Source organism: Mangrovibacter plantisponsor (assembly GCF_003182475.1).
Taxonomy (GTDB): domain Bacteria; phylum Pseudomonadota; class Gammaproteobacteria; order Enterobacterales; family Enterobacteriaceae; genus Mangrovibacter; species Mangrovibacter plantisponsor.
In genome coordinates this window covers 440762-483525 of sequence record NZ_QGTS01000002.1, presented here as the reverse complement: position 1 = coordinate 483525, position 42764 = coordinate 440762, and the positions used below count along the sequence as shown (strand labels likewise).

Annotated in this window: 36 protein-coding genes, 4 tRNA genes and 4 pseudogenes (1 of these 44 cut by a window edge); 29 read left to right on the top strand and 15 right to left on the bottom strand. The window is 50.9% G+C overall.

Annotated elements, in window-relative coordinates; all coding sequences use genetic code 11:
• Window positions 1–14: 14 nt before the first annotated feature.
• The 10 genes and pseudogenes from DES37_RS26025 (at window position 15) to DES37_RS04840 (ending at window position 3952) form a co-directional block, all read left to right on the top strand.
• Window positions 15–149 (top strand): TraR/DksA C4-type zinc finger protein, encoded by a 135-nt coding sequence (locus tag DES37_RS26025; protein WP_281271473.1) that lies wholly within the window; start codon window positions 15–17, stop codon window positions 147–149.
• A gap of 443 nt (window positions 150–592) precedes the next feature.
• Window positions 593–694, top strand: a pseudogene (locus DES37_RS26155) (hypothetical protein); the annotation flags it as partial.
• Complete coding sequence (locus tag DES37_RS04875; protein ID WP_110025041.1) at window positions 691–1206, top strand: hypothetical protein; 516 nt, start codon at window positions 691–693, stop codon at window positions 1204–1206. The pseudogene DES37_RS26155 and the gene DES37_RS04875, both read left to right, overlap by 4 nt.
• A 99-nt stretch (window positions 1207–1305) precedes the next feature.
• A complete protein-coding gene (locus DES37_RS04870; RefSeq protein ID WP_110025040.1) occupies window positions 1306–1602 on the top strand; it encodes a hypothetical protein in 297 nt (98 codons plus the stop codon).
• Window positions 1599–1874, top strand: a pseudogene (locus DES37_RS04865) (3'-5' exonuclease); the annotation flags it as partial. The gene DES37_RS04870 and the pseudogene DES37_RS04865, both read left to right, overlap by 4 nt.
• A 99-nt stretch (window positions 1875–1973) precedes the next feature.
• Window positions 1974–2183 (top strand): hypothetical protein, encoded by a 210-nt coding sequence (locus DES37_RS04860; RefSeq protein ID WP_110025038.1) that lies wholly within the window; start codon window positions 1974–1976, stop codon window positions 2181–2183.
• Window positions 2184–2208: 25 nt separating this feature from the next.
• Window positions 2209–2379, top strand: a pseudogene (locus DES37_RS26150) (ISL3 family transposase); the annotation flags it as partial.
• Between the two features lie 30 nt (window positions 2380–2409).
• A pseudogene (locus DES37_RS04850) lies at window positions 2410–2691 on the top strand (3'-5' exonuclease); the annotation flags it as partial.
• A 45-nt stretch (window positions 2692–2736) separates the two neighbouring features.
• Complete coding sequence (locus tag DES37_RS04845) at window positions 2737–2961, top strand: DUF4224 domain-containing protein (protein ID WP_110025036.1); 225 nt, start codon at window positions 2737–2739, stop codon at window positions 2959–2961.
• A 1-nt stretch (window position 2962) separates the two neighbouring features.
• Window positions 2963–3952, top strand: a complete 990-nt coding sequence (locus DES37_RS04840) for a tyrosine-type recombinase/integrase (RefSeq protein ID WP_110025035.1) — start codon at window positions 2963–2965, stop codon at window positions 3950–3952.
• A 112-nt stretch (window positions 3953–4064) separates the two neighbouring features.
• On the opposite strand, the gene DES37_RS04835 is transcribed toward DES37_RS04840, so the two are convergent.
• Window positions 4065–4154, bottom strand: a tRNA-Ser gene (locus tag DES37_RS04835).
• A gap of 95 nt (window positions 4155–4249) precedes the next feature.
• Between DES37_RS04835 and mtfA the strand changes: the two genes are divergently transcribed.
• The 4 genes from mtfA to DES37_RS04810 all read left to right on the top strand — a co-directional run bounded on the left by mtfA (window position 4250) and on the right by DES37_RS04810 (window position 7610).
• Window positions 4250–5035, top strand: a complete 786-nt coding sequence (gene mtfA / locus DES37_RS04830) for a DgsA anti-repressor MtfA (protein WP_110025034.1) — start codon at window positions 4250–4252, stop codon at window positions 5033–5035.
• Window positions 5036–5135: 100 nt separating this feature from the next.
• Window positions 5136–5211, top strand: a tRNA-Asn gene (locus DES37_RS04825).
• 347 nt (window positions 5212–5558) lie between these two features.
• On the top strand, window positions 5559–6551 hold the full coding sequence (locus DES37_RS04815) for a DUF1852 domain-containing protein (RefSeq protein WP_110025078.1): 993 nt from the start codon (window positions 5559–5561) through the stop codon (window positions 6549–6551).
• 27 nt (window positions 6552–6578) lie between these two features.
• Window positions 6579–7610 (top strand): methionine synthase, encoded by a 1032-nt coding sequence (locus DES37_RS04810; RefSeq protein ID WP_110025032.1) that lies wholly within the window; start codon window positions 6579–6581, stop codon window positions 7608–7610.
• Window positions 7611–7701: 91 nt separating this feature from the next.
• On the opposite strand, the gene gss is transcribed toward DES37_RS04810, so the two are convergent.
• Complete coding sequence (gss, locus tag DES37_RS04805; RefSeq protein ID WP_110025031.1) at window positions 7702–9579, bottom strand: bifunctional glutathionylspermidine amidase/synthase; 1878 nt, start codon at window positions 9577–9579, stop codon at window positions 7702–7704.
• Window positions 9580–9956: 377 nt separating this feature from the next.
• Here gss and DES37_RS04800 point away from each other — a divergent pair, with 377 nt between their 5' ends.
• A complete protein-coding gene (locus DES37_RS04800) occupies window positions 9957–10742 on the top strand; it encodes an acetoin reductase (RefSeq protein ID WP_110025030.1) in 786 nt (261 codons plus the stop codon).
• Window positions 10743–10972: 230 nt separating this feature from the next.
• Here the strand turns inward: DES37_RS04800 and DES37_RS04795 are convergent, their stop codons facing one another.
• Window positions 10973–11950, bottom strand: a complete 978-nt coding sequence (locus DES37_RS04795) for a chemotaxis protein (protein WP_110025029.1) — start codon at window positions 11948–11950, stop codon at window positions 10973–10975.
• Window positions 11951–12297: 347 nt separating this feature from the next.
• On the bottom strand, window positions 12298–13215 hold the full coding sequence (gene nac, locus DES37_RS04790) for a nitrogen assimilation transcriptional regulator NAC (RefSeq protein WP_036112094.1): 918 nt from the start codon (window positions 13213–13215) through the stop codon (window positions 12298–12300).
• 332 nt (window positions 13216–13547) lie between these two features.
• Here nac and DES37_RS04785 point away from each other — a divergent pair.
• Window positions 13548–13623, top strand: a tRNA-Asn gene (locus DES37_RS04785).
• Between the two features lie 342 nt (window positions 13624–13965).
• On the opposite strand, the gene DES37_RS04780 is transcribed toward DES37_RS04785, so the two are convergent.
• From DES37_RS04780 to DES37_RS04770, 3 genes are all read right to left on the bottom strand, one after another.
• Window positions 13966–14268, bottom strand: a complete 303-nt coding sequence (locus tag DES37_RS04780) for a helix-turn-helix domain-containing protein (RefSeq protein ID WP_036112100.1) — start codon at window positions 14266–14268, stop codon at window positions 13966–13968.
• 4 nt (window positions 14269–14272) lie between these two features.
• Window positions 14273–14626 (bottom strand): type II toxin-antitoxin system RelE/ParE family toxin, encoded by a 354-nt coding sequence (locus tag DES37_RS04775; RefSeq protein WP_110025028.1) that lies wholly within the window; start codon window positions 14624–14626, stop codon window positions 14273–14275.
• A gap of 215 nt (window positions 14627–14841) precedes the next feature.
• Window positions 14842–16443: an MFS transporter gene (locus tag DES37_RS04770; protein WP_110025027.1), complete on the bottom strand. Its 1602-nt coding sequence runs from the start codon at window positions 16441–16443 to the stop codon at window positions 14842–14844.
• 394 nt (window positions 16444–16837) lie between these two features.
• On the opposite strand from DES37_RS04770, the gene DES37_RS04765 reads away from it, so the two are divergent.
• From DES37_RS04765 to DES37_RS04755, 3 genes are all read left to right on the top strand, one after another.
• Window positions 16838–17773, top strand: a complete 936-nt coding sequence (locus DES37_RS04765) for a nucleoside recognition domain-containing protein (RefSeq protein WP_110025026.1) — start codon at window positions 16838–16840, stop codon at window positions 17771–17773.
• 59 nt (window positions 17774–17832) lie between these two features.
• A complete protein-coding gene (locus tag DES37_RS04760) occupies window positions 17833–18561 on the top strand; it encodes a 4'-phosphopantetheinyl transferase family protein (protein ID WP_110025025.1) in 729 nt (242 codons plus the stop codon).
• 65 nt (window positions 18562–18626) lie between these two features.
• On the top strand, window positions 18627–19115 hold the full coding sequence (locus DES37_RS04755) for a methylated-DNA--[protein]-cysteine S-methyltransferase (protein WP_170123724.1): 489 nt from the start codon (window positions 18627–18629) through the stop codon (window positions 19113–19115).
• Here the strand turns inward: DES37_RS04755 and DES37_RS04750 are convergent.
• Entirely contained in the window at window positions 19086–19967 is an 882-nt protein-coding gene (locus DES37_RS04750) for a D-amino-acid transaminase (RefSeq protein WP_110025024.1), read from the bottom strand. The two genes, DES37_RS04755 and DES37_RS04750, sit on opposite strands and share 30 nt — an antisense overlap.
• Before the next feature lie 230 nt (window positions 19968–20197).
• On the opposite strand from DES37_RS04750, the gene DES37_RS04745 reads away from it, so the two are divergent.
• From DES37_RS04745 to DES37_RS04735, 3 genes are all read left to right on the top strand, one after another.
• Window positions 20198–21658, top strand: coding sequence for an AMP nucleosidase (locus DES37_RS04745; RefSeq protein WP_110025023.1), 1461 nt, complete (start codon window positions 20198–20200; stop codon window positions 21656–21658).
• Between the two features lie 34 nt (window positions 21659–21692).
• Entirely contained in the window at window positions 21693–23480 is a 1788-nt protein-coding gene (locus DES37_RS04740) for an aminopeptidase P family protein (protein ID WP_110025022.1), read from the top strand.
• A gap of 121 nt (window positions 23481–23601) precedes the next feature.
• A tRNA-Asn gene (locus DES37_RS04735) sits at window positions 23602–23677 on the top strand.
• Window positions 23678–23719: 42 nt separating this feature from the next.
• On the opposite strand, the gene DES37_RS04730 is transcribed toward DES37_RS04735, so the two are convergent.
• The gene (locus DES37_RS04730; protein WP_110025021.1) at window positions 23720–24628 is read right to left on the bottom strand and encodes a LysR substrate-binding domain-containing protein; all 909 of its coding nucleotides are present in this window, start codon (window positions 24626–24628) and stop codon (window positions 23720–23722) included.
• 170 nt (window positions 24629–24798) lie between these two features.
• On the opposite strand from DES37_RS04730, the gene DES37_RS04725 reads away from it, so the two are divergent.
• A complete protein-coding gene (locus DES37_RS04725) occupies window positions 24799–25407 on the top strand; it encodes a glutathione S-transferase family protein (protein ID WP_110025020.1) in 609 nt (202 codons plus the stop codon).
• A gap of 42 nt (window positions 25408–25449) precedes the next feature.
• Here the strand turns inward: DES37_RS04725 and DES37_RS04720 are convergent, their stop codons facing one another.
• Window positions 25450–25836, bottom strand: a complete 387-nt coding sequence (locus DES37_RS04720) for a flavin reductase family protein (protein WP_281271472.1) — start codon at window positions 25834–25836, stop codon at window positions 25450–25452.
• 175 nt (window positions 25837–26011) lie between these two features.
• Here DES37_RS04720 and DES37_RS04715 point away from each other — a divergent pair, with 175 nt between their 5' ends.
• Window positions 26012–27274 (top strand): ATP-grasp domain-containing protein, encoded by a 1263-nt coding sequence (locus tag DES37_RS04715; RefSeq protein ID WP_245929984.1) that lies wholly within the window; start codon window positions 26012–26014, stop codon window positions 27272–27274.
• 7 nt (window positions 27275–27281) lie between these two features.
• Window positions 27282–28382, top strand: coding sequence for a phosphoserine transaminase (locus tag DES37_RS04710; RefSeq protein WP_110025018.1), 1101 nt, complete (start codon window positions 27282–27284; stop codon window positions 28380–28382).
• A gap of 277 nt (window positions 28383–28659) precedes the next feature.
• Here the strand turns inward: DES37_RS04710 and DES37_RS04705 are convergent, their stop codons facing one another.
• The 4 genes from DES37_RS04705 to DES37_RS04690 form a co-directional block, all read right to left on the bottom strand.
• Complete coding sequence (locus DES37_RS04705) at window positions 28660–29925, bottom strand: alpha/beta hydrolase-fold protein (protein ID WP_110025017.1); 1266 nt, start codon at window positions 29923–29925, stop codon at window positions 28660–28662.
• A 69-nt stretch (window positions 29926–29994) separates the two neighbouring features.
• Complete coding sequence (iroC, locus tag DES37_RS04700) at window positions 29995–33672, bottom strand: salmochelin/enterobactin export ABC transporter IroC (RefSeq protein WP_110025016.1); 3678 nt, start codon at window positions 33670–33672, stop codon at window positions 29995–29997.
• 113 nt (window positions 33673–33785) lie between these two features.
• Complete coding sequence (locus DES37_RS04695; RefSeq protein WP_110025015.1) at window positions 33786–34901, bottom strand: glycosyltransferase; 1116 nt, start codon at window positions 34899–34901, stop codon at window positions 33786–33788.
• Window positions 34902–35481: 580 nt separating this feature from the next.
• Complete coding sequence (locus DES37_RS04690; protein ID WP_110025014.1) at window positions 35482–37770, bottom strand: TonB-dependent siderophore receptor; 2289 nt, start codon at window positions 37768–37770, stop codon at window positions 35482–35484.
• A 731-nt stretch (window positions 37771–38501) separates the two neighbouring features.
• Here DES37_RS04690 and DES37_RS04685 point away from each other — a divergent pair.
• From DES37_RS04685 to fabV, 3 genes are all read left to right on the top strand, one after another.
• Entirely contained in the window at window positions 38502–39017 is a 516-nt protein-coding gene (locus DES37_RS04685) for an Ail/Lom family outer membrane beta-barrel protein (RefSeq protein WP_036112129.1), read from the top strand.
• Between the two features lie 576 nt (window positions 39018–39593).
• Window positions 39594–39860, top strand: a complete 267-nt coding sequence (locus DES37_RS04680) for a hypothetical protein (protein ID WP_110025013.1) — start codon at window positions 39594–39596, stop codon at window positions 39858–39860.
• Between the two features lie 72 nt (window positions 39861–39932).
• Window positions 39933–41126, top strand: coding sequence for an enoyl-ACP reductase FabV (gene fabV, locus DES37_RS04675; protein WP_036112140.1), 1194 nt, complete (start codon window positions 39933–39935; stop codon window positions 41124–41126).
• Between the two features lie 84 nt (window positions 41127–41210).
• Here fabV and DES37_RS04670 read toward each other — a convergent pair whose 3' ends face one another.
• On the bottom strand, window positions 41211–42086 hold the full coding sequence (locus tag DES37_RS04670) for a hypothetical protein (protein ID WP_036112143.1): 876 nt from the start codon (window positions 42084–42086) through the stop codon (window positions 41211–41213).
• Window positions 42087–42525: 439 nt separating this feature from the next.
• On the opposite strand from DES37_RS04670, the gene DES37_RS04665 reads away from it, so the two are divergent.
• A protein-coding gene (locus DES37_RS04665) for an alpha-hydroxy acid oxidase (protein WP_110025012.1) crosses the window boundary here: on the top strand, window positions 42526–42764 show its start. It continues 898 nt past the right edge of the window; only the first 239 of its 1137 coding nucleotides appear in the window; it begins with the start codon at window positions 42526–42528; its stop codon lies beyond the right edge, outside the window.

Genomic DNA, 42764 nt, shown 5'->3' with positions numbered 1-42764 from the left:
TTAACCACAGTGCTATTTCCGCAACTCACTGCAAAGGCTGTGGCGAACCTATTCCAGAAAAGCGCCGTGTAGCCGTTCCTGGCTGCACCATGTGTGCTTATTGCAAGAGCGATGCTGAACTGAAACTTAAACAGGAGCGTGGTTTATGAAATTCCGCTTATCAGAGTTTAACACTACACGCTATAGCCGTGGTGCTGATGCCGCCCGCGTCGATATTACCGAAGATGACGGCGATCAGCATTGGTTGTGGATGTCACCGCGGGACATCGAAAAGAACGTGATGCTGTTCGGTCCTCATTTAGGTTTTCTGCAGGCAGCTGCTCGTTACAGCATGAAGCCACAAAGACTGGTAAAGCAGTGGCGTGAAAAAGGCGATAAGAGATTCCTCCAACCCGTAAAGCCTGCCCGTTCAGAACATGGCTACTGGCGTCACCCTGACTGGCCTGATGAAGAGTCAGACCGCGTGATGACAGACTGGTTGAACATCATCGGCTATGAAATTGCATGCGGCTGGATGGACGGCGACAAAGATGCAGAGAGTATTTTGGAGCGCTGCTACGGGAATGGCGATATCGACATTCTGGAGTGGCAACCAAAACAACCTGAGGGTGAAGGCTGGTTTATTGTCTCTATTCATGACCACGAAGACGGACCGGTATGCATCTGGCTCAGAGATAAAGGATCTGCAGCATGAAAAATAAAATGACTTTCGAAGAGGCAAAAAGCCAGTTACAGGCTGCCATATCAGGCCAGAATGCAAAATACTGGGGTTATACCGAGGCAGTTAAAACTATTCTGGATGCGCTCAATCAGAAACCGTTTGGTTTTGTCACAGAAAGATGCGCCAAGGAAATGCATGCCAACGATCACGATGAAAATCACTGGATGTGGTCTATTTCAGCAGTAGTCATTGGATGCGATCCAAAACTCAAGCATGTGGTTCCTGTTTACCTGTGGCCCATCAGCACAGCTACAGCCACTAACTCTCCGGTAATCCCGGATGGTTGGAAGCTTGTGCCGATTGAACCAACAGAGAGCATGATTGTTGATGGTTTTGAATCTTGGCCAGATGAGTCATTCAGCAAGCCAGAAGAGTGGGAAGCGTATGAAGCCATGAGCGGATGCCAGAAGGCAGCTCACCGGGCGCGTCTTTGTTATAAAGCTATGCTCGCCGCCGCCCCTCAACCACCAGCACCGGAGGCCTGATATGCGATATTCACCAGGCGCTCTCATGTTCATGGGATTTATGGCGGTGGCGTTCTTCACGGCTATCGGTTATCTCGCAGTGCTGGTTCTGGAGTGAGTATGAACAATGCGTGGCGTGGAAATAACAAAGGAAGACATCAGGCGGTACTCATTGAGTACCACTTCAACCCAAAAGAGAAAAATTCAAAGTCCGTGTACCAGTTACGGCACTCCGGACAAAAAACTGTACTTGAGCTGAATCTTACTGTTGAGCGTAATAATTATGGGGAATTCAAACCCAATATAGACTTTGATGATTTTCCAAAAGGGCTAAGTGACCGCGAAGCAATGTTAAAGCTCGCAGACTGGCTGCATCGGCTGAGTGTGGTAATTGAAGATAATTGGGTAACGCAATGAACCATTTAATGATTGATATTGAAAGCATGGGCACTAAATCCAACGCTCCAGTAGTTTCCATTGGTTCCGTATTTTTCGACCCTGATTCCGGTGAGTCAGGGCCTGAGTTTTACCAGGTCATTGACCTTACCAGCGCCATGGCCACCGGTGCCGTTCCTGATGGCGATACTATCTTGTGGTGGCTTAAGCAATCACCCGAAGCGAGGGCAGCAATTACCACCAGCGATAGCATCTCTATTAATGCGGCGTTACTCGGCCTGAGCGCGTTTATTAAAGAGGGTATCCGGATTATAGGGTTGATTGACACCGCATGTAGTCTTGTAATTAATTCGGATTTGAGTGTTGATGGTTAAATAATACAGGGTGGCGTGATGGCTGGTCACAAAATTGAAGAAGAGTATAAGGGATTTCGTTTGGTCGTTCATAGGATCGGTAGTAGCGGCGAATTTACTTCGTGGGCGATCCGCCCGCTTACTGGAACAAAACGACTGTCTACTGGGGAGTTTTCTGGCCAAGGTGCGAAAAAATCTGCATACGAGAAGATCAAGGAAATGGTAGACGCTGCAACATCTTCCACATAAGACGCTTATGACGAACATCCTCAACTTTACAGAGGGCTTCCAGAAGATCAAGAAGCCCCGCTACCAGCGTCAACGGATACCAGAAGGCGCTATGGGCAGGATGCCATTCTATGGCGTTGCAGAGTCTGGACCAGCAACTAATTACGGTGCGGACATATCAACACTGGTGCGGGAGATTGAAGCAGGGCGTCTATAGCCCTGTTTCAACCCTATAATCCGGATACCCATTAAAGACAATACCAATGCTGACAGAGTCCAGATATGGAGTAATGGTGCGAACTTTGATGGCGTTATTCTCCGGGCCAGCTATGAGCGTATTGATATTCCCTGCCCGTGGAAGTTCCGGAGCGAACTGGATGTGCGAACCATTGTCGCCATGGGGCGTGCGGTTGGTTTAGATCCGAAACGGGATATGCCTTTTGAGGGTGAACAACATAACGCCCTGGCTGATGCAAGACACCAAGCAAAGTACGTATCAGCTATTTGGCAGCGAATTGTAAAAGCATAAATAATTTAATGACCGGGTGCAGCCGGCCGTAGTGGAGAACGACTCATGAGCGATCGCTTCCTGACTGATGATGAGCTTGCAGAGGCTACAGGATCACCACAAAAGTCTCTGCAAAAAGAAGTCCTGAGTATGAATGGGATATTTTTTATTGAACGCCGGGATGGAGTAATTAAAACAACCTGGTACCACATCAACCACCCTATTCGTATCGATGCATCAGCAGGGAATCAGCCCACACAGGGCATGAATTTTGACGCTATAGAGAGATGATATGGGTCGCAAACGAGCACCAGGTAATGAATGGATGCCTAAGGGTGTATTTTTTCGCCCTTCTGGCTACTACTGGAAGCCAGGAGGAACAACCGAAAAATTAGCCCCTGCCTCAGCAACTAAAACGGAGGTATGGGTAGCTTACGATAAGGTTGTCGAGGGAAGGAAAAACCGGGTCACATTTAACCAGTTATGGAAAAAGTTCCTTGCCAGTTCTGATTATGCGGATCTTGCCCCACGCACACAGAAAGATTATCTGGCTCATGAAAAATACATTCTCGCTGTTTTCGGTGAGGCGGAGGCCAAAGCTATAAAGCCAGAGCATATCCGGCGCTATATGGATGGCAGAGGGAAGCGTAGCCGTGTGCAGGCTAACCACGAGCATAGTTCAATGTCGCGTGTTTTTCGTTGGTGTTATCAACGTGGTTATGTTCCCGGTAATCCGTGTATTGGTGTGGATAAATTTCCAAAACCACAACGCGATCGCTATATCACTGATAATGAATATAAGGCTATATACGACTGCGCATCACCAGCTGTGCGGGCGGCCATGGAAATCGCTTATTTATGTGCGGCGCGAGTTTCTGATGTATTAAAAATGGACTGGCGGCAAATTATGGAGAAAGGGATATTTATTCAACAGGGTAAAACAGGAGTTAAACAAATTAAGGCGTGGACCGAGCGACTACATTTGGCTGTTGAAATATGCCGGGCGTGGGGTACTGATGGGCCAGTAATTAGAACCATGTATGGTGAAAGGTATTCTTACAAGGGCTTTAATGATGCCTGGCGAAAAGCAAGAAGTGCTGCATCTGATAAATTAGGATATCCACTTGATTGCACTTTTCACGATCTGAAAGCTAAAGGGATTTCCGACTACGAAGGAACCGGAAGAGATAAACAGCAGTTCAGCGGGCACAAAACAGAGTCTCAGGTTTTGGTCTATGATCGAAAAGTGAAGGTGAGTCCCACCTTAAATAAAAAAATGTAAAAAGTACTCTACGCCGTGGCTTTTACGGCGTATTTTTTTCTCACCGAATTTTCTCATTTTTTCTCAACGGGATTTGGGTCACTGACATAGCGCGGCATAAGTGTTTGAATACTGGCGGAGAGAGAGGGATTTGAACCCTCGGAGGGGTTACCCCCTCAACGGTTTTCGAGACCGTCCCGTTCAGCCGCTCCGGCACCTCTCCGCGTCAACGGTTGCCATGATGCACCGGTTTTTGGCATTTTAACAGTCCCCGGTCTCCGCTTTACGTTTAACTGACGAGATTGCGAGCAAATAACGATGATTAAATGGCCATGGCAAGAAAGCGATACATCACAGGTACTTTCTCCCGTGTGGAAAAACGCACTGGCAATCCCGGTACTTGCACCATTGGATCCGCAAGAGCAGCAAAAACTGGTGCGCCTGGCCGGCCGTTTTTTACAGCATAAGCGCTTGGTGCCTTTGCAGGGGCTTGAATTAAGCGAAGAAAATAGTGCCCGCATCGCCCTGCTGTTTTGCCTGCCAGTACTTGAACTGGGCTTTGAGTGGCTGGATGGCTTCCATGAAGTACTTATCTACCCGGATCCTTTCGTTGTCGATGATGAATGGATAGATGACTTTGGCCTGGTTCACCACCAACATATTGTGCAGTCTGGCCAGAGCTGGCAACAGGGGCCGGTAGTTCTGAACTGGCTCGATGTGCAGGATTCTTTTGATGCCTCCGGCTTTAACCTTATTTTTCATGAAGTGGCACACAAACTGGATGGCCGGAATAATGGCGTAACCAACGGTGTGCCAATGATTGCGTTACGTGACGTCGCTGGCTGGGAGCATGACCTGAACGCCGCAATGGCAACAATCCAGGAAGAAATTGATTTGGTGGGCGAAAGTGCAGCCAGTATTGATGCCTGGGCGGCCGCAGACCCTGCTGAGTGTTTTGCTGTTCTAACTGAGTACTTTTTCAGCGCGCCAGACCTATTTGCTACCCGGTTTCCGTCACTTTGGCAGCGTTTTTGCCAGTTTTACCGCCAGGACCCGCAAATGCGGCTTAAAACGGGTGGCGAGCCCCTGTATCCCGTGCAATAAACACCCTAAATGGCCGTTAATTCACCAATTGAATCAGCATGTTAACCAGGGTGTTGACACATAACTACAGGCTCAGTATTATTCGCCCCGTTCACACGATTCCTCTGTAGTTCAGTCGGTAGAACGGCGGACTGTTAATCCGTATGTCACTGGTTCGAGTCCAGTCAGAGGAGCCAAATTTAAGAAGCCTGCTTAAGGAAACTTAAGCGGGCTTTTTGTTTTTATGCCCATTATCTTTCTGCAATGCAAAGTAACTAACCTGTCTGCGCCCCGGCCAGTAACCATTAACCTCGTGAGTAATGAAAGTGGCTGCGGTTGCGCATTTTCCTCAGTAATAAGCCCGCGAATGCACTTGCTGATTACCTCTGTGGCCCGGTTTTTACCCCGGCCACAAAGCCTCACGCGCTCTGCCACCACTCACCATGAAGATAGTTCATGTTGGAGTGAAATTAACTCTCTTTCTCTCATTCATCTGCTCTGGCATAACTATGCCTATTAACTTATTGATAACATGATGACCGCGATGAATAAAGATTTTACCTTTACGGTTACAAGCAGTGTGTTCGACGAAAATTACAACCCGTCAGAAAACACGCGTATTACCACCAACTTTGCCAACCTGGCCCGTGGGAGCAACCGCCAGCAGAACTTGCGCAACACACTGGTGATGATTAACAACCGTTTTAATAACCTGGCCCATTGGGATAACCCTAAAAGTGACCGCTACGCCGTTGAGCTGGAGATAATCTCCGTTGAGATGGCTATTCCGGGCACCACCACCACTTTCCCGGCAATTGAAATTTTACAAACAACGATTGTCGATAAAAAAACCGGGCAGCGCATTGATGGTATTGTGGGCAATAACTTCTCTTCATACGTGCGCGATTATGACTTCAGCGTGTTGCTGCCAGAGCATAATAACAACCAGGCGAATTTTACTATTCCGGAACACTTTGGTGAGTTGCACGGGAATATATTCAAACACTTTGTTAACTCCAGTACATACCAGAAAAACTTCAGGAAAACGCCGGTTATTTGCCTGAGTGTTTCAAGTAAAGACACCTATCAGCGCACCGGGAATCAGCACCCGGTACTGGGTATTGAATACCAGCCAGGCAGCACATCGTTAACTGAACAGTATTTTGCAAAGATGGGCCTGCAGGTGCGCTACTTTATGCCAAACAACAGTGTTGCGCCGCTGGCATTTTATTTTTCCGGTGACTTACTCCGTGATTACACTGACCTGGAGCTTATCAGCACCATCAGCACAATGGAGACATTCCAGAAAATTTACCGGCCAGAGATCTACAACGCCAACTCGGCCGCCGGGCAATGTTACCAGCCAGACCTCAGTCACCAGGATCATTCACTCACTACCATTGTTTATGACCGCGAAGAGCGCACGCAACTGGCGATTGAGCAGGGTAAGTTTACTGAAGCGCATTTCATTAAACCCTACGAAAATATTCTTGCGCAGTGGTCCGCTAACTATGCAATTGCTAACCACTCAAGTTGATTAACGACGTATAAAAGGTTCTTTATTATGAAAAAATTGCTACCCACTTCCACGGCTGGCAGTTTGCCCAAACCGTCCTGGCTTGCACAACCAGAAACCCTGTGGTCGCCATGGAAACTGAATAACGGTGAACTGGCTGAAGGGAAAAAAGATGCCCTGAGCCTGGCGTTGTATGATCAACTGCGCGCAGGGGTCGATATTGTCAGTGACGGCGAACAAACCCGCCAACACTTCGTCACCACGTTTATTGAGCACCTCAGTGGTGTGGATTTTGAAAAGCGTGAAACGGTGCGTATTCGTAATCGCTATGATGCCAGCGTACCCACTGTTGTGAGTGCCGTAGAGCGCCAAAAACCGGTGTTTGTTGAAGATGCCAAATTCTTACGCCAGCTCACCAAACAGCCAATCAAATGGGCCCTGCCCGGCCCAATGACCATGATCGATACGTTGTATGACAACCACTATAAAAGCCGTGAAAAACTGGCCTGGGAATTTGCCAAAATACTCAACCAGGAAGCCAAAGAGTTAGAAGCCGCGGGTGTCGATATTATCCAGTTTGATGAACCGGCATTTAATGTCTTCTTTGATGAAGTGAATGACTGGGGGATTGCCGCGCTGGAAAGAGCCATTGAAGGGCTTAAATGCGAAACGGCGGTACATATTTGCTACGGCTATGGCATTAAAGCCAATACCGACTGGAAAAAAACACTGGGTTCAGAATGGCGCCAGTACGAAGAGACTTTCCCAAAACTGCAGGCGTCAAATATCGATATTATCTCGCTGGAATGCCATAACTCCCATGTACCAATGGACCTGCTGGAACTGATCCGCGGTAAAAAAGTGATGGCAGGAGCCATAGACGTGGCAACCAACAAGATTGAGACACCAGAGGAAGTCGCCAGTACGTTACGCAACGCACTTCAGTTTGTTGATGCCGACAAGCTATACCCGTCAACTAACTGTGGCATGGCGCCACTTTCCCGACAGGTAGCCAACGGTAAGCTCAATGCGCTAAGTGCCGGAGCTGATATTGTCCGCCGGGAACTGGCCGCCAAATAATTACGCCCACAAAAAAGCCTGCGTAAAGCAGGCTTTTTAATTATTGAGGCTGATGTACTCGCGCCTTCGTAAACCGGGTGCCAGTTAAAGCTTAATGGCTCTCATCTTCACGATTGCGGGTAACAATCAGTGGCTCAATATCACTCTCTTTCTGGATAACCAAGGTTTCATCCCCGCGCAGGCAGGCACCACCATAACTGCCGCCAACCGTGAATGTGCACACCTGCAAATAGCGCCCGGAGACTTTCGGCAGGCACCACAATTGCTGGTAGATATTTTTCCGGTCAACAAATTTGCCCTGAGTTTTATCCAGCACTTCATCCTGCCCGCTGATAAGGTCAATGTTGCTGCCGCAACGGCCCGATATCGGCTTCACAGCATAACCGGTTTTCGCCAGTTCCTCGTTCACGTGGAAATCTGTATCCAGCAAATAGCGGTGGTGAGGAAACAGCGACCACAGCACCGGCAGAATCGCCTTGTTACCGGGGATTACTGTCCATAATGGCTCAAACACCATCACTTCCGGGCGCAGCAACACATCAATTAACCGGACTTCATTTTGTGGGTGGCCAGTACGAATAGGAACCGCGGCATATTCTGTTTCGCTGACTTCCCGTACCTGTTCAATCGCCGTTTCCCATGCCCAGGTTTTCCAGACACAGTTAACCAGCCTGCCTTCATCGTCAATCAGCTCCCCGGCACTGTTCCAGCTTAACGAAGAGAGGCCACAAACCACCTTGCACTCAAACCCGGCATTTTCCAGCGAGCGCTGCATAAACATTGCATGGTATTTTTCCTCCACGTCATCATCCAGCATGATGTGGACAAACGGGCGCGCATCACTGTGTTTCCAGGCACCGGAAAGTTCATCAAGCAACCCTTCCGCCGGGTTATACCCCATACCCGGGTAACCTTTTTTCGCCCATTCGCTGAGGATCAACCCACCTTCTGTATGGCAGGAAGCCGAGTCTGCGTTGTACTCATAAACTTTTATCCCCCGCTCGTCCATGCAAAAGTCCAGCCGCCCTGTAACCATGTGATGACGGCGTTGTTGCCATGACAGGCGCAAACGGGGCCAGAGAATTTTCGGGATATCAAACAGTTCCAGCAGGCTGTCGTCTTTAAGCACTTTATCCGTCGCATGCAAATACATTAAATGCAGCTCATTGGTTGCTTTGATCAGCTCCTGCTCAGCATCTTCGCTAATGGTGAAATAGCGGTAAGGGTCCTGATTAATGCTGTAGCCGTTAGCAACGATGTACGCTTCCTGCAGCGGGTCTTTATCATTAAGCCAGCGGCCATTAAACTGCCCCTGCTCAGAAAGCCTTGCACCTGTGATAGCCAGTTTTTTAGCGGGAATTTCCGGTTGTGGCAGCGTGCCCTGCGTGTCATCGCTCTGAACCATCCACCCCAGAATCGTGGTGTCATCAAAAGTGTCTTTGAGTGTGTAGTGGCCGTCTTTCACTTCCAGCACCAGCTCCCTGGTCCATTGCTGGCCTGCCGGTAGCGGGGAATGGATAACATTCTGCTCAGCAATACGCACTTTATTGCCCAGCAATTGCGTGATAACAGCTACATGGCCGGTATGTTTGAATTCCCCGCCCTTTTGCCAAATAAGCAGTGCGCCAGCAACAGGAGGCCGGGTGGCACCATTAGCCACAGCCTGCAATGGCAGCAAATTGTCGTTTACTACCTGGCGCAAAAAACGCAGAGAAAAAATCTCATACGCCATGCCCACATCCGTAAACACCACACCATAGTTCAGGAACATAAAACGCCGCGCGAACTCAACGCATTGCCATTTATGCCCCATATATTCGTTTCCGATATAACTGCGAAATGCAGCGTCATCAGGAAAGCTCTGCGGATCCAGACTGCTGTAATTAGAGGAATAGATAGCAACCCCGCCAGGTGCATACCCTAACAATGTGCCAAATGGCGCATCACACCCGGTTGTTCCTTTACTCATGTGCTGACCTTACATAATACGGCCTGAGTCACTCCCTTTACCCTTCCGTCATGCTCTTCGGCTCAGGCGCTGTCCAGACGGAGAAGTCATTATCATAGCACTGCGCATCGTTTTGCCAAGCCAGTGCCCGGGTTACAGCACTGTGTTTTTTTAGGGGCTGATTTGTATCAGTTTGTCTCAGTAAAGCCAGATTAACCGCCCCCAGGAGTATGCATAAAACTGTATATATTCAATTTATTACACAAGGTTTGTGGAGCAGAGTTGTTTCTGCCTTCACATGATAACTCGAAAAAACCGCACGATTAGGGCAACGCACTCTGAGCTATCACCTATGGTTATTGGCATTGCAGGTTCCATAACCAAAAAGGAGCAGACACATGTCAAAAGGTCTCAATGGTAAAGTGGCCCTGGTAACAGGCGCGGCCCAGGGTATTGGCCGTGGAATTGCACTGCGGCTGGCAGAAGAAGGCGTGAACCTTGCGCTGGTTGATCTCCAAAAAGAAAAACTGGCACATGTGCTGGAAGAAGTCACTGCGCAGGGTGTCCGGGCCACAACATTTGGTGCAGATATCAGTCAACGTGAAGACGTTTACGCCGCAGTTGACCATGCAGTTAAAGAGTTAGGTACTCTTGATGTCATGATTAACAATGCCGGTATCGCTCAGGTCAAACCCATAGCCGATATCATGCCTGGCGACCTGGAAAAAATTCTGAACATTAATATTGGCGGCGTGACATGGGGTATTCAGGCGGCTGCCGCAAAATTTAAGGCGTTAGGAAAGAAAGGTAAGATTATTAGTGCCTCTTCTATTGCCGGGCACGATGGTTTTGCAATGCTGGGCATGTACTCGGCAACCAAATTTGCCGTTCGCGCCCTTACCCAGGCCGCGGCCAAAGAATATGCCAGCGCGGGTATTACGGTGAATGCCTATTGCCCGGGAATTGTAGGCACTGATATGTGGGTAGAAATCGATAAACGCTTTTCTGAAATAACGGGCGCCCCAGTGGGTGAAACCTACAAAAAATATGTTGAAGGCATTGCCCTTGGCCGCGCGCAAACGCCAGCAGATGTGGCAGCACTGGTCGCGTTCCTCTCCAGTGATGATTCCGATTATATTACCGGCCAGGCCATCCTGACCGACGGCGGGATTGTTTACCGTTAATTAATCCGCTTCATCAGACAACACAGGCTGCATAACGCAGCCTGTGAGTCTGATGACAAACCTCATATCCGCACAGAACCAGAGGGTATCACTCAATAAAAAACCAGGAAAATCAATTCATTGATTTTCACCCGCTAACTAAAAAGAAGGAAAAACCACGCTTTTTCCTTCTTTTTCATCAATCTGACAGGCTGCATACGCAGCCTGTTCTGGTAACAATCCACAAAGAGTTAACGCAGGTTGGCAGACTTCGAGCCATTCAGTACATCTTCAATGGCAGAGCTCAGTTCGTTGATTTCAAACTTCGCCACATAGCCATCTGCACCCACTTTGCGCACATGATCTTCGTTTGCTGAGCCAGATAACGATGAGTGAATAATAACCGGAATACGCTTCAGAGACTCTTCACGTTTAATATTACGGGTCAACGTAAAGCCATCCATTTCAGGCATTTCAAGGTCAGTCAGCACCAGGCCAATTTTATCACTGACCGGCACGCCTTCACGCTGTGCGTCATCCATTATTTTCTTAATGCAGTTCCAGGCTTCAAGCCCGGTTACGTTAGAAATAAATGGAATACTCATCGCATTCAAAGCCTGTTCCAGCATAGAACGCGCAACTTTTGAATCCTCCGCAACAATCGCCACTGCGCCAGGTTTCAGGTTAAACCGCTTCGCTTCCATGGTTTCTTCATGTACTTCGCGCGCGGTTGGAATGATGTCGCACAGGATCTGTTCGACATCCAGCACCAGTGACAGGCGGTTACTTGCCGGGTCCGTGTCCAGGCGGGCAATACTGGTAATGTAACTGTTGCTCACACCGGCTTCTGCCGCATGAACCTGGCTCCAGTCAAGGCGCACAATGTCATCCACTGTTTCCACAGCAAAAGCCTGAGTACTGCGGGCATATTCCGTAATCAATAAAATATTCAGCCCCGTTTCTGGTTTACACCCAACCACGGCTGGTAAATCAATAACCGGTATCACCTGGCCACGAATATTGACCATTCCCATCATCGGAGCCTGCATACCAGCCGCTTTAGTAAGCACTGGCATAGGCACAATTTCTCGTAGTTTGAATACGTTTATGCCAAACAGTTCCGGTGGTTCTCCCGGGCCGGGCACACCCAGGCGAAACAGCAACAACTCGAACTTATTGGATAGTGTGAGGTTTGTTCTTTCCTCAATCTCTTTTTGAAAGTTATCCATGTTTTCCTCAGTGTGGTCGGTGTTGGGGTGAGATAACAAAACAACACGAGTGATTGAGACAAAGACCTAACATATTTCCTCGCCTTCACTTCACGTGCTAACGGCAATTTTTGACCAGTTATCATTCTTTATCGGCAGCGCCCGGCAAAATTACAGTTGTTAATCCACCTTTTTCAATTTTCGTTAAGCTGCACAACATTTTTATTGTTATGCCCGAATTATTCAGGAGAAAACATACCTCTGGCGAGGTAACTGGTGCGAGGTGACGCACAAAATTGAGGTGTTCAGAAATGCAAAACACCGCACAAGGCGGTGTTTCAACTTAAAGCGCTGCTTATCCCAAAAAATTAGCCTACCAGCATCAGTTCGCGATTTTCCAGAGACGGGCGGGAGACCAGGGATAACAAAATATCTTTCACTGCCTGAGCCTGAGGCGACAACTGGGCGCGTGCCGACAGGTTCAATGACAAAGGCAGGTTCATTGATGGTGTGGTGATTCGGGCCATCCAGCCATTAGATGCACTGACTAAAGAGCGGGCTGCAGACTCCGGCAGCACTGTAACGCCCATACCACTGGCAATAGCGGCAGTTAGTGTTGAAATAGACTCGATTTCACCAATAATTTTGGCAGTCAGGCGGCGCAGTGAAAATGCTTCATCAACACGCTTACGCACAGCACTGTAATCGCGTGGTAAAAACAGGTTCATTTCTGCAACAGCGGCGAGGTCAACGGTTTGCCCCGGGCATTCGCTGGTGCCAACCAGGTATAATTCTTCTTTCAACAGAGGCTGGCTGGTAATACCGGCTGTTGGTGCACGGTCATACAGTACGGCCATATCCAGTTGCCCACTGAGCAATTTATCATTCAGTACTGAGCCACTGTTTTCATGCAGATATACCAACACATCTGGCAGTTCGTTACGCACGGACTGCAGCAACGGCATAATAATGGAAGACGCTGCTGTACCTGGTGCCAGGCCAATGGATACTTGCCCACTTAAGGTTTGCCCAACGTTATTCACCGCGAGTTGAGCCTGTTCACACTGGCGCAAAATAGTACGAGCATGGGCGTAGAGAATTTTTCCGGCTTCTGTCGGTGTTACTCCACGTTTAGTGCGGATTAACAGTTGCTGATCCAACTCCCCTTCCAGGGTAGCCACCTGCTGGCTTAGCGCTGGTTGCGCTATGTGCAAGACTTCAGCGGCCTGAGTCAGGCTACCAATATCGACGATTTTCACGAAGTACTTCAGTCGTCTTAAATTCATTTTGCCTCCTGTACGGAATGCCCTTGCCATGTCGGCAGCTATCATGTCCCTGAATGTATAGCAATATGCTTGCCAGTTTTCTGAAACTCCGTTTTTGTGGGCTAACAGGCTGGATAATAAGAGAAACTAATCAACTCACCCCTTATCATTACTAAAACGCGGGAATGCACCTGCCCCATAAGAGACACTTATGCACCATAGCAGTGCACATCATGCCTGTTTTGGGTAAAAAAAAACCAACTGCTGAAATAGCCAGCAATCAGTTTTAAAATTGCTTTCCAGGCTTTGACAACCTGTTACACCCTCGTTATTATGCGCCCCGTTCACACGATTCCTCTGTAGTTCAGTCGGTAGAACGGCGGACTGTTAATCCGTATGTCACTGGTTCGAGTCCAGTCAGAGGAGCCAAATTTGAAGAGCCCGCTCAGGGAAACCTGAGCGGGCTTTTTGTTTTTCATGCAACTCTGCGAATCATTATGTGATTCTTATTCAATAAGCCAGCGTGAAAAGTCTTCCCGATGCGTTTTCAATTTTCCCTCCGCATCAGTTGAATTTAGTGGTCAGATTTGGGGTCAAGTTGGTTCGATGGCAGAATGCTCTCATATGTCTCTTAACGACGCAAAAATCCGCAAAACCCTTCAAAGTCTCCGATTCTCATGGTCTATAACTTTTAGTTAATCCAGGCGGTTCACGTCTTTGGTATCTCAAAAAGACCTGCTCCCCATACAACAGAACTCACAGGCCCGCGGTTTACACCACAAAATCGTAGTGCGTGCCGTCTGGCAATTCGATATCCAGGCGCAGTTTGCCACCAGCTGCTTCCACATAACGTTTCAGTGTGGAGAGTTTCAGGTCTCGCCCGGGTTTCTCCATACCGGCAACGGTAGGCTGGCGAATACCCAGGGCCTGAGCCATTTCTACCTGAGTTTTCTGCACTTTTTCACGCAGTTCTGCCAGGTGGATATTCAGCATAATATCGGCTGCTTGTGCCTGAGCCTCTGCTACCACGCCCTTTTTCTCTGCAGCAATAATTTGTTCCAGTGTTCTGCCCATCGCATTACTCCTGTGGCTCTGGTTTTCTCAACCAGTCGTTAAATTCACGGTCAGCAAGCGGGACCATCACATCATAAAACCGCTTACCAAATGTTACCTTATGCCCGGCGCACAACACGACAGCATTGCGACATGGGTCAAAGGCAAAAAAGGCGCGAATGGGTTGCCCACGGCTTTGAATGCGTAACTCCTTCATATTGGAGTAGCGAGAGCCTTTAACGGTATCTGACCAGGGGCGGGGAAGTACCGGCCCTCTCTCCCTCAGTACCATTAACCCGGCCAATACACTGGCACGGTCAGTATCATCCAGTGCCGTGAACCAGGCATCAAACCTGTCTGTTGTTTTAATCTTCCACACAACGCTGCCTCCGCAGAATATAGCCCCCAGTCAATATAGATACAAAGCTATATTTGTAAATAATGCTTTGCCACCCATCCACGAAAGTGTGCCGGAAATAACGGTGTCCGGAGTTCTGTAAAATAGAAAAGTACAGGCCCGCTTCCATAAAAGAACAGCGGGCCTGAAAACGTCATATTTTATTGCGGGGCAGCCCTCACGAGCTGGCGAAAAGATTACTTACGCACCACCTTTGCGCTGTCGATAGGTGAAAATACCGTGTGACCTGCCCCCTGTATTACCGGTGCGGGTGGTTTATCACGGTTCTGGTAACCCACATTATTATTACCCCATAAATTCTCATAGGGCATACCAGCCAGCGCTTCCACTGCCGCCCGCGTTGCCTGTGGCACATTTGCCACCAGCGCCGCACCATCCTTATGCATTTGTTCTGTTGCTTCGCGCAGCAGCGTATGGGTTTGCAGGTTGAGCTTAAAGCGCAGCGAGATAACAAAACCGCAGGCAAGCACAATGACGGTGCCAATACTCAGAATAAACAAAATGGTATTACTGACGGTGGTACTTTGGGTGGCCTGCCCGGAAACAAACCCGGAGAGCTGCAAAATTACCCCCACCAGCATTACCGCACCTGCCTGTGAAGCTTTGCGGGTCAGAGTCATGATGCCGGCAAAAATCCCTTCCCGGCGCTGCCCGGTAATAACCTCATCCACATCCGCAATATAGGTGTAGATATTCCATGGAACATAATTGATACCACCACGCCCTAACCCGGCAACAGCCGAAACCAGTAACAACAGCGCCATGACATCATTCAGGCCTGCATACCACAGCACTGCCCAGGCAAGGCAACTGGCACCAAACAGGGCTACAACCATGCGGTATGAAGGTGCTGGCCCAAAACGGATGCACAGAGGAATCATCCCCACAACTGCAATAAACTGCAAAACGGCCATGGTCCCGAGCAAACTGGAAGCAACTGTGGCGCTTTGCATAAGCACAAACACGACGTAATAGGTGAATACCGCATTAAACACATCCTGCGCGATGTAACCGCCCAGATACATCCCCAGATGCTGGCGGAAAATACGAATGCGCAATGTGGAACCCAGCTCAACAAACAACCGGTGCAGGCTTTGGCGCAGCGTTAACCCCTGGCGCATTTGTTCAGCTTTCAGGTGGCTTTCCGACCACGCCTCACGCGGGCGTTCCCAGGTAAAAAACCACACCAGAGTCAGCACAATGGCGCAAATAGCCGCGAACACCAGGCTTGCGTAAAAGAATGAAATAGCATTCTCTTTCCCGAAATGGCTAATCAGTATTCCGGGCAAAAACGCCGCCAGAATAGCCGATAACTGCGCCATCGAAATACGCGCGCCAGAGAAGCGAGTTTTTTGTTTAAAATCATCGGTCATTTCCGGCACCAGAGTTTCATAAGGCACCAGAATCATGGTGTACACCACATCAAACAGTAAGTAAGTGACCAGGTAATACCAGAATGGCATGCCACTAAGCCACATCAGGCAATAACTGAATACACAAGGAATACCTAATAAGATAAAAAACTTGCGTCGCCCAAAGCGTTTGCCAGCCCAGGTATTGCCGAAATTATCTGTCAGAAACCCCATTAACGGGCTGACCACTGCGTCCAGCACGCGTGCCAGGGCGAATATCAGCGTCGCTTCAATGGGTGATAAACCGCAAAAGGAGGTATAGAACCAGAGCAACCAGGCTGCAGTCAGTGCCGTGGTGCCTGCGCCGAGGAAATCCCCCGAGCCATAGGCAAGATAATGAATTAACCGGGGAGTACGTGTCTTCATAGTTTTACCCTGTCGTGGTTAGTCATACAGGCAATAAATCCCTTATTCACAACACGTCGGAAGAAGGTCAGATTCAACATAAGGCGTTCCCTGGTGTGAAACCTTTGCTTTTTTGCCACCCCGGCACCCAAAGTGGCAAAAAGGAGAAGATCCCACCTTGCTTGCTCACCATTCTGAAATACCGTTTTTTTAATTCAGAAAAAACGTTCTTTAAAATTGTATCTGAGTGCACCGAACCACAACCGGACTAATGCCGGGCGTTGTTATACAAATTTTCTTAATGAGTGAATAAATGTGAGGAAGATCACTTTACTGCAGCGTATGCTAGTGCGGCCTCAGACCGGGCATAAGACAACGGCTGGGCAACAGACACCAGACAGGTTAAGGCCGGGTAATGAATATTATTGAAATAATAATGAATGCGGGCAAATCCGCAGTGAATGTCTCTCTTTATACTTTGCTGCCAATTATGGTTGTTATGCTGGCAATCATGCGCTTTCTTGAAGCTAAAGGCGTGCTGGAAAAAATCGTTAAAGTATTTGGCCCGTTACTCAAACCGTTTGGGCTTGGTGGCATGAGCCTGTTTGCCATAATCCAGATGAACTTTGTCAGTTTTGCAGCGCCAATCGCCACACTCACCATGATGGATCGCCAGGGGGAATCAGACAGGCGTATGGCTGCCACACTTGCCATGTCTTTTGCTATGGGACAGGCCAATGTGTTTTATCCGTTTATTCCCCAGGGCCTGCACTGGTTACCGGCAATTGGTATTTCAATTTTGGGTGGCCTGGTTGCTGGTGCTGCCACCTGGCACATTTTTGGTCGCCGTCTCTCTTCCGAAAATTTTCGCACTGCCAGCACCAAAAACCGTGTAACACATAAAAAACAGGGTTTGCTTGCCATCATCAATCTTGCTGGCGCAGACGCCATTCGGTTGTCTGCCGGTGCCATTCCCATGCTGATTATTTCGCTGGCGGCAGTCAACATGCTGGAAGCGGTTGGCTTTGTACATTTACTGGAAAAATTGTTGTCGCCACTGCTTGGCCTTGCCGGGATCTCTCCGGTGTTTATTCTGGCCACGCTGGTAAAAACTATGGCTGGCGGGACGGCTTATTTTGGCGTGGCATCAGACTTAATCGCCCAGGGGAAATTCACGGTAACCGAATTAAATGCCTCTGCCGGGTTGCTGGTACAAACCCTGGACTTACCGGGCATTGGCATTTTCCTTGCTGTCAGTTCGCGCTTTGTACGCCTGTTCCGCTATGTGCTGCCCGGTGCACTGGTGGGGATAGCAGTGCGCACCTGCCTGCATATTCTTATCTTTAGCTGACACCAGACGCCTCAAGGGTTATGGTAAAATCCGCGCCGCCATAACCCACAAGGAAGACGATGTTTGATTTCATGCCCTCTCAGCCAGGCCCGGGTTTTATTCACCAGTTTCGTTGCGGCACACTCAGCCACTGCCCGGAAATAACTGTCTGCCAGGCGTTTTTTGACACCAGTTTGTGGCAGGATGATTTATATTCCGCCGCGGGTATTGTGTTCCCTGCCACGCTGGTTAACGCCGCCAGAAAACGCAAAGCGGAATACTTTGCCGGGCGTTTTTGCTGCCAGCAATTACTGGCAAACTACGGGGTACATACCGCCGTACTGTCTCACCAGGACCGCTCCCCGGCCTGGCCTGCCGGGTTTTGTGGCTCAATATCGCACACGCAAAACCAGGCTGTGGTTCTGCTGGCACCAATACATTCCGGTTTTTCTCCTGGAGTGGACGCAGAAACACTGGCCTCACGCATCATGCGGGAAACTGCAGATATGTTTACCTCCCCAGAAGAACAGACAAGGTTGAAACAATCCCCGCTGGACTGGGAACAGGCGTTGTTAGTGACATTTTCAGCCAAAGAAGCACTGTTTAAGTCGTTGTACCCACTGGTGAAACGCTACCTGGATTTTGACTGTGCGCAAATCAGTGAACTGGACGCGGGCCAGGGCAGGCTGGCATTAACCTTAACCCAGCCGTTATCTGCCGCATTCCCTGCCGGGTACCATTTCCATGGCGAATGGCAATTTGCGGGCGATGTCGTAACAACGTGCTTTTACCCGCAAGTCTCCCGGTAAAAATACTGACAATTTATACAGTATCATGCCACAATAATGACTTCTGCCACCTCCTGGAGCCCAACATGCCAGATTATTGCCTGATGCCAGACACCCCAGCCGGGCCACTGTTATTGCAGGCCAGTGCACAAGCGCTGGAATCCGTTCGGTTTTTACGTACGTTTCCTCTCAGTGAAGGGGAGAGTATTACCCAGGCCACTCACCACCCGGTATTACACCAGGCAAGTGAAGAGCTGGCAGCCTACTTTGCCGGGAAACTCACCCACTTCACTACGCCTCTGGAGCCTGGCGGCACAGCATTTCAGCGCCAGGTGTGGGAAGCCCTGCGGCAAATTCCCTGGGGTGAAACCCGCACTTATGGCGAAATTGCACACCAGATTGGTAACCCGGCCGCCAGCCGTGCGGTTGGCCTGGCAAATAACCGCAATCGCCTGCCCTTTTTTATTCCCTGCCACCGCGTCATTGGTGCCAGTGGGAAGCTGGTAGGTTATGCAGGCGGCCTGGATGTGAAGCAGGCATTGCTGTCACTCGAAGGTATTCGCATCGCACTGTAAACCGGCCCCAAAGCGGGCAAGGTAAGCGTTGCGCAAACTTATGGCTACCGGGCCGGGGCGGCCATCTCCAATGGGATTACCATCAAGCCTGGTCACCGGCATCACAAATGTGGTGGCCGAAGTAATAAACACTTCCCGGGCGCCACACGCTTCTTGTGGGCTGAAGGCACGCGTTTCAATTTCCAGCTGGTGCTGCTGGCAAATATCCAGTATTGCGGCCCGGGTGATGCCGGGCAAAATGGCCGGGCTTAACGCCCGGGTAACCAGTTTCCCGCCAGGTGTCACCATAAAGCAATTTGCCGAGCTGGCCTCGGTTATCAGGCCGTCTTTAACAAAGACAGCATCATCTGCACCCTGCGCCTGGGCAGCCATTTTTGCCATGCTGGCGGCCAGCAAACTCACTGTTTTGACGTCGCACCGTTGCCAACGGATATCCGGGCAGGTCACCACAGACAACCCGCTTTCTACGCGCGCGTCCTGCAAGATGTTGTGAGACTGGGTGAATACAACCAGTGTGGGTGGAACCGATGCATCCGGGTAGTGGAAATCACGTTTCCCCGGGTTACCGCGGGTCAGTTGCAGGTAAACGCTGCCTTCCTGCACCTTATTGCGGGCAACCAGTGTTTCATGTATTTGCTGGAGTGTTTCCACCGCCCAGGGTAGCGCCAGTTCGAGTGCCTGGCAGGAACGCTGCAACCGTTGCATATGTGCATGAAAATCCAGCAACTTCCCGTTAACCACTGCTGTCACTTCATACACTCCGTCGGCAAATAAAAAACCGCGGTCAAACACCGATACCCGGGCCTGGTCCGCCGGGCAATAATCCTCATTCAACCATACCCATGGTGACATGTTTCCTCCTTGTCTGGCATTCAGTGTCACTGCACAAGTACGCTAACATGCTTCACCCGCGTTTTTTCCGAAAAGTTCGCGTGGCCGGCCACAAACTGAATAGAAACAACCGCCGGGCCAACTTTACCTCCGGCTATTTAATCGCATTCTGCTTTCGTTTATTTGCTGCCGTGACATACTGAGCATCAGTGGAATACAGGTTCACGACAGGAAAAATAAGGAGAGAGAGGATGCAAACTCATCGCACAGATAAAAGCCTGACACCTGAACAGGCTATCGAACAACTGGATGCTATGTTTAATGCATCTGTCAAAGCATTACGCAAAGCAATTGCGCTGTATATCGACACCGGAACACTGCCCGATACAGCGGCAAGGCAACAAGGCTTGTTTGTTTACCCGGCACTTCAGGTCACCTGGGATGGCGTGGCGCGCAACCCGAAAAAAACCCGGGCTTATGGGCGTTTCACTCACCCCGGATGTTACCGTACCACCATTACACGTCCGGCACTGTTCAGCGCTTATTTAACAGAACAGCTTACCCTGTTGCAGGAAGATTACGGTGCGCACATCAGCGTTGTCCCTTCCGACCAGGAAATCCCTTACCCTTATGTCATTGACGGCTCTTCGCTGTCGCTCGACCGGAGTATGAGCGCCGGGCTGGCACGCCATTTCCCCACCACCGAGTTAGCACAAATTGGTGATGAAACAGCAGACGGCCTGCTGGACTCCATTGATTTTTCGCCGTTGTCGCATTTTGACGCGCGCCGTGCAGATTTTTCCCTCGCCCGCCTGCGCCATTACACCGGTACCCCGGTGGAGCATTTCCAGCCCTTCGTGCTGTTCACCAACTATACCCGTTACGTTGATGAGTTTGTGCGCTGGGGTTGCAGCCAAATTCTGGACCCTGCGTCACCTTATGTTGCGCTGTCCTGCGCGGGTGGTGCCTGGATAACCGCCGACACAGAAGCCCCGGAAGATGCCATTTCTGATCTGGCCTGGAAAAAGCACCAAATGCCCGCCTGGCACCTGATCACAGCAGACGGCCAGGGCATTACTCTTATCAATATTGGTGTCGGGCCATCCAACGCCAAAACCATTTGCGACCACCTGGCAGTACTGCGCCCGGATGTCTGGCTGATGATAGGCCACTGTGGCGGTCTGCGTGAAAGCCAGACCATTGGTGATTACGTGCTGGCCCATGCTTACCTGCGCGATGACCATGTGCTGGATGCAGTCTTGCCACCGGATATTCCGGTACCCAGTATCGCGGAAGTTCAGCGTGCCTTGTACGACGCTACCAAAGAAGTCAGTGGTATGCCGGGTGAAGAAGTCAAACAGCGTTTACGCACTGGTACTGTTGTGACAACCGATGACCGTAACTGGGAGCTGCGTTATTCTGCTTCGGCTTTGCGCTTTAACCAAAGCCGTGCTGTTGCGATTGATATGGAGAGTGCCACCATTGCAGCACAAGGTTACCGCTTCCGTGTCCCCTATGGCACATTGCTTTGTGTGTCAGACAAACCTTTACACGGCGAAATTAAACTTCCCGGCCAGGCAAACCGATTCTATGAAGGCGCAATCTCTGAACATTTACAGATAGGTATTCGCGCCATCGACTTATTACGTGCGGAAGGTGAGAAACTCCACTCACGCAAATTACGCACATTCAATGAACCGCCTTTCCGTTAACCGGAAAGCCTGACGAACTGATACAGGTACTACTATGGCCGCCTCTACCCCGTTATCTGATTTGCGACATGCGCTGTTGTCGCGCGGACTGGAAGGTATGCTGGTTCCGCGCGCTGATGCTCACCAGAGCGAGGACTGTGCCCCCCATGATAATAAACTGGCTTTTTTAACCGGTTTTACCGGCTCTGCCGGGCTGGCGCTGGTATTACAGGACCGCGCGTTGTTATTTGTGGACGGCCGCTACCAGGTTCAGGCGCGCCATGAAACTGATTCTGCGCTGTTTGAAATTCACCATTTGCATGACGAACCTGTCGCTGAATGGATTGCACAGAATTTACCAGCCGGGCAGCGTATTGGTTTTGAACCGATGTTAATGGTTAACAGCCAGTACCAGGCGTTGCAAAACAGTGGCTGTGAACTGGTGGCACTGTCTTATGATCCTTTCGATGCCATCTGGCATGACCGCCCGGCACCACCGCAAGGGCCAGTCAGCCTGATGCCGCCAGACATCAGTGGGGAACTGACCACCACCAAACGCGCCCGCCTGGGGGTGAAATTGCAGGAACTGGGTGTTGATTACCTGGTGGTAACTCAGCCAGATAATATTGCCTGGTTGCTGAATATGCGCGGTTCTGATGTTCCCATGAACCCGGTTCCCCACTCTTTCGCCCTGGTTAAAAATAATGGTGCGGTTGAATGGTTTGTCGACCCGGTGAAGCTGACTCTGGTGCCGCCAGTGTGGTTAATGGACATCAGCCTGAAAGCGCCTTCAGCATTGCTGGCCCGCTGCCAGGAAATTGCAGCAGGTAAACGTATTTTGCTGGATGCAGATAACGCACCTGTTGCAGTGAGCTTTGCCGTGGAAGCTGGCGGCGGAGAAGTATTCTGGCAGCCAGACCCGCTAACCTTCATGAAAGCGCAGAAAAACCTGACAGAGCTGGAAGGCTACCGCCACTGCCACCTGCAGGATGGTGTCGCCTGGGTGAATTTCCTGGCCTGGCTTGAGCGTGAAGCACCTGCCCGGGCACAGTCAGGAACGCCGTTAACAGAGCTGGACGTTCAGGCTCAGCAACTGGCTTACCGCCAGCAGCGTGAAGGTTTCCTGGAACAGAGCTTTGCCACGATTTCCGCAGCCGGCAGTAATGCTGCCATGTGCCACTACCATGCCACCCCGGCGACTAATGCCGCAATTATGCCGGGCAGCTTTTACCTTAATGACTCTGGCGGCCAGTATGTTAATGGCACCACGGACGCCACACGCACTCTGGCGTTTGGCGATGTTTCGCCAGAAATGCGCCGCCACTACACCGCAGTGCTGAAAGGTTTTCTCGGGCTAATCACTTTACAGTTTCCCAAAGGTACCCAAGGCCACCAGTTGGATGCTTTTGCCCGCCGGGGGCTGTGGGAATTAGGTCTGGATTATGACCATGGCACCGGTCACGGCGTCGGCCACCGTTTACAGATCCACGAGCAACCCTACCGGATGGCAAAAAAAGTCAACCCGTGGCCAATGCTGCCAGGCCAGATTATCACCATTGAACCCGGTTATTACCTGGCAGATAACTACGGCATTCGCATTGAAAACCAGGTTGAAATTATTTTCGGTATGCCCGGTTTTTGCCGCTTCAGTTCACTGACACTGATCCCCATCGACCTGCGTGCGGCAGAACTGCACTTACTTACTGAACAGGAAGTCGCCTGGCTCGACAGCTACCACCTTCATGTGCGTGACGTACTTTCTCCATTGGTGGAAGCCGAAGCGCGCCCCTGGCTGTTTGAAGCCACGGCTCCGGTACATACCCGCGCAGGCACCCCGGGCTGACAGGCATATTGCCGGGTTAACAACCTGAGAATGTGGAATTTATCAGCAAACGAACAATTTTGTGAAATCAGGCTTTGACACACTACCCCGGGGCCAGTAATATGCGCCCCGTTCACACGATTCCTCTGTAGTTCAGTCGGTAGAACGGCGGACTGTTAATCCGTATGTCACTGGTTCGAGTCCAGTCAGAGGAGCCAAATTTGAGAAGCCTGCTTTTGAAGCAGGCTTTTGCTTTTCTGTTAGCCGTTACTTTCAACAGCCCCTGTCAACTGACGCCAGGTCGCTACTTCCTCATCCAGCCACTCACTAAAGAGAGCCACTTCCGGTTTCGCTTCCGTTAACTGCGATGTCACAAGCCAGTAAGGCCAGGGATAAGGTGCAGTGAAAGGGGTAAGCTGGACCAGTTCGCCCCAGGTGATGGCATCCTGTACCAGAGAGCGGCGCTCCAGCGCGATACCTTTACCGAGTCTGACAGCCTCAAGGACTAAATTTGAGTCGTTAATGCATAACCCGCCGGGCACAATATCTTTTTCCAGTCCCGCATTGAAACACCAGGTTTTCCACGACTCCATGGAGAATATGATTTTACTCTTCGCCACCTCTGCTGGCGTTGCCGGGAGGACGCCGCCGTTATAACCGGGTGCTGCAACCACAATCAGTTCATCTGAAAAAAGATAATGGCAGTCGCTTCCTTCCCAGTTGCCTTTCCCCATTCGTATCGCCACATCTATCCCTTCCTGCTGCATGCTGGTGATCGTCAGGCTGGCCTGGATCCGCAGCGTGATGAGTGGATATTTTTCCCGAAACCGCTCCAGACGCGGCAACAACCAGTGACAACCAAAAGACGGTACCATCGCCAGCGTCAGTTCCAGTATTCTCGGTTTCACCTGCACTAACCGGGTGGCATCTGCGATATGATTCAGCGCTTCGCGCACCTGTAACGCGTAAAGACGCCCCTCTTCGTTGATCTGCACCCCTCGCCCATGACGGATAAACAGCTTCACCCCCACCATTTCCTCCAGCACTTTAATCTGCTGGCTGATGGCGGAATGGGTAACGTGAAGCTCTTTCGCCGCAAGCGTTACGCTGCCAAGGCGAGCCACAGCTTCAAAACTACGCAAACTTGCGATAGGTGGGAAATCCGACATGAAACCACTCCCTCATAGACTGAATATGATAAACGCTAACCGGCAAATCTGTCAGTAATACTAACTCCGGCCGTAAGATACTGATGATATTCGCCATAACGAATTTATTGTAATGTCTGTTCATCATCTTCAATGAAGCGTTTTTTCACACAGACAGGAAAACTGGAATCATGATAAAGCTGATTGGCATGATGGATTCTCCTTATGTACGCCGCGTGGCGGTCTCCCTGGAACTTTATGGCGTTGTGTTTGAAAGCCAGCCGTTGTCCGTATTCAGCACATTTGAGGAATTTTCCCGCATCAACCCTGCGGTTAAAGCGCCAACGCTGGTTCTGGAGAATGGAACACGTCTGATGGACTCGTCTCTCATACTGAATTATTTTGAGGCTCAGGCCGCGCCTGAACGGAGACTCCTGCCCGTGACGCCGGATGCACTGGCGAACGATCTCCAGACGCTGGGCTTTATCCTCGCCGCCGCGGAGAAAGCTGTGCAAAATGTGTATGAACACAACCTGCGCCCGGCGGAGAAACAACATAATCCGTGGATAGAGCGTATTACCGTCCAGTTGCTGGCTGCCTGTCGCGAATGGAACGCGCAGTTGGAAGCCCGTCCGGAAAACGCGGTGGCCGATCAGGTTGCTGTTACCAGTACGGTTATCTGGACATTTATTCAGTCAATGATCCCTCACGTCGTTAACGCCGGGGATTTTAAAAAGATTCAAGCGGTTGCCGACGTTTTCGAAAACCAGGCGGCATTTAAAAAATACCCTTTTAGTTAATGCTTCGCTCAGCGTGTTATGGGGCTTTTCAGCCCCTTTTTTTTAGGCAGGAATCGACAGTCCCGCGGTGGTGGCATAGCGACCGTTGAAAAATATGAGCGGTTCACCTTCAGTATGTAACGAATCCACTACCTCACCGATGAATATCCAGTGATCGCCACCGTCTACCTGACGCCACATTTTGCATTCAAGATGCGCGAGTGCACCGTCAATCAAAGGCAGTTTATAGCCGCTGACCCGGTGGTCTACGCGATGAAATTTATCGCTGCCCGCGCTGGCAAAAATATCGCTAACCTGATGCTGATGACCCGACAGGACATTTATTGCAAAGGCGTCCGCCTCCAGAAAATGCTGAGCGTACCAGGATTGCTTACGCAGGCTCCAGAGCACTAGCGGGGGTTCCAGGGAAACGGTGTTAAAGCTGCTGATGGTTAGCTGGCAGGTGCTTTTGACCGCTATACCGCCCCCAACATCCCCTTTCCCCTGGTAACCATGCGCCTAATCAAAATTGGTCGCACGCGAATGTAGCGATTTTCCAGCGATTGGTACCCTGAACTCACCGTTATCATAAACAGTGAAATCAATGCACTGAGAGGACAAGTCATTGCAAACACCTTCTGGCCTCCACCCCGGGCAGGCAATAGCACCAACACTCAACCCAACAGTGTTCCTGGGTATGGCGCCTTTTTTGCGCATGAGTATTGCGGGTGAGGAGTTTTTACAGTTCGCACAGGAACTCATTGTGCAGGTACAGCAAAATCCGGACAACGCGATACTGTGGATGAACCTCGCGACAGTCCTGCAGTGCCTTGATGACACAGAAACGGGCCTGGAAACTCAGCGCCAGGCGCTGGCGATGCAACAGGTGTACACATATCCTGCAAAACAACAACCTGCAAAACTGCGCCTGCTGATGCTGATGCTCCCTGGTGTGCTGTCTGTGAACGTACCTCTCGATTGCCTGCTGGAAAACAGTGATATCGAGTTGATTTATTACTTCATCACCCCAGAGGCTCCCTTCGAGGCTCCAATACCCGAGCATGACCTCCTGATGGTTGGTATCAGCGCCACCACAGAAAATCAGTTTCTGCTGCAAGAACTGGAAAACATCACCAGCCAGTGGCCTGTGCCGGTTATTAATACTCCGAAGCATGTGCAAAACTCCGAGCGCCTTGCGGCCAGTACCTTACTGCAAAACAAGCCAGGGCTGACGATTGCGCAGGCCCACCCGGTTTCCCGTGAAGCGCTGTCTGCCGTAGTCAGCGAACACACCGCCTTACCAGTGTGTGATTTCCCGGTTATCCTGCGCCCGGCGGGTTCCCATGGTGGACACGGGCTGGAGAAAATCACTAACCGGGAAGAGCTGGCCAGCTACATGGAACGCGTCCAGGCCGGGACCTATTTTCTGTCGCGGTTTATTGATTACAGCAACGAAGACGGGCAGTTCCGCAAATACCGCCTCTCCCTTATTGATGGCGTGGCTTATGGCTGCCATATGGCTATTTCAACCAACTGGATGATCCACTACGTCAATGCATCTATGTATCAGGATGCCTGGAAGCGTGCCGAAGAAGCCCGGTTTTTCAATGAATTTGAACAGTTTGCCGCCCGCCACCAACAGGCTCTGCAAGCTATCTACGAAACAACTCAGCTCGATTATTTGGGCATTGACTGCGGTGAAACCCGGGAAGGCGACCTGCTGGTATTTGAGATAGACCCGGCCATGGTGGTCCACGCTATGGATTCAGAAGAGATGTTCCCGCACAAACAAATCCACATGAACAAAGTTAAAACCGCCTGCCGTAATTTGTTGCTATCCCGTGCCTTTGCACACCAAAACCCGGCAGATAATGGGTTAAAAGGATAAGAAAAAGATGATTTCACGTAACGCATTAAATTTCTCAGGTGGCCCGGGCGCTTTACCGGAAACCGTTCTTGCTCAGGTTGAAGCCGCCATTAAAGAAGTCCCGGGTGTTGGCCTGTCTATTCTGGGTATCAGCCACCGGTCAGACTGGTTTGCCAGTATTGTTGAAGAAACAGAAAACAATATCCGCACCCTGCTTGGCTTATCGAAAGACTTCCATATTCTGTTCCTGCAAGGTGGTGCAACCCAGCAATTTTCAATGGTGCCTATGACTTTGTTGCGCGGGCAGAAAAATGCGGCTGAATACCTGGATACCGGCTACTGGAGCAGTAAAGTCGTGGCAGAAGCCCGCCGCGAAGGCCCGGTAAAAGTGTTGTGGAGTGGTGCTTCTTGCGGGTTTAACCGCCTGCCTGAAGAAGGCGAACTCGACTTCTCACCAGAAGCGCCGTATCTGCACTATGTTTCCAATGAAACAGTAGAAGGTTTGCAATTCCAGCGCGTTATCGGGCGCGATGACGTACCACGGGTATGTGATATGTCGTCTGATTTCCTGTCCAAACCTTGCGATGCCAATAAATTCTCCGTCATTTACGCACACGCGCAGAAAAACATTGGCCCGGCAGGTGTCACCATTGTGCTGGTACACGACAGCGTAGTTAAGGCTTCGTCAGACGAACTGCCTTCGTTCCTCAATTACCGCCGCCAGGTTGAATCACATTCAAACCTCAACACACCGCCAGTATTCGCTATTTATGTGGTGTTACTGGTTACCCGCTGGTTGCTTAATGATGTGGGTGGTCTGGAGAACATGGCGCAAATTAACCGCCATAAAGCAGAACTGCTTTATGCCATGCTGGATAACAGCGAAGGCTTTTACAATGGCTGGAGCCGGGTGGAAGACCGCTCACAAATGAACGTAGCGTTTAAACTGCCAAATGCAGAGCTGGATAAAAAATTCCTTGCTGAAAGCCACGAAGCCGGGTTTTCTGGCCTGAATGGTCACCGGGCTATTGGCGGGATTCGAGCCTCGATTTATAACGCGCTGTCTGTCCCTGCCGCAGAAAAACTGGTTAATTTTATGGATGACTTCCTGCGTAATAACCGCAAATAGTCATTTGTGCTTTTCACCTGCACACCCTGCCAGGTAGGGTATGCAGGTCGCCTCAGTGTATCAGCGTCAGAACATCAGCAATGTGTACTCTAAAAGTGTGGCAGCCATCAGTAATGCAGCCATCTCTGTGTTTGCCCGCGCCGGGGTTACACCACTCTGTTTAACCTGAACATTTGTACGTTGCATAGCCATTCTCCGATTTGGCCGGAGGCACCTCGCTTCTGGCGATGTGGAACACACCCGCCAGCCAGAAACAAGTGGCAGCGCCTCTGAAAGCCTACCCATGCTGCGGTAATAACGCTGCCAGCCCGTCAATTAAAGCTACTCGCCACCATGCAAAGTCATGCCCTCCGGTATACACCGCAAGCGTGCTGTCTGCGCCTGCGACAAGCAACCGGTGGTGAAGGTCTTCAACATGGGGAACTGTGGCACCTTCCAGGCTACCGACACATAAACGCAGTTTCACCCTGGCTGGCGGCGCTGCCATTACCTGTTCGCTGACCCAGGATGTATCGTTTTCACTGAACATAAATGGGCGGCGGCTGCCATCCGGCGTCCACCACATAGAAGGCGAGTGGCTGAATACTGCGCCGAATGTATCCGCTGCGACCAGTGCGGCCATTAGTGCCGTCACACCGCCAAGACTCTGCCCCGACAAAACCGTTCGCTCCCTTCCGGCCCACGCCCGGTCTGCATATTCACCCAACACACCGGGAATAATCCGTTGAGCAAGATTGTCTATCAGTGCAGTTTCCCCACCCAAAATAGCAGTGCGGTCATCCAGGCTTAGGTTATCCACGCCCAGCACAGCAAACGGTGCGATGCGGCCGCGGCTCAGCGCCACATCAAGCGCCTGTAACACACCTACGTTATCAAACCAGGATTCCGCATCGGGCAGCACCAGCAAACCAAGTGGAACTGAGCGCGGTACATCTGGCAAATAGAGGCGCAGGCGGCGCTCACGCCCGGCCACAACCGAATAACGGGTATGGGTTATTCCGGCAGGCGCGGCAGAACGGTCGCGCCACTCACTCTGTGCGTCAGCTTTATCCAAACTAAGCACAGATTCACCACCGCCATGCAACCGGATCCCCAACGCGGTGTTGAAGGCGTCCGGCTGGCTGGCAAAAGGCGTGTTTCTCCCACCAACCAGCACCAGTTGTTGTTCAGCCACACCCGGTGGGATCTCCGTAAAGGTATACGAACCACAGTAGGTGGCAGGCAACTGCAGTGTTAAAAACCAGATATCTGTCCCCGGGAGGTTTTGCAACATACCGCGAGCCACCTGGTCTTTATCCGTCACCCGGTTCAGGCGCAGGTAAACACCATAGAGTGGTTCACATGATCGCCACAAAAAGGTGACCGCCCGTGTCGCCCCATTCCCGCCAGGTGAAACCAGTGGAGTTACCAGGGCCGCGACATCTCGCCAGAATTGGTCAACATCGGCAACGTGCTTGCCTGCCAGTTGCGCCAGTACTCGCCGGGTGAGCCCCCTCGTTTCACCGTTTTGTTCCTCTTGCTCACCAGTCTGAACCGGGTTCATTCTTTCTCTCCTTGTCGTTTCGCCAGTACTGGCTGACTCATTACCTAACCTTGCTCTCTTACCCGGTATTCAGGCTTTTACTGCGCCCGGAACGGGTTCATTTACCGGTGTACGGGTTGCTGTGCTGTCTTGCCACAGGCTGGCATACAGCCCAGGCGCTGCGGCCAGTTCTTCATGGGTACCAAACTGCACAACCCGGCTCTGGTCCACGACTGCAATGGCATCACAGCGGCGGGCGGTTGTCAGGCGGTGCGCCACCACCAGCGCAATGCCACCCTGGTTGCGGGCCCGCTGAGCCAGTGAGTCCATCAGCCTGTCTTCTGCTATACGGTCAAGCCGGGAGGTCGCTTCATCAAGCAGAACCACTTTCGCGTTAGCCAGGTGAACCCGCGCCAGCGCGATTAACTGGCGTTGCCCGGCGGATAAATCAGCGCCACCGTTGTTTACTGGTGTGTGGAAACCTTGCGGCAGGCGGCTTATGGTATCCAGTAACCCAACCTCTTGTGCCACACGCTCAACGTCAGCATCAGTGCGCTGCGGGCTGGAATAGCGAATATTCTGTGCGATATCCCCACTGAACAAAGCGACATCCTGTTCCACCAGGCCAACCTGTGCACGGTAATCTGCCAGCGCCAGTGAATCAATATTGCGGCCATCAAGGCGAATCTGCCCGCCCGAAGGTTGGTACAGCCCTGCGATCAACTTGATAAGGGTGGATTTCCCCGCACCGCTTCTCCCGACAATCGCCACGACAGACCCGGCAGGAATGGCAAGGGAAAACTGGTCAAGAGCGGGTTGTGAACTGCCGGGATACTGGAACGATACATTGTCCAGGGCCAGTTCACCGTAGCGAGAAAAAGCAACATGTTCGGGGGCTGGCTGAATATCCTCAGCACCTGGTGTCGCCAACAAGGTATTAATATGCTGACTGCTGGCCGAAGCCTGCTGCCAGGCATCAACAATACCGGAGAGTTGCTGCACCGGCCCATAAAACTGCCCCAGGAGTAAAAAGAATGCAGCCAGTACACCTGCAGTCATCTCTCCTTCTGCCACCCGGGATGCACCAACCAGCAATACAGCGGCATAAGCAGCCTCGGTGCAGAAAGTTAACAAGGGGAAATAGACCGCAAGGTATTTTTGCGCGCGCACCCTTGTCGCCCGGAAACGGTCTGAAAGCGTACGTAATTTGGCAGCTTCGGCACGCTGTTGCCCGTGAGACTGCACTACACGTAACCCGGAGACTTTCTCCTGCAGCGTGCTGTTAACCTTACCAATTTCCAGGCGCGCCTGCGCGTAAGCCGGAGAGCTCAGGCGGCGGTATACCCAGGTTGCCAGTAGCACCACAGGTATTCCTGCGAATGCCACCAACGCCAGTACAGGATCCAGCCAGAACATGGCTACGGCAATCGCCGCCATGGTTATCAGACTGGTAGCGGTACTGGCCAGGCCGTTTTGTAAAAAACGCGCCAGGGAATCGACATCTACAGTCATCCGCGTCAGGCGCGAATCTGCATTGGCTTCGTGGTAAGGCAATTTCAGGCGCAATAACTGCCCAAAACTGCGCAACCGAACAGTATGCTGCACAGACTCTGCCGCACGCGTGGAAATAATGGTCTGCAGAGCGTAGCAACACCAGCTTATAGCAACCAACGCCACAGCCAGCGCCGCACATTCGCCAATAACCGCCATATTCCCCGCGACAACGCCCTGGTCTATCCCCCGCTGCAACAACACTAATACCCCCACCCCGGCTGCGGAATCGAGCGCAATTAATAACGCCGCGGTGATAAACATCCAGGCAACCGGCGGTAACAACGCCGACACCCGCTTGCCATGCCCGCCCATTGCCAGCTGGACAGCCTGTTCGGGGACACGGCACATGCGGCCACGGAAACCACCTGCTTTCACGCTACTTTCATGCTGCCGCTTTACCTCGTCATCACGCGACAGAACGTTTCCCTGTGGCCAAAGTTCACTGCCCGCCGGTGCCTGCAGAAACTCACTGTTTCCGGACATCAACTGACCAAACGCCGGGCAACGCGCTTCCAGCTCTGCCTGAGTCCCGACATCCACAACCTGCCCGCCATCCAGCACCACGATTTTACTGGCAAGTTGCAGAGTGGAGCGCCGCCGGGCAATAACCAACAGCATGTGGTCCTGGTCAGCATAGCGACCAAGCGCCGTGTTAATTTCTGCTTCAGTACCGGCATCGACTGCAGATGTTGAATCGTCCAGAATCAGTAACTCGGGTGCCGTTAGTAAAGCACGCGCCAGGGCAATACGCTGGCGCTGCCCGCCAGACAGATTACTCGCCCGCTCCGCCAGCCGGGTTGCAAAGCCCTGAGGCAGCGCGGTAATAAAGCCCAGCGCCCCGGCCGCACGGGCGGCCTGGTGAATATCCTCTTCGGTGGCATCCGGGTGACCATAAGCAATATTCTCTGCCACTGTTCCTGCAAACAGGAAAGTCTCTTCGAAAACCACCCCTACCCGGCGGCGCAATGCTTCAAGCCGAATGTCGGCAATGTTCTGCCTCCCTTGCCCGGTAGTTAACCATAACGCCCCGGCAGAAGGGTCGTAGAACCTGGCCAGTAACATCAGCAGCGTGGATTTCCCCGAACCCGATGCCCCAACTACGGCAACGGTCTCACCAGCCTGAATGGAAAAGGAGACACCCTGTAATACCGGCTTTCCTTGCTGGTAAGCAAACTCAACGTTGTCCAGTTCCATGCCCAGTAATTTACCTGCCACAGGCTGCGTGCCATCCTGCATTTGTGGGCGGGTATCAATCAGGGAAAACACGCGTTCAGCCGAAGCCTGGGTTCGCTGTGCTATCACTAAAAATGAAGCCAGTACCCGGGTTGGCCCGGTCAGCATGGCCAGGAAACTGGCAAAAGCCACAAAAGTCCCCAGGTCTGTCCTGCCGGTCGTTACCGCCCAGCCACCATAAGCCAGCAACACCAGTTGCCCCAGTACCGGTAATGCCAGCATGGTTGCTCCCGGCATAGCCTGGCTGATAGCGGCCCCAATACGGGCGCGGACAATCTGGCGAGACTGGCTGTCCAGCCAGCGCATTTCACGTAATTCAGCTACCGATGATTTAACCATGGCTATCTGCGCCAGCACTTCGCGAATATGCTCGGTAAGGCTTGCCAGCTGGTCTGATGCCAGCCCGGTCTGGGCAAAGACCCTGCGCCGCGCCCGCAATGCCGTCACCGCCAGGCAGGCAAGAACAGCGACAACAATCAGTGTCATCGCCGGAGACATCCACAGCATAACTACCATGCCGGCAACGTAGTAGGTCAGCACTGCCAGTGGCACCGGGCACATCTGCAACAACATATGCACCTGTTGTAAATCACTGTTGGTGCGTGAAATGACCTGGCCGGTACGTAACGCGTCAAGACCTGCTCCGTCCAGATTCTGGATGCTGTCGAATGCCCTGCCCCGCAACGTATGCTGAACCCATAGTGAGAGTTCTCCGGCATAACCGCGTCGCACATAGTTACCCATAAAATCAAACAGGGCGATCAGCAGCAGGCCACAGGCCAGCATGGGCAGATGAGTGGTGTTACCTGCCAGCGCGTCATTTACCGCCTGGCGCGTCAATAATGGTGTCAGTGCAGCAAAAATGATTGTTGTGACCGAAGCCAGCACAACAATCACGCTTAACGTCTTACGCTCCCAGCACACGCTGGCAAGACGAACCAGCCACGAACCAGCGGGTTTTGGGGTTTGAGCGGTGGGCATCAAGCCTCCTTCATCGGTCTGAATAATAGCTACGTTGCAGTTAACCGCCTGCACGTAGTTACTGTGAGTTTTGGCGCAAAACTGTGCGCCGTATTGCCTGTTACACGCTGCGGTCAGGCGTGCTGTAATTGGGCAACCAGGCGGTTTGCCACGTCTGTCGGTGTTGGTTGTGCAGCCATTTCACGGGCAACCTGCAATGAAGCATCCTGCAAGGCACTGTCGGCCAGGAAACTATTGATAAGGTCGCTGGAAAGCCCACGCTCATCAGGAATAATGCCGCAGCCACGCTCAACCACTGCTTTGGCGTTGACTGGGCGGTCTGCACCCTGGCCAAAGACAATTTGTGGTATACCGGCATGCAACGCCGTCAGAGTATTTCCGGCACCGCCATGGTGAATAAACCCATCAGCGCCATTGAGGAACAACCCCATCGGGATCCAGTCGACAAGGCGTACATTGGGGGGTAAGTGGCGTAATTCAGCCCGGGCATTGGCTGACAAATGCAGGATTATCTCCGCATCCACTTCATCGGCAGAATCCATAACCCAGGAAATCAAATCCAGCCCGTCGACCATGGGTTTCACTGTCCCAAGGCTTACCAACAATCTTTTGCGCCCTGTTGTGCGCTCCCACCATTTTTCCCATACGGCGCCGCCGTTATAGGGAACATATTGCATGGGAATAACGGGTTCACCGTCGTTTTCCAGAATACTCATGCTGGGTGGAGTGACATCAATCCAGGCTAAATCCCTTGGTGGTGCGCTTACACCATGGCGTGCATAGGCATCAGACAACGAGCGCGTCACCCCTTTGATATGCCAGGGTTTATGGGCGAATCCGACAGTTTGCATGACCACCGGGATACCAAATTTCGCCGCCAGCATCGGCCCGATAACGCCTAAAGGCGGGTAGACAATTAAATCAGGCTGCCAGTGGCGGGTAAATTCCACCAGGCTGTCGGCCATCTCTTCACTGAAGAAAGAGAAATTGCCCATTTTAGTGCCAACGTTATTTTTCTTACGCAGGTCTTCCCGCCGCCGGTAATCTGCTTCTGAATCAAAACCCGGCGCGGCATCGAATGCGACCAGCCCTGCTTCTGCCGCTTTTTGCGCGAATTTTCCGTTACTGGCAACCAGTACTTCATGGCCATTAACGCGGAATGCCTGAGCAAGTGAAAATACGGGGTACAACAAGCCATACAGTGGTGGCCCCACAAAAAGAATACGCATGAGAAAATCCCTCTCCGCTTGACGAACTGAAGCTGAAAATTGGGCGCAAAACAGCATCCGGGCGGTCTGTTTACCGCTTCCGGGCCAGTGTTAACGCCACGTCTTTTTCATTCCGGTGCAGGCAGTTATTCCCGGCATTAATTTGTGAACCAATAATGCCGTTGTGCTGCCTGCTGGGCTGTCCATTGCCCAACTTTGCCAACGCTCAGTAAGCGTTCTGTTCCTCGCTAAACGGCATAAGCATTTACCCTGCTTAATACCGAAAACTGCCATCCTGAAAGTAAGGTAAACGGGTTATGTTCTGTGGGGAGTCTCCAGGAGAAAACCCACAACGCGCACGGTTTTTCACGACTAAAATGCCGTGCTGCCGGTTAATTATTCCCGCTCATTATATTTTAAATATTAATGATAATTATTATCATTGTGATTATTATTTCTCAAGATAAATCTGACTGGCCTGCCAAATTAAGACTTTCCGCAGTCAAAAAGCGTTATTCCCCGTTATTTGCAGCAACCTGCCGCCCGGTGCCAGCGCACAACACCAGGGGAAGGCAGGTTACTTACCGTTGGAAATTCCCTGTCAGAAATGCATGCCTAATTCCATATAGTAGGTACGGCCAGACTCATTATAAGTCCGTGCACCCGCACCGTAGGCATAAGTGGTGCCACTGCCTGAGGTGGTTGAGTTCCCTTCACGGAAGTGGCGTTTATCAAGCAAATTATCGATCCCGCCTGTGATGTCGATATATTTGTTGATGTTATAGGTAGCACTCATCCCAAACAACGCGTAAGGCGAAACAGCCCAGGTTTCACTCCCTGAAGTCGCTTCCCCTTTGTCGTTGTATTTTTTCGGTTTTTGCTTGCCATACCAGGTCATTGTGCCCTGGACCGACAAATCATTCGTCGCCTGCCAGTCAACAATTGAGTTGATGGTGTACTTCGGAATAATAGTCAGGTAGTCACTGGTTGTTTTGTTCTTATTTTCAATAATATAAGTGAAGTTGTTTTTCATCTTCACAGAATCACTGATTGGGAAGTTAAATGTCCCTTCCAACCCCTGGACAACCGCTTTAGGGACGTTCTCCCATTTATAGACATCCGAGGTGCCGTTGGAATACTCCGCCGAATAACCGGCTTCAATTTTGTTGCGGTAATCATTGCGATACCAGGTTAAACCGGCCTGCACCTCATCGTGGTGATATTCAATGCCAATCTCTTTGTTTACGCTGGTTTCCGCTTTAAGGTCTTTATTGCCCTGCAGGTAGCAACTGCCTGAACTGGCATAACACCCGTTGCCACTGCTGTAGAGCAGGTAGTTGGGGTTGGTTTGGTACAGGTTAGGAGCTTTCCATGCACGGGCAATACCCATTTTCAGCGTGAAATCACTACCCAGCTCCTGAGACAGGTTCAGCGCCGGGCTGAAGTTACTCCCGGTAATACTCTGGTAGTTGAAGCGCAAACCAGGGGTTAACCGGGTGGAGTCTGTCAGGTCGATATTGTCTTCGGTATAAACGCCATAGATGTCCGCCGAGCTGTACTGGCTACGGTTTGAATCTGAAACCCCGCTCACTGTTGAGCTGGTTGTCAGCGAGTTGGATGTCGGGTCTTTCATCGACTGGTGGTTCATTTCCGCACCGAACGTGACAGTCTGATTTACCCATAAGTCGAACGGGATATTAATATCAGAATGCAGGTTTGTGTCATTCAGTGTGATGGTGGAAAAACCGGTACCCGTGGTGGTGAACATCCCTTCCACACCGCCAGACAGGCCTTCTTTTAACCGCGTGTTGCGTGTTTTTTCGAGCTGTATGTAGTTATTGGTGGTAACACCGTTGTCCCAGGCGCCAGTGTATTTCAGCGCTACGGTCTGGCGGTAAAGTATATTGGTCTCTTTGCCATACCAGGCTTTGGTCACTTTACTACTGTTAGTGTTTTGAGTATCGCCCGCATACAGGTTGCCCTGGCGGCTGTACCCGGCATCAAGCTCCAGTGCCTGCATGGGCATAAATTCCCAGCGCAATGCGGCATTGATATTCTTATTAATTACCCCTTCACGCCCTGCCGGATACTGCCCGGCATATTTACCGGTACGCTCAGCCTGGTGGCCTTCATTGATATCCTGAGCATCGGCCTGGGTTTTGCTCCAGTTACCATACAGGCGCATAGTCAGGTTATCTGCCAGCGCACCACTCAGGTTCATATTGTAACGCTTTGTCGCCCCTTCAGACTTATGCTCCGGAACGTTGTAGTAAGTGTTAAAACTGCCGTGCCATTCATTGGCCGCCCGTTTGGTGACAATGTTTACCACACCGCCCATTGCACCATTGCCGTAAATTGCCGCCGCCGGGCCGCGAATCACTTCAATGTGGTCGATCATTTCTGGCGGCACCCAGTTGCTGTCCCCCCGGGTATCACGCTCACCACGCCAGCCGTAGCGCACGGAGTTACGGCTGGTTACGGGCATGCCATCCACCAAAATCAGTGTATTTTCCGGCCCCATCCCACGGATATCTATCTGCCGGTTATTGCCGCGCTGCCCGCTGCTGGAGTTACCGGTCAGGTTCACTCCGGGCATGGTGCGGATAATTTCTGATACATCACGCTGAATGGGGTGCTTTTTAATTGCTTCGCTGTCAATAATTGACACACCCGGCGCCTGGAGCGTTTGCTCTCTTGCCGTTACCACCATGGTATCGTCACTGTTCTTTTTATTATCAGTAACCGGCTTGTTATCCGGGCTTTTCGCCACGGGTTTGAGTTGCTGCTGGCTGGTTTGTGTATCAACCTCCTCAGCATGAGCAGCATGAATGGCAAGGCTGCCTGCAATGAGCGAACTGAGCAGCGAAATTTTATAGATATGCTTGTTCATGGTGTTGAAGATATCCCTGTGTGTAAAAGAGATATGCAAATTAATGCGAATGATTACTAATTTCAATATCATTATCACTAAGTGAAATTTCGCACATTCTGCTAAAAACGCCCCTTAGGTAAGATTCATCTTAATGACACATTTATTACCGTGCACCGGCAGTTGCTCATCATTTAAAAAAACCATTTAGCAGGATAAAAAGCTAAAAACACTCACCTGGCAACAGCAGTACCTGGCGCAATCTTTGCTAATTACTGTTCGTGAGCCGGTAACTCATGCTTTCAGGCAGGGTTCAGAGGTGTTTACCACGCAGGGTAATGCCCCCTTTTAATACCGGAGAACAGAGGTATACGGCCTGTTGGGGGTAACGGAGGGCTTGCAGCGAACAACTTCAACGATTAGCGAGACAGCCACCAGGAAAAAATGAATTGCCAGTATGTAATTAAGTAACCCCGCTCATTTCAGTAGTGAATATTTCCCCGGTAATACTGATGTAAATAATTACATCACTAACCTGGCTAAAACCAGTACTACTGCGACTTTATTATACAGCTTTAAATATAATCTCGCCGTCTGAATCACAGTTACCTTTCGAAACACAATAAAATCATATAAAACAACCAGGTTATTATTTTGCAAACCTCACAAAATGAGAAAAAACCATCATTCTCTGGTGCTAGCATATTAGACGTGAAGCAAATGCGCTCATGTCTTAAATAAGGATATCCACTATGAAAAAAATTATTCTTTATTCTGCTTTGTCACTTGCCGGTTTAACTTCCACCATTGGTGTGGCGAATGCCGCTGCAGGCGACAGTAGTGCAACTATCAGTTATGCCCAGAGCCACTTTAACCATACCCACGGTAGCGATGCGAACGGTGTTCAGTTGCAGTACCGTTATGAACTGAATGATGACTGGGGCGTGATGGGCGGCATGACCTATACCGGTAATAACTACAGTGATTCCGGCGATGGCGACCACCACTATTTCTCTGTGAAAGCCGGCCCAACTTACCGCATTACCGACTGGGCCAGCGTGTATACCGATATCGGCTACGGCTATGCTAAAGACAAGTTCAGCCGTAACGGTGTAAACCAGGACCACGACACATCAATGCTGGTTTATGGCGCAGGTTTGCAGTTCAACCCGTACCAAAATATCGTGCTGGATGCCGGGTATGAATATGGTTCAGCAGGCCATGTACAGGTGGGCACCTGGAACCTGGGTGTCGGTTATAAGTTCTGATCCTTACCCTGTAATATAAACAGAGCCTAAACAAAACCCAATTAATGGCGAAAGTCACTGCCACGTCTTTCGCCATTTTTCCACATGTGTGAAATCAATTTCCTGCCAGAAAATAATTTACATTCGGTTATATTTCACGCTAACCATAATTATTCCCCCCATTCCAGAAAAATTTAATCACACCAATAAACCATCACAACATGCCATTCGCACAAAATAACAAAAAACTTTATTCACTGCAGAAAAAACGCAAAGCACCAATAATGATAAACAGGGTACTTCGCGTATGTTAATACCGGCAGTTATAATGCCAAAATCATTTCAATACAGCACAAATCTTGTTGTGCAAGTGATGAATAGAAGGTGCGCCCCCCTCCATTGTTCTCCTGTTCATAGCCGGTACACGCAGGTCAATCCGTACTGTCTGCTCTTTTTAACACAGCGGATTAACAGAGCAAGCTGCCAGACTTAATAGCACAGGCTTACAGTCCGGAAACAGAATGATTGTATTGTACCGATCGGTAATATAGGATCTTTTCCCGCCCGGCCTCCTGTGATACAGGAAACGGAACCGACATGGCACCGGCCACACCAGGCAAAACGGCACGGGTATACCAGCCAGTCCATGTCCAAAGCGCAAGTGATTTTACGCTGGCAGCGAAGAGCCCACGGGGCGCTGCCAGCCTGGTCATTAACTTTTTTACAGTGAGCCACAATATGTATTCTCTGACGTACCCGGAAAAAATCGGGTCACCGTTAATGCGTGACACCACGATTTCCGCAGTCGTTGTGCTGTCTTTTGCCCCGGTGGTTAGCATGCCACCGGTTGTAAAAGCAGTGTGAGAAGTGGCCTGATCCACCCTTGATTAACCGGATAACTACCGGGTTATACATCTACATCAGAGGAAAGCAACCATGATCGTCCAACCACGTATCAGAGGTTTTATCTGTATTACTGCCCACCCAACCGGTTGTGATGCCAACGTTAAGCAACAAATTGATTACGTTACCGCTCGCGGCAAAGTGGCAAATGGGCCGAAAAAAGTTCTGGTCATTGGTGCTTCTACGGGTTACGGCCTGGCAGCGCGTATTTCAACGGCATTTGGCAGCGATGCCGCCACATTAGGGGTAGTTTTTGAACGCCCGGGCAGCGCAAAAAAAACCGGTACTGCTGGCTGGTATAACACTGCGGCATTTGAAAAATATGCCCATGAGCAAGGCTTGTATGCCCGCACCATTAATGGCGATGCGTTCTCCGACGAAATCAAAGCTCAGACCATTGAAACCATTAAAAACGACCTCGGTCAGGTTGATTTAGTTATCTACAGCCTCGCAGCACCACGCCGCACCCACCCGAAAACCGGTGAAGTTTACACCTCCGTATTGAAACCTCAGGGTGCCGATATCACCCTGCCGGGCATTGATACTGATAAAAAAGAAGTTACGCAGTTCAGCCTGACTGCTGCCACAGATGAAGAAATTGACAACACCATCGCGGTAATGGGTGGTGAAGACTGGCAAATGTGGATTGACGCGCTCAGTGAAGCAGGCGTGCTGGCAGATAATGCCAAAACCACTGCCTTTACTTACCTTGGCCCGGAAGTTACCCACCAGATTTACTGGAATGGCTCAATTGGCGCCGCGAAAAAAGACCTGGATAAAAAAGTCCTGGCTATTCGTGAATCAATGAAAGCAACCGGTGGTGAAGCTTATGTTTCCGTACTTAAAGCCGTGGTAACCCAATCCAGCTCAGCAATTCCGGTGATGCCACTGTATTTGTCCCTGCTGTTTAAAGTCATGAAAGAACAGGGTTCTCACGAAGGCTGCATTGAGCAAATAGCTGGTTTGCTGCACGACTCACTGTACAGCAGTACGCCAATTACCGATGGTGAAGGCCGTTTACGCGCAGACTACCCAGAGCTTGCCACTGAAGTGCAGAGTTATGTTTCTCAGCACTGGAATACCGTCACTACCCAGAATCTGGACGACGTAGCGGATTTCGCAGGTTACCAGCAAGAGTTTCTGCGCCTGTTTGGTTTTGGCATTGAAGGTGTGGACTACGACCTGGACGTTAACCCGGAAGTTGATATCCCCGGGCTGATTGCATAAACCGCAAAATACTGTGCACGAAGGTGGCATCAGGCCACCTTCGCCATACAGCCCCCCGGCGGCAACACGCTTGCCGCCAGCAGTTTAACTCCCCAAATACACCATGCGGGTGACCGGCGCTGCCTGATGACCACTTTTTTGGGCATCAAAAAGGCGTTGAGACGAATCAACTTTCCAGTGAAATTCACCATTCCAGCCGGTGTGAGCCACCAGTAAATCTGCACTGTCACTTTTCACCAGGTTGGCGTAATGCAGTGGCTGATATCCGCTGCCATTATCCTGTTGCCAAATTTTGAAATGGGATTGCAGGGTATGAATCTGCTCCGGGGTCATGCCCTTATCCTGTTTTTCGGCCTCGCACATGCCTGCAATCAACGTGATTTGGGTACCCAGTTCCACCGCAGGCAACATGTCAGGCATGTCGTTCACCTGCACTTCGGTGGCATAAAACACAGCGGTTTCATAGCGCTGGTCGCACTGGTTCATTTCCAGATACGCCGCAACGCGTTCGGCAGAAGTCAACGCGCCTGAAGTATTCCAGGCAATTAATGAAAGCGCCAGGCGGCTCAAACCGGCAAAGGGATTAAGCCCTTGTTTGCCACGTAACAGTGCTTTGATATACACCACGCACCCACCAGACAGCGCCAGACGAGCTTCATCTTCTGTATCGGGAATGTCGTTAAGAAACTCTGGCCGCAGGTTGCGGGTATTTTCAAATGCTTTAACCAGTACCGCGATATTTTGCAGGTTATAGCCCTTTTCGCTGATTACCCGGTTATCCTGGATCATTGCCAGAAAGCTCTGATAACGCCCGGAATCAGACAGCGACACAGAAGCGCTACCCGTATCATTTTGGTTGTCAGCATAAGCCGACAACCAGCGGTCTGTACGGCTGTGCGGTTCTTCCAGCAATGAGCGCCCGTATTGCAGAATATCTGAAATGGGTTTTATGTTACTCATACCTGCTCCTTCTGTTCCACTCACGCCGGTTACTGGATTACTACTATTATCGGCCCTGTAGCGGTACGTTTTACGCATATCAATCCTAAATAGCCGATGTTTATCTCGTGGTAAGTGAATTTTTTGCTGCTTTAATTTAGCTGAGTGAATATTTCGGTCACTTACCATTTTGCAAACTGGATCACACCATCAGTGCATACATTGCGCAGTGCTGGTGCACCCGGAAGAGTGAACGCCTTCATTGCCCCATCGCTTGCCTCTTCTGCCGCTTCGGGTTTTCTGGCGCAGACCTTGCATGTCTGTGCGATAACGTGTGTGAGATAAAGCCAGCGTTATGTCTGCCAGCCTCACTTGTCTATACAGGAACAGGCATGAGTATTCAGGTGCAGCGCAGCAACACTGGCGCAATGGAGATTCGCAGTGGTTCAGGGGCAATAATATGATTTTGAATGCGCATGACTTACGCAAGAAGGCCCGGCAAACCCTGCCCGGCTTTGCTTTTGACTATATTGATGGCGGAGCCGACGACGAATACACGCTGCGGCATAATACGGCTATTTTTGACCGCTGGATGTTCACCCCTTCGGTATTAAAGAATGCCAGCCAGCGCGACCTGTCGGTTAACCTGCAGGGAACACATCTTTCTGCCCCCCTGATGGTGGCGCCCACCGGTTATAA

Coding starts and splice junctions, on each gene's coding strand:
- DES37_RS04670 (WP_036112143.1), bottom strand. CDS start 42,086: ATGAGTAACATAAAACCCATTTCAGATATTCTGCAATACGGGCGCTCA.
- DES37_RS04750 (WP_110025024.1), bottom strand. CDS start 19,967: ATGTCACCATGGGTATGGTTGAATGAGGATTATTGCCCGGCGGACCAG.
- DES37_RS04795 (WP_110025029.1), bottom strand. CDS start 11,950: ATGGATAACTTTCAAAAAGAGATTGAGGAAAGAACAAACCTCACACTA.
- DES37_RS04770 (WP_110025027.1), bottom strand. CDS start 16,443: ATGAAGACACGTACTCCCCGGTTAATTCATTATCTTGCCTATGGCTCG.
- DES37_RS04760 (WP_110025025.1), top strand. CDS start 17,833: ATGTTTGATTTCATGCCCTCTCAGCCAGGCCCGGGTTTTATTCACCAG.
- DES37_RS04695 (WP_110025015.1), bottom strand. CDS start 34,901: ATGCGTATTCTTTTTGTGGGGCCACCACTGTATGGCTTGTTGTACCCC.
- DES37_RS04710 (WP_110025018.1), top strand. CDS start 27,282: ATGATTTCACGTAACGCATTAAATTTCTCAGGTGGCCCGGGCGCTTTA.
- DES37_RS04875 (WP_110025041.1), top strand. CDS start 691: ATGAAAAATAAAATGACTTTCGAAGAGGCAAAAAGCCAGTTACAGGCT.
- DES37_RS04860 (WP_110025038.1), top strand. CDS start 1,974: ATGGCTGGTCACAAAATTGAAGAAGAGTATAAGGGATTTCGTTTGGTC.
- DES37_RS04705 (WP_110025017.1), bottom strand. CDS start 29,925: ATGAACCCGGTTCAGACTGGTGAGCAAGAGGAACAAAACGGTGAAACG.
- DES37_RS04680 (WP_110025013.1), top strand. CDS start 39,594: ATGGCACCGGCCACACCAGGCAAAACGGCACGGGTATACCAGCCAGTC.
- fabV (WP_036112140.1), top strand. CDS start 39,933: ATGATCGTCCAACCACGTATCAGAGGTTTTATCTGTATTACTGCCCAC.
- DES37_RS04690 (WP_110025014.1), bottom strand. CDS start 37,770: ATGAACAAGCATATCTATAAAATTTCGCTGCTCAGTTCGCTCATTGCA.
- DES37_RS04870 (WP_110025040.1), top strand. CDS start 1,306: ATGAACAATGCGTGGCGTGGAAATAACAAAGGAAGACATCAGGCGGTA.
- gss (WP_110025031.1), bottom strand. CDS start 9,579: ATGAGTAAAGGAACAACCGGGTGTGATGCGCCATTTGGCACATTGTTA.
- DES37_RS04740 (WP_110025022.1), top strand. CDS start 21,693: ATGGCCGCCTCTACCCCGTTATCTGATTTGCGACATGCGCTGTTGTCG.
- DES37_RS04810 (WP_110025032.1), top strand. CDS start 6,579: ATGAAAAAATTGCTACCCACTTCCACGGCTGGCAGTTTGCCCAAACCG.
- DES37_RS04730 (WP_110025021.1), bottom strand. CDS start 24,628: ATGTCGGATTTCCCACCTATCGCAAGTTTGCGTAGTTTTGAAGCTGTG.
- DES37_RS04755 (WP_170123724.1), top strand. CDS start 18,627: ATGCCAGATTATTGCCTGATGCCAGACACCCCAGCCGGGCCACTGTTA.
- DES37_RS04685 (WP_036112129.1), top strand. CDS start 38,502: ATGAAAAAAATTATTCTTTATTCTGCTTTGTCACTTGCCGGTTTAACT.
- DES37_RS04845 (WP_110025036.1), top strand. CDS start 2,737: ATGAGCGATCGCTTCCTGACTGATGATGAGCTTGCAGAGGCTACAGGA.
- iroC (WP_110025016.1), bottom strand. CDS start 33,672: ATGCCCACCGCTCAAACCCCAAAACCCGCTGGTTCGTGGCTGGTTCGT.
- DES37_RS04725 (WP_110025020.1), top strand. CDS start 24,799: ATGATAAAGCTGATTGGCATGATGGATTCTCCTTATGTACGCCGCGTG.
- DES37_RS04840 (WP_110025035.1), top strand. CDS start 2,963: ATGGGTCGCAAACGAGCACCAGGTAATGAATGGATGCCTAAGGGTGTA.
- DES37_RS04815 (WP_110025078.1), top strand. CDS start 5,559: ATGAATAAAGATTTTACCTTTACGGTTACAAGCAGTGTGTTCGACGAA.
- nac (WP_036112094.1), bottom strand. CDS start 13,215: ATGAATTTAAGACGACTGAAGTACTTCGTGAAAATCGTCGATATTGGT.
- DES37_RS04745 (WP_110025023.1), top strand. CDS start 20,198: ATGCAAACTCATCGCACAGATAAAAGCCTGACACCTGAACAGGCTATC.
- DES37_RS04800 (WP_110025030.1), top strand. CDS start 9,957: ATGTCAAAAGGTCTCAATGGTAAAGTGGCCCTGGTAACAGGCGCGGCC.
- DES37_RS04780 (WP_036112100.1), bottom strand. CDS start 14,268: ATGGGCAGAACACTGGAACAAATTATTGCTGCAGAGAAAAAGGGCGTG.
- mtfA (WP_110025034.1), top strand. CDS start 4,250: ATGATTAAATGGCCATGGCAAGAAAGCGATACATCACAGGTACTTTCT.
- DES37_RS04765 (WP_110025026.1), top strand. CDS start 16,838: ATGAATATTATTGAAATAATAATGAATGCGGGCAAATCCGCAGTGAAT.